Source organism: Brevundimonas sp. (assembly GCF_027484365.1).
Lineage (GTDB): Bacteria > Pseudomonadota > Alphaproteobacteria > Caulobacterales > Caulobacteraceae > Brevundimonas.
In genome coordinates this window covers 1-55287 of record NZ_JAIXTC010000006.1, presented here as the reverse complement: position 1 = coordinate 55287, position 55287 = coordinate 1, and the positions used below count along the sequence as shown (strand labels likewise).

The window sequence follows — 55287 nt, the reverse complement described above, 5'->3', positions numbered from 1 at the left end:
GCCAGGGCGGTCAGGACATCGACGGGTTCGCCGCCGGTTCGCAGGGGCGCCGTGATGGCGTCCGAGCGGCGCTCGGCCATGGCGCGGCCGATCTCCACCTTGGAGGCATAGCGGTTGTAGAGGGTCTGTTTCGAGACCCCCGCGCGGCGGGCGATCTGCTCCATCGAAGCGGCCGCGCCCTTTTCCGAAAACAGGGCCATGGCGGCCTCGAGGATGGCCTCCGACTTCTTCTCGTCGATCTGACCGACAACGCGGGGCATCAGTGGAGATCCGCGGGCGGAGGCGCGCCCGTGCCCGGCTTCACCGGCCGGGCCAGCAGGGTCAGGAAGGCGCAGGCCGCGCAGCCCAGGGCCAGGATGGCGAAGGCGTCGCCGAAGGCGAGGGTCATCGCCTGACGTTGAAGGAGGCCGTAAACCGCCTTCAGCGCCGCCCCTTCAGGATCGATCGAGCCCGACATCATGGCGGCCATACCGGCCAGCATCTCTTGCATCGGGACGCTGGTTTGCGGGATGGCCTGGGTCAACTCGCTCATGTGCAGAGCGGTGTTGGTGGTCAGGGAGGTGTTCAGCATGGCCAGACCGAAGGCTCCGCCGACATTGCGGAACAGGTTCACCAGGCCCGAGGCGTTCTTGACCATATGCGGCGGCAGGGTCGACATGGTCACCTGCTGGGCGGCGATCATGGCCAGCATGACGCCTGCGCCGCGCAGGGCCTGGACCCCGGCGAACTCCCAGAAGCCCCACTCCGTGGTGACGGCGTGGGCATCCCACATGCCCCAGGCGCACAGCATGAAGCCGCCGAACATCAGGAGCCGCAGGTCGACGGCGCGCACCAGCCGGCCGGCGAACGGTCCGGTCAGGAACATGGCGAGGCCCGAGACCACCATCGTCGTGCCGACTTCGGCCGGTGAATAGTCCCGAACCCGCGCCAGGAAGAGCGGCAGCAGGAAGGTGCCTCCGAACAGGGCCGCGCCGACCGTGAAGGTCATGATCACGCCGACGAGGAAGTTGCGATTGTTGAAGGCCCGCAGCTCGACGACCGGGTTGTAGTAGACCAGTGAGCGCCAGACGAAGGCCGGACCGCAGAGACCGGCCACCACCGACAGCAACAGGATCTGATCGTCCGCGAACCAGTCGTTCTTCGATCCTTCCTCGAGCACGAACTGCATGCTCATGAGGAAGGTGGCCATCAGGCCCAGACCCAGCCAGTCGAAGCCCTTGGACAGCGACGGGTCCCCCTTGTCGAAATTGGCGTAGCGCCAGACCAGGAAGAAGGACAGCAGGCCGAACGGCACATTGATGAAGAACAGCCAGCGCCAGCTGAGCATCTCGGTCAGGTGACCGCCCAGGGTCGGACCCACGGTCGGGGCCAGGGTGACGATCAGGCCGATGAAGACCGAGGCGGTCACCCGCTTCGACGGCGGGAAGGCGGTGAAGGCCACGGCGAAGACGGTCGGGATCATGGCCCCGCCGACAAAGCCCTGGATGGCCCGGAAGAAGATCATCACCTCGACCGAGGACGACAGACCCACGGCGATGCTCATCAGGACGAAGCCGCCGCAGCTGAACAGGAAGACCTTCTGTGTGCCCCACAGACGCGACAGATATCCCGACAGCGGGATCATCACGACCTCTGGGATCAGATAGGCGGTCTGGATCCAGCTGATCTCGTCGGCCGAGGCGCCGATGCCGGACTGGATCTGCGGCAGGGAGGCGGCGACGATCTGGATGTCCAGGATGGCCATGAACTGGCCGATGACCATCCCGGCGAAGCCGAGGATCAGGACGGTCCAGTTGATCTTGGGCTCAGCCACCGTCGGAGCCGAGCCGCCGATGACGGCGGCGGTCATTGTTCGCTCGCGGTTCCGGCGTCGGCGAGGCGGGTCTGGCCCGTGGCGGCCTCGGCGAACGAGGCGCCGCCCTCGCTCTTGAGATCGACCCTGACCTCGACGGACAGGCCGGGCCGCAGGGCGGCCCCGCCGTCGGCGCGGTTGACCAGGATGCGCACAGGGATTCGCTGGCTGATCTTGGTGAAGTTGCCGGTGGCGTTCTCGACCGGGATCAGGGCGAACTCCGAACCGGTGGCCGGGGCGAAGCTGTCGATGCGGCCGGTCAGGTCCATGCCGGGGAAGGCGTCGGCCTCGATGTGAACGGTCTGGCCCAGACGCAGGCGACCCAGCTGGGTCTCCTTGAAGTTGGCCACGACATAGGTGTCGCCCAGCGGCACCAGCGACAGCAGCTGGCCGCCCGGACGGACGTACTGGCCGGCACGGACGCCGCGGGCGCCGACGACCCCGGCGGAGGGGGCGCGGATGACGGTGCGGTCCAGATTGGTGCGGGCCTGTTCGACTGCGGCGCGCGCCTGGTCGACGGCGGCCAGGCTCTGTTGGCGGGTCGAGCCCAGCACGCCGGCGGTGCGCTGTTCGGCGACGAGGGCGGCCTGGGCCTGGGCGACGGAGGCGGCGGCGGTCTGGGCGCCGGCCGTTTCAGTCTCGATCCGCTGCTGCGAGACCCAGCCCTGACGCTGGAGGGTCGTGTAGCGGTTGACCTGGGCCTGGGCCAGATTGGCCTGGGCGCGGGCCTGGGACACGGCGGCGGCGCGCGACGCGATCAGCGCCTCTTCCTGGGCGGCACGGGCATCGACGTTGTCGACGGCCGCGAGCAGGGCGGCCAGATTGGCCTCGGCGGCGGCCAGCCGGGCCCGGGCGTCGGCATCGTCGAGCCGGACCAGAATTTGTCCCGGCTGGACCCGCTGGTTGTCGGTGACCAGAACCTCGGCGACATAGCCGTCGATCTGGGGGCTGACCAGGGTCACATCGGCCTGGACGAAGGCGTTGTCGGTGGTCTCCCACCGCTGCTTGTTCTGCCACCAGACCCCACCGCCGATGATCAGGCCGATGGCGACGACGCCTCCGACGATCAGCGGGAGGCGTTTCTTCAATGCGGGTGCGAGGGCCATGTTTGCTGGTCTCTGGGATGGGCGTCGGGGAGGACGGCAGTAAAATGGACCCAATCGTCCAGAAATCAATCCCCTTGCGACGCGGCGTGAACACGTCATGTTTCGCGCTGTTCACCCTGTCCCCCGAGCGACTTCATCTCCCTTCCCTCCTCCATCGATGTGGCCGTGATCGGCGCCGGCGCCGCAGGGCTATCGGCCGCGCGTCGGCTGGCGCGTGCGGGCGTGGCCTTGGTGGTGCTGGAGGCCCGCGACCGGATCGGCGGGCGGGCCCATACGGTGGCGCACGAGGGGATGCCGATCGACCTCGGCTGCGGCTGGCTGCATTCGGCGGATCAGAATGTACTCTGCCGTCTCGGGCGCGACGCCGGCTTCACCATCGACGAGACCCCGCCGCCGTGGCGCCAGCAGGCCTTCAACCTCGGAATCACGGCCGAGGAACAGGCCAGGTTCGGCGAAGCCTGGGCCGCCTTCGACCAACGGGTCACCGAGGCGGCCAAGGCGGGCGACGACCGTCCGGCGGCTCATCTGTTCGACCCGGACGAGCGCTGGAACGCCCGGATGGACGCCATCTCCGGCGCCTTGAACGGGGCGAAATTCGCCGAGGTCTCGACCCTGGACTACGACGCCTACGAGGACACGGGCGTCAACTATCGGGTGACCGAGGGCTACGGGACCCTGATCGCCTCGCTCGGGGAGGACGTCCCGGTGGTCCTGAACTGCCCGGTCGAGCGGATCGACCGGTCGGGTGCCCGGCTGACGATCGAGACGGCCCGCGGCGTGATCGAGGCCCGGTCCGCGATCCTGACCCTGCCGACCTCGGTGCTGGCGTCGGAGGCCGTGCGGTTCGACCCGCCCCTGCCGGACCTGGTCGAGGCGGCGGCCGGCGCGCCCCTGGGACTGGCGACCAAATTGCATATGGCCGTCGAGGGCGCAGAGGACTTTCCTGCGGACAGCCAACTGTGGGGCCGCACCGATACGGCCCAGACCGGCGGCTATCATCTGCGGCCGTTCGGACGGCCGATCATCGAGGGCTATTTCGGCGGCGACCTGGCCTGGGGGCTGGAGGCGCAGGGCGAGGCGGCCTTCTTCGACTTCGCCTGTTCGGAACTGGCCCATCTGCTGGGATCGCGGTTCCCGGGGCGGCTTCGAGTTCTGTCGACCTCGATGTGGGGCGCCGAGCCGTGGTCGAGGGGCGCCTATTCCCACGTTCTGCCGGGACTGGGTGATCGGGAGACCGGGGCCCGTGCGGGTCTGGCGCGACCGATCGAGGACCGGATCTTCATCGCCGGCGAGGCGACGTCGCGGGGCTTCTACGGCACCTGCCACGGTGCCTGGATGGAGGGCGAGCGGGCGGCGGTCGAGGCGATCACGGCCCTGGGGATCGACCCCCGACTGTCCGCCCCCGGTGCGCGCTGAGGGTGGCCGTGACCAGGAAAACCGGCAAGCCGGCCGTGCCCGCCCGCAAGCCGGGCAGCGTCATGACGGGCGCGCCGATCCCGATCTTCGCCTTTCCGCCGGACGAGGATCGCGTGGAGGAGATCTTCACCCGGCTGGCCCGCGTCATGCCGGAGCCGAAGACCGAGCTGAACTTCACCGACCCCTTCACCCTGGTCGTCGCTGTGGCCCTGTCGGCCCAGGCGACCGACGTCTCGGTCAACAAGGCCACTGACAGGCTGTTCGCCGTCGCAGACACGCCGGAGACGATCCTGGCGCTCGGGGAGGAGGGGCTGGTCCCCTTCATCGCCTCGATCGGCCTCTATCGGAACAAGGCCAGGAACGTCATCGCCCTGAGCCGGATCGTGCTGGAGCAGCACGGCGGGGTCGTGCCCCTGAACCGGACGGATCTTCAGGCCCTTCCGGGCGTGGGCCGCAAGACCGCCAGCGTGGTCCTGAACGAACTGGGCATCGAACCGGCTATCGCCGTCGACACCCATGTCTTCCGCGTCTCGCACCGGCTGGGCCTGGCCAATGCCGCGACCGCCGACAAGGTCGAGGATCAACTGCACAAGGTCGTGCCCGGGGCCTTCCTGTCCAAGGCCCACCACTGGCTGATCCTGCACGGCCGCTACACCTGCACGGCCCGAAAACCGAACTGCGCCGGCTGCATCATCAATGACCTGTGCCCATCGCGCGGGTTGATGGCAGTGGCCTAGGCGCCGCCCGGCAAGGATGGTCTATCGGGAGGGAGGACGGCGCGGCCGTCGGAGACCCTGCGCATGACGACCGAATCGACCCTTCCCGATCCTGACCGCGGCCACCTGCTGCGTGTTCTCGGCGTGACCTTCGGGATCGCGGTGGTGGTCGGCGGGGTCATCGGCCAGGGCATATTGAGGACGCCCGGCGTGGTGGCATCGGGCGTTCAGAGCCCGGCCTGGATCATCGCCCTGTGGGCCCTGTGCGGCCTCGTCGCCTTCATCGATTCCATGTCGACCGTCGAGCTGGCCGCCTCGATCCGCCGGACGGGCGGGCCCTACGCCTTCGCGCGTCGGGCCTTCGGCTCGCTGACGGGTCTGGCGGTCGGGGTCTGCGACTGGCTGGGCAACATGGGCGGGATCGCCTTCATCGCCGTGGTCTTCGGCGAATATCTGCATCGTCTGGGCGTCCTGACCGCCTTGCCGATCGGCGTGCTGGCCCTTGTGGCCGTCATCACGGTGGGCGGTGTCCAGTGGCTGGGCACCCGGGTCGGGGGCCGGTCGCAGGAGATCGGCAGCGCGATCAAGGCCGCCCTGTTCGCCGTCCTCATCGCAGGCCTGTTCTTCGCGCCCCGCGGCGCGCCTGTCGCGACCGTGGTGGAGCCGGCGACCGCGGTCGCCCTGACCTTCGCCGGCATCGTTATGGCGCTCCGGGCCATCACGGGCACCTACTACGGCTGGAACGGGGCCGCCTATTTCTGCGAGGAGGTGGTCGATCCCGGCCGCAGCATCGCCAAGGCCACCTTCTCCGGCATCGCGGTGGTGACGGTCATCTATGTGCTGGCCAATCTCGCCTATCTGAACGTCCTGACCCCGGAGGAGATGGCCGGGTCCAACCTCGTCGCGGCGGATGCGGCGGGACGGGTGTTCGGCGCGGCGGCGGGGCCGGTCGTCACGGCCGTCAGCCTGATCTCGCTGGTGACGATCCTGAACGCCATGGTCATGGTCTTCCCGCGCGTCCTGTTCGCCATGGCGCGTGAGTATCAGGTGCCCGGCCTGTCGGCGGTGGCCGCCAACGGCACGCCGCGCCTGGCCCTGATCGCCACGGTCGTGACCGGGGGACTGCTGGCGACGATCGGCGTCTATGAGACCCTGCTGGTCTTCTCCACCGCCCTGCTGGCCCTGATGAGCGTTCTGGTGAACGCGGCGGCCGTCGTCATGCGGGTGCGCGAGCCGGACCTGGCGCGGCCGTGGAAGATGCCGCTCTATCCCCTGCCTGCGGTCATCGCCCTGATCATCAACGCCACCCTGTTCGTGGTCTTCGTGGTCGAGGATCCCGTCACGACGGCCAAGGCCTTCGGGGCCCTGGCCGTTCTGATCGTCGTCGCCTGGTTCGTTACGCGCCGGACGCCAGCCTCGACCTGACCGCCTCGGCGAACAGGCGGCCGCCGTCCGGCGACTGCGACAGATAGAAGTCGGGCTCGACCAGTTCGGCCTCCATCAGTCGCCATCCGTCCGGAGACTGGACCATGTCGATGCGGGCGTAGAGCAGGGGCTCTGCGATCGCCGCCAGCACCCGTTCGGCCAGGGCGACGGCGTCGGCGGGCGGCTCGGCCACAGGGGCATAGGTCCCGCCGTACTGGGACTGGATGCGGAAATCCCCGGCCTTCGCCGTCTTGATCACGGCGTGGCTGAACCGGCCGCCGAAGAACAGCAGCGACAGTTCCCCCTCCGCCACCAGCTCCGGCAGGAAGGGCTGGATCATGGCCGCGCCGTCTGGGGCGTCGACCAGAGCTTCGCCGCGCGAAATCTTCACCGTCTTCCAGGCCCCGCCCGAGACGGTCGGCTTGACCACCAGGGTGTCGGTTCCGAACCGGTCGAAGGCGGCCTCGACCTCGGCCTGATTGACCTGATCGCTCCAGGCGGTGGGCGGAATGGCGATCCCGGCCGCTGCCAGACGCCGGAGATAGGCCTTGTCGGAGTTCCAGCCGAGAACCGAGACCGGGTTGGCGATCTTCACGCCCGCCTCGCCCCACAGTTTCGTCGCCGCCAGCCAGTCGGCGTGGCGCTCGTAATAGCCCCAGGTCAGGACGCCGAGCACCAGCGGATAGTCGATCAGGCCTGAGGCGTCCCCGACATGGTCGGTCCAGGCTGTCGGGACGGCCGTCACATCGGCCATGGCCAGCGCCTCGGACAACCGCTCCAGCACGACGGGCCAGTGGCTCTTGTAGGCCGGATCGTCGGCGGCCGGCGTCAGGATGGCGATCGGGGTCAGGACGGGTTCTCCAGCGAGGAACAATCGCCGCTCAGGGCCTGCGATCCTTGCGCCGCCCGATACCCCAATTCGCGATTGCCCGAAGTCGAAATCAGATAGGTCAGGCTCCGTTGCTCGTCCGGTCCGGCCTCGACGACCCAGGCCTCGATCCGCCCGTCAGGTGTTCGCACGGTCTCTCGCCCCGTCACGCGTACCGAAAAGGTCCCGAAGCCCTTGTCGTACTGCCAGTAAGGCAGGCTGAACTCGGCGCCTTCCGCCAGAGGCAGGGCGGCGAAGGTCTGGCCGAAGAGGTTGCCCTCCCACACCGGCCCGGTCAGGGGCACGTCGATCGGGGTGGAGACGCCGTTCTCGATCCTCTCGCCGGTGATCCGGTCCGGTCCGTAGGCGAGGCGCACATGGACCTGGCCCTGACGCGTATTGACCAGGGAGATCGGGCGGAGGCTCGCCGCCTCCAGCACAAACTCGTCGCGCATGTCGAAGGCGCCGCCGTTGACCGACTGATGCACCACGACCCGCAGCACGGCCTGCCCGTTCACCGTGTCCCTTTCCACCGTCTGCCAGGTCACGCCGATGGGGCGGGAGGCGCCGTCGCGGGCCATCGCCAGGGTGAAGCATTTCCGCTCTTCGCTGAGACGGCCGCCGTCGGGGACGATGGCCGGGGCGGCGGTCTGGAGCGCCAGAACGGCAAGCAGGGGCAGCATGGCGATCTCCCGTGGAATGGGCGTCGATCTTGCGAACCGTCGGCCCTGCGGCAAGTGAAGCTTCGGTAACCGGGCTCTGGCGCACGGCGTTCCGGCCCGCTAAGGGGCGGCCCATGACCCAGAACACCGCCACCTATGACGTCTGCGCCGTCGGCAACGCCATCGTCGACGTCCTGTCGCCGTGCGACGACGCCTTCCTGATCGCCCAGTCCCTGACGCCCGGCTCGATGCAGCTGGTCGACGAGACCCAGAGCGCGGCCCTCTATGACGCCATGGCGGCGGGCGTGGAGGCCTCGGGCGGCTCGGCGGGCAATACGGTCGCGGGCGTCGGCTCCTTCGGCGGCCGCGCCGCCTATGTCGGCAAGGTCGCGCCGGACACCCTGGGCGAGGTCTTCAGCCACGACATCCGCGCCTCGGGCGTCCACTTCGACACCCCGGTTCTGGAAGGCGGCGCCGGCACCGGCCGCTGCCTGATCAACGTCACGCCGGACGGCCAGCGCACCATGTGCACCTTCCTCGGTGCGGCGAACCAGCTGGGGGTCGAGGATATCGACGCCGACCTGATCGGCTCCAGCGCCATCGTCTATCTGGAAGGCTATCTGTTCGATCCGGCCCCGGCCCGCGCCGCCTTCGAGGCCGCCGCCGCCGCCGCCCACAAGGCCGGCCGCAAGGTCGCCATTACCCTGTCTGACACCTTCGTCGTCGCGCGCTGGCGCGCCGAACTCCTGGCCTTCATCGAGGCTTCGGCCGACATCGTCCTGGCCAACGAAGGTGAACTGGCCGCCCTGTTCGAGACCGAAGACTTCGACGCCGCCACCGCGCAACTGGCCTCAATGGTCGAGGTCGCCGCCATTACGCGAGGCGAGCACGGCTCGGTCATCCTCTCGGGCGACGAGCGCGTCGCGGTCGCCGCCTGTCCGGTCGACAAGGTCATCGACACCACAGGCGCCGGCGACCAGTATGCCGCCGGCTTCCTGCTGGGCGTCGCGCGCGGCCTGACGCTGGAGCAGTCCGGCAAGCTGGGCTCGCTGGCGGCCTCGGAAGTCATCGCCCACTGGGGGCCGCGCCCGATGGTCATTCTGGCCGACCTGGCCGCTGAAAACGGCCTGACCCTGACCCCCTAGGGGGTCCAGACTCCGAATTCAGAGTCCAGATAGTCCGTTGAGTCCGGATGCGACCCGGACAGCACTGTGATGTCAAAGACCGGCCCGCACTCTATCACGGCGCCGGACAGTGATGGGTATAGAGGCTCTGCCGTCGCGAAAACTGAGCCGGAACAGGGCCTTATCGTCGCGCTGGATGTTACCCTGGATCGGCCTTGCGCCAGGCGCGCAGGCCTTCGTCGTCGATCAGGTTCGCGACGGGAATGGTGGCGTCGATCGAAAGGCCTGCGGGCAGGTCGCGCGCATAGGTCACGAACCACTCGCCCTCCCGGCCCGACAGGGCGTCGAGGAAGGGGATGGGGCCGCAGCTGGTGAAGGTCGTGTGGCGGATGGCGATCCGCTCGGGCGGCAACTCGCCCTTGAGCGCCAGGGCCGGAACGAGGGTCGCGCTGAATCCGTCGCCGCCCGCCAGTTCGATGCGCTCAAAGGCGCTCGCTTCTGACAGGAAGACGACGTCGGAACGGTCCCAGAGCTCTGCCTGACGATTTCTGACACGCTCGGCGGCGGCCTCCGGTGAGGCGTCCACCAGGGGCGAACAGGCCAGGGCCGGCGCCGCTACGCCGGCCAGGACGGCGGCGAAAACCCAGACGGACAGGCGGTTTGCGGTCATGTCGATCCCTCCGCCTTCGGGCTAGCGCTTCAATGTGACGTAAATCGCGCCGTCTCCGCCGTGGCGGCGGTGGGCCATGGCGAAGCCGGAGACCACGCCGCGCAGGGCATGGCCCTGCAGCCACTCATGGATGGAGGCGCGGATGATCCCGCCGCCGCGCCGCCCCTGACCGGTGACGACCAGAACGGCGCGCAGGCCACGCGCCTGCGACTGGGTCAGGAAGGCGCGCAACTGGTCTTCGGCTTCAAAGCGGCCGAAGCCGTGCAGGTCGATCGAGGCCTCGATCGGATCGCGCTCGCGCGACAGCCGGCGCTGACGGCGGGGCTCCAGCTCCTCGGGAACCGAGCGCGGCGCAGGCACCGGCGTGGGCGTGGTCCTGGCGGATCCTGCGGAAGCCGCCCGGATCTTCGTCGAGGTCTTCGGCTTGCCGACGACCGGCGGCCGGGGCGCCTTGATCGTTTCGGGCTTCAGCGGTTCGTCGGGCAGGAGGGCGCCGGGGGTGACCCGGGCGGCCTTGCGCGTCTTTGGCGGCGTGACGGAGCCGGAGACGCGGGCCCAGATACGGCGGTCCTCGGTCGTCAGGTCAGGAGGCGGGCGCCGCGCCACGGCGTCAGGCGTCTTCGCCGTCGACCCCGGCCTCCGCCGGGCCAGGCTCATGGACCAGCAGATCGCCGGGCTGGCAGTCCAGTTCCCGGCACAGGGCATAGAGGGTCGAGAACCGCACGGCCCGCGCCTTGCCGGTCTTCAGGATCGACAGATTGGCCAGGGTCACCCCGACCCGATCCGCCAGCTCGGTCAGCGACATGCGCCGCTCCACGAGCATTTTGTCGAGCTGTACGCGAATGGCCATCTAGATCGTCAGCTCTGACTCGCGGCGCAGACGGGCGCCTTCCTTGAACACCTCGGCCAGGACGAAGACGACCAGGACCGAGAAGACCGGGGTCAACAGCTCGCCGACGCCCTGGGAATCCATCACGCCCGGCGCGAGGCGGGCGGCGACCAGTCCCTGGACCAGCCAGACGCCGCCGGTGACGACGGCCAGGATCAGGCCGATCTGGCGCAGACGGCGCACATTCTCGGGCCGGAAAGGGTCGCCCACGGTCAGGGTGCGGAAGATCATCCGCAGATTTCGCAGGATCAGCAGGAAGCCGCCGAAATAGGCGGTCAGGGCGCCCACCCCGAACAGCAGCAGAGGCCGGGTCAGGGGCTGCTGGCGGCCGCCGCTCTCATTGGCGACGGTGATGTTCAGATTGGCCAGCGGAATGAAGATCGAGGCCAGGAAGACCAGGAGAAGCACCGCGGTGATGATCATCAGCAGCACATAGGCCACGTCCAGGGCGATCTTCAGCAGGCTGGATACGGAACCGGGCCCGAGGGTCCTCAGGAACGGGATGCTGAACGGCGCGCGGATGCCTCTGGGCATCTTCGGCAGGCGCAGCTCAGGCCGGTTAAGGGACATCGACAGCTCGGGAAAGAATCTGGGCCGGAATTCTGGCCGCGAGGACCGCGCGGGGTTCGGGAGAACCCCTACGCGGTCTTATACATCGCGATCTTCTTCAACGGCGTCAAAAGCCTCTTTGTTCGGGTCGCTACCGCTCGGCCCGCGGGGCCTCGCTACTTGAGCGACGGAAGGCAGGGTGTTCATTGCAGCGGTCGCTCAAGAAGTGAGCAACCGCCCCCCCCCCTCTTCTTCCGGCCCGATCGAAGATCGGGCCTGAGGGCGAACGTCGGCGACGTCGTCTTAGAAGGCCTGCACCAGGATGGCGACCAGGGCGGTCGGCAGGGCGGCGAGCAGGGCGGCGTTGATCAGCAGCGCGCCGACCTTGTCCATCATCAGCGAGGCGTTCATCGTGTTCATCGTTCTATCCTTCGATCCTGAGGCAGGTCATTAATGCCCGCTTCTGTGCGCCACGGGGTTCGGATTTGCCCATCTGGGTATTTCCGGGGAACGTTGTGGCCGCCGTTCTTGAGATCATAGATAGGACGTGCGGTTCGGTTCGTCACGTTACATATCGTTTAACGATATTAAACTTAGGCAATGAAATGTTTCACAGGCGTGATCACGGATGAAGTTGAAGCTTATCAAGGGGATGCGGCTCGTGGCCGCGACTCACAACGCCGGCAAGGCGCGTGAAATCGATGCGCTTCTGGACGGACATTACACGGTGGTCACCGCCGCCGAGTTGAATCTGCCCGAACCGGCCGAGATTGAAGCAAGCTTTGTCGGCAACGCCATGCTGAAGGCGCGCCATGCGGCCCAGTTCTCGGGCGAGGTCAGCCTCGCCGACGATTCCGGCCTGTCGGTCGCGGCCCTCGACGGCGCGCCCGGCATCTTCTCCGCGCGCTGGGGCGGTCCGGAGCGGGACTTCCACGCCGCGATGCGAAAGATCGAAACGCGGCTTGAGGAACTGGGGGCGACCGACCGGTCCGCCTGGTTCACCTCGGCCCTGGCGGTGGCCTGGCCCGACGGACCCTGCGTGGTGGTCGAGGGCCGGGTCGACGGCGTCGTCACCTTCCCGCCGCGCGGGGACCGGGGCTTCGGCTACGATCCGATCTTCATCCCGGAAGGTTACGACCAGACCTTCGGCGAGATGGACCCGGGGTTGAAGGAGAGCATGAGCCACCGCACGCGCGCCTTCGCCTTGCTGAAGGCGGCCCTGATTGACTGACAGCCCCGGCGCCGCTGCGCCGACTCCCGAAAGCGGATCGATCGCGGTTTACGTCCACTGGCCCTACTGCGCCCGCATCTGCCCCTATTGCGACTTCAACGTCGTACGCGACCGGGGCTGGCGCGAGGAACAGGCGGTGCTGGTCGAGGCCATCCTGTGCGATCTGGAGGCCCAGGCGGCCCTGATCGGCGATCGCCCCCTGGCCTCGATCTTCTTCGGCGGCGGCACCCCGTCGCTGATGCGGGCGGAGGATGTGGCGCGGGTGGTCGCGCGGGCGCGGGCCCTCTTTCCCGGCGGCGGCGACGTCGAGATCACGCTCGAGGCCAACCCCACCGACGCCGAGGCCGCCCATTTTGCGGCCCTGAGGGAGGCCGGGATCAACCGCCTGTCGCTGGGGGTCCAGTCGCTGGACGACGTTCAGCTGACATTCCTGGGGCGCAATCACTCCGCGGATGAGGCGCGCCGGGCTATCGCCGTGGCGGCCGGAGTGTTCGACCGGCTGTCGATCGACCTGATCTACGCCCTGCCGGGCCAGACGGTCGCCGCCTGGACCGCCGCCATGACCGAAGCCCTGTCGATGGGATTCGAGCATGTCTCCCCCTATCAACTGACCATCGCCGAGGGCACCGCCTTCGCCCGTGCCACCGAACGGGGCAGTCTGGTCCCACCCGACGAGGACACCGCCGCCGACCTCTATGAGGCGACCCAGGCTGTGCTCGGCGCCGCCGGGTTCGAGGCCTATGAGGTCTCCAACCACGCCCGGGACATGGATGCGCGCTCCGCCCACAACCTGCATGTCTGGCGCGGCGGGGACTATGTCGGGGTCGGTCCCGGCGCCCACGGCCGCCTGACGCTGGACGGGGTCCGCACCGCCACCGTCGCCCGGCGCCGCATCGCCGACTATGTCGAGGGCGTCGCCGCCGGAACGCCGTGGAGCGAGCAGGACGGGCTGGATCCCCGCGGGGCGTCCGAGGAGCGGCTCTTGCTGGGCCTGCGCACGCTCGAGGGTGTCGCCCTGGCCGATCTGGACGCCCTGGATCTGACCGCACGGGTGGATGTTCTGGTCGAGGACGGCTTCCTCGTGATCGCCGATGACCGGGTCGCGGCGACCCCGAGGGGGCGGCCCGTGCTCGATGCCGTGCTCAAGGCTCTGCTGACCTGAGCCCCGGTCTGTGGCACGGAGGGACGATGAGCGAACCCGGCCCCTTTCCTCCGACCGCCCCGCCGCCCCGGCCGGTGTCTCCGGGCCTCTATCTGGTGGCGACCCCGATCGGGAATCTGCGCGACATGACCTTGCGCGCGCTCGACGTCCTCGCGGCCGCCGATCTGGTTCTCGCCGAGGACACAAGGGTGACGGCCAAGCTGCTGGGCGCCTACGGGCTGAAGGCCAAGCTGGAACGCTGCGACGACCATGCCTCGGCCCGGGCCGCCGAGATCGCCATCGAGCGGGTGAGGGAGGGTCAGGTCGTGGCCCTGGTCTCCGACGCGGGGACGCCGGTGATCTCGGATCCCGGCTTCGTCGTCGCCCGCGCCTTCATCGCCGCGGGCCTGCCCGTGCATCCGATCCCCGGCGCCTCCAGCCTGCTGGCGGCCCTCTGCATCGCCGGCCAGCCGTCGGATCGCTTCTTGTTCGCCGGCTTCCTCCCGCCCAAGTCCGCCGCGCGGAAGACGGCCCTGGCCGAGGTCCGGGCCGCGCGCCAGACCCTCGTCTTCTTCGAGAGCGGCCCGCGCCTCGCCGCCAGTCTCGCCGACATGGCGGAGGTCCTGGGGCCGCGCCCCGCCGCCGTGACCCGCGAACTGACCAAACTCTATGAAGAGGCGATCCGGGGGACCCTGACCGAACTCGCCGTCGATCCGCGCTGCGACGCGCCGAAGGGCGAGATCGTCATCGTCATCGGCCCCGGCGAGGTCGAGACCGCCAGCGCCGCCGACGCCGATGCGGCCCTGATCGAGGCCCTCGCCCGTCTGGCGCCCGGCGAGGCGGCGTCGGAGGTCTCGCGCGCCCTCGATCTGCCGCGAAAGACCCTCTACCGCCGCGCCCTGGAGCTTCAGGGCAGGGGATGAAGCCGCCGCCGAAGCCTGAAAGGGTCCGCGCCGTGCTTCCGCAGAAGCCCAGGGCGGCCTGGCGTCAGGCCCTCGGCAGACGGGCGTTTCGCGAGGGGCACGGCGCCGAATGGATCGCCGCCGCCTTCCTGATGTTGAAGGGCTATCAGGTTCTCGGCTTCCGGTTGAAGACCCGGGGCGTCGAGATCGACATTCTCGCACGACAGGGCCGGACGGTCGTGGTCGTCGAGGTCAAGCGCCGCGCCACGATCGAGGCCGCGCTCAATGCTGTTGAGAGCCAGCAACTGGAACGACTGCGGGCGGCCGGGGCCGCACTGTTGCGCCAAAGACCCGGTCTGGCCGGTCTTCGGCTCCGAATCGATACTGTAGCGCTGGCCCCCGGGCGAGTTCCGCGCCATCGTCGCAATCTCTAGTTTTCACCGGGGGGTGAGAGCAGGTCGTCGGGGGACGGGCCGTGACGCGTGAGGAGGCGGAAATCGCGCTGGAAGAGGCCGGTCGGGCCGATGACGACGGCTTCCCGCTGCTGGACGCGGCGATCGCCTGCGCCCTGCATGATTCTCCCTTCCGCAATCCGTCGCCCGCCCGGGTCCTGTCGGACGCCGCCGCCCAACGGCTGGCCGAGCGCATCGGCGGCGAGAGTCCCGACGACGCCCTGGCCGAGACCATGGCGGCCGATCTGCGGCTGAACGGCGACCTGCTGCACTACGACGATCCGGCCAATACCGACGTCCTGGACGTCGCCGAGCGGCGGCGCGGACTGTCGGCGGCCCTGGCGGTCTTCTATCTCGACGCCGCCCGACGCGTGGGGGTGAAGGCCCGGGGCGTCGACTTCCCCAACCATTTCCTGCTGCGGGTCGAGACCCCGGCCGGTCCGGTGGCCCTGGACCCCTTCAGCCACGGCCGGGTGGTCATGCCGTCGGAACTGACGCGCCGGGCCCTGCGCGCCGGCCTGACGCCGCACGTCGCCGACCGGCTGGACGTGCTGATGGCTCCTGTCAGCGACCGGGAGTGCCTGATCCGGCTGCAGAACGTCCTGTTCAGCCGCGCGATCAAGGCCGAGGATTATCTCAGCGCCGAACGCTCGGCCGTGCGCCGCGCCCTGCTGGACCCCGAAGATCACCGGCCCTGGCTGGACGTCGCCTCGGCGCGCGAGAAACAGGGCGCCCTGACCGGCGCGCTGGAGGCCCTGGGTCGCGCCCGGGCCGTCGCCGGCCAGGACGACCGGATGCACCAGACGGCGTCGGACCGGCTCAGGATGCGGCTGAACTGAAGTTTCTGCTTGGAACCGCCGCGCTTCGCACTACTTGAGGCCAGGGCGCGAACGCGCTCAAGCAGCGAGCCGCCGTGCGGCGAGCGATAGCGCACCAGGGAAGTCCTTCCATGCTCAGAGTCGCCATCCAGATGGACCCCATCGAGGCGGTCAACATCGCCTCGGACACGACCTTCTTCCTGGCCATGGAGGCGCAGCAGCGCGGCCATCCGCTCTGGGTCTATGACTTCCGCACCCTGGCGCTGGAGGACGGCTCCCTGACCTGCCGCGCCCGGCCGGTGGTGATCCGTCATGTTCACGGCGACCACGTCACCATCGGGGAGGAGGTCCGGCTCGATCTCGGCAAGGATGTCGACGTCATCCTGATGCGTCAGGATCCCCCCTTCGACATGGCCTATGTCACGGCGACCTATCTGCTGGAGACGGTCCATCCACAGACCCTGGTGGTCAACGACCCCGCCGAGGTCCGCTCCGCGCCCGAGAAACTGTTCGCCACCCGGTTCGAGGGCGTCCAGCCGCCGACCCTGATCTCGTCCGATCCGGTCGCCCTCGTCGACTTCCACGAACGCCACGGAGACGTTGTGCTGAAGCCCCTGCACGGCGCGGCCGGCTCCGGCGTCGTCCGCCTGAAGGCCGGCGACCCGAACCTGGAAGCCCTGATCGAGATCCACATGTCCGGATCCCGTGACCCTCTCGTGATCCAGAAATTCATCCCGGCGGTCTCGAAGGGCGACAAGCGGATCATCCTGATCGACGGCGAGCCCGTGGGCGCCATCAACCGTGTCCCGGCCGAAGGTCAGGTGCGGTCGAACCTGCGGGTCGGCGGCACGGCGGCACCGGTCGAACTGACCGCTCGCGATCTGGAGATCTGCGCCATCATCGGGCCGGAGCTGAAGGCGCGGGGCCTGCTGTTCGTCGGCATCGACGTGATCGGCGACTATCTGACCGAGATCAACGTCACCTCCCCGACCGGGGCGGTGCAGCTGAAAGAGTTCACCGGCATCGACGCGGCGGCGATCCTGTGGGACGTGATTGAGGCGAAACACGTTCCGGGTGCATGACGGCAGGCTTGCAATCTGAATAAGTTCATGGTTCGTTCCCGTTCGACGGGAGGCGGATCATGCTGGCCAGTATCGCGACGGTGGCGTTCGAGGGGGTCGAGGCGCGGCGCGTCAGCGTCGAGGTGCAGCTGGTCGGTACCGACGGCCCGACCATCTTCTCGATCGTCGGACTGCCGGACAAGGCGGTGGCCGAGAGCCGCGAGCGGGTGCGGGGCGCGTTCGCGGGCATCGGTCTGGCCCTGCCGGCCAAGCGGATCATCGCCAATCTGGCCCCTGCCGACCTGCCCAAGGAGGGCAGTCACTTCGACCTGCCCATAGCCCTGGCCCTTCTGGCCTCGCTCGGGGTGATCCAGCCGGATGCGCTGGAGGGCTGGGCGGCGCTGGGCGAGCTGGGGCTGGACGGGCGGATCCAGCCGGTGGGCGGCACCCTGCCCGCCGCCGTGGCCGCCGCCTCGATGGGGCTGGGGCTGATCTGCCCTGAGGCCAACGGGCCCGAGGCGGCCTGGGCCGGCGACGTCCGCATCCTGGCCCCCCGGTCGCTGATCGGCCTGATCAACCATTTCAAGGGCACGACCGTCCTGCGGGCACCCGATCCGGGGCCGGTCAGGACGGGGACGAGCGCCGCCGACCTGCGCGACGTCAAGGGACAGGAGAGCGCCAAACGGGCGCTGGAGGTGGCCGCCGCCGGGGGCCACAACATCCTGTTCGTCGGCCCGCCGGGCTCGGGCAAGTCGATGATGGCCCAGCGGCTGCCGGGCCTGCTGCCCCCGCTGACGCCCCAGGAACTGCTGGAAACGTCGATGGTCTGGTCGGTGGCGGGCCTGATCGAGCGCGGGGCCCTGACCCGGGATCGGCCCTTCCGGTCGCCCCACCATTCCGCCTCCATGGCCGCCCTGACCGGCGGGGGCCTGCGCGCCAAACCGGGCGAGGCCTCCCTGGCCCACAACGGCGTCCTCTTCCTCGACGAACTGCCGGAGTACTCCGCCCAGGCGCTGGACAGTCTGCGGGCACCGCTGGAGACGGGCGAGATCGTGGTCGCGCGGGCCAACGCCCACGTCCGCTATCCGGCCCGGTTCCAGCTGGTCGCGGCCATGAATCCCTGTCGCTGCGGCCTCGGCGGGGCGGGCAAGGGGGCCTGCGGCAAGGCGCCCCGATGTCAGCGCGACTATCAGAACCGCATCTCCGGTCCGATGTTCGACCGAATAGACCTGACGGTGGAGACCCCGCCCGTGACCGCCGCCGACATGGCCCTGCCCAGTCCCGCCGAGGGCACGGCCGAGGCCGCCGCCCGCATCGCCGTCGCCCGGGCCATGCAGGAGGAGCGGGTGCGGGAGGCGGGGCTGGATCCGCTGCAGGCCCTCAACGCCCGCGCGTCCGGCGACGTTCTGGAGCGGTTCGCGACCCCGGACGAGGCGGGGCGGGCGCTGTTGATGCGGGCCGGGGAGGCGGGCGGTTTGACCGCGCGCGGCTGGACACGGACGCTCCGTCTGGCCCGCACCATCGCCGATCTGGAGGGGTCGACCGGGGTCCTGCGCCGCCATATCGCCGAGGCCCTGATCTATCGCCGCACCACCGTCGGCGCCCAGGAACAGTTCGAACGTCAGCAGGAAAAACGGGCCGGCCTGCCTGCGTGGTAAAGGGTTAACACCTGATCCGGCAGAATCGCTCGTGATCCTGGACCAGGGCGACGGCGGGCATGACGCGACGGACGACGACGACGGGCGAGAGCGAGACCGGACCGGCCGAGCGCGCCGGCGGCGCCGATCCCTTCCTGCGCCTGATGAGCCACGAGATGCGCACGCCGCTGAACGGCGTCATCGGCATGCTCGGCCTGCTGACCCGGACGCGTCTGGACGGTGCCCAGCGGTCCTATGCCGAGGCCGCGCGCGAATCCGCCGAACATCTGCTGGGCCTGGTCAACGACCTGCTCGACTACGCCCGGCTGGAAGCCGGCAAGCTTGAGATCGATCCGGCCCCGGTCGAGCTCGAGGGCCTGGTGCGCGGCGTCGCGGAACTGCTGAGCCCGCGCGCCCATGACAAGGGGCTGGAGATCGTCTGGTCGGTCTCGGCCGACGCCCCCGACATCCTCGCCGACGAGGGTCGGCTGCGCCAGGTTCTGTTCAACCTCGCCGGCAACGCCGTGAAATTCACCGAGGCGGGGGGGGTCCGCATCGCCGTCGACCGTGTCGGCGGCCCCGACGAACGCCCGCTGCTGGCCTTCGTCATCGACGACACCGGCCCCGGCGTCCCGGTCGAGGCGCGCGCCCGCATCTTCGAGGAATTCGGTCACGCCGACGCCTCCGACGCCACCCGCTACGGCGGCGCGGGGCTCGGCCTCGCCGTGGTCCAGAAACTGGCGGCGGCCATGAACGGGACCGTCCGGGTGGAGGACCGCCCCGGCCCGAAGGGGGCGCGCGGCTCCCGCTTCGTCTTTGAGGCCGCCTTCGAGGCGACGCCGGACGCCGAGCCGAGGGCCCGTCCCCTGATTGATCGGGCCTTCGCTGTGCGCAGCCCCGATCCCTTCGTCCGCGATGCGGCCGAAGCCCAGATCACCGCGTCCGGCGGCTCCCTGTGGCCCGTCGGCGGCCTTGCCTGCGTCACCCTGGTCGATCATGCCGTCGCCAGCGTCGCCGGACTGCCCCTGGCCCCCCTGCCCGAAGGGGGACGCAGCATCGTCCTGCTGAAGCCGTCCGAGCGCGATCTGATCGCCCGCTACAAGTTGGCCGGCTTCCATGGCTATCTGATCAAGCCGCTCCGGCGCGCCTCCCTGGTCGAACGGGTGCTGGCCGCCGCGACCGTCGGCGAGGTCCAGGGCGCGCCTCGCAGCCTGCCGCCTGAGGACGACAGGGTCCTGCCCGTCCGATTCGCCGGAACCCGGATCCTGCTGGTCGAGGACAATCCGGTCGGCGCCCTTCTGGCCAAGACCCTGCTGCGCCGCGAGGGCTGCGTGGTCGAGACCGCCGCCACCGGCGACGAAGCCATCGCCGCGATGAAGCGGGCCCGCTACGACCTCGTCTTCATGGACATGCGCATGCCCGGCATGGACGGCCTGACCGCGACCCGCGCCGTCCGCGCGGGCGGCGACCGCACCCCGATCGTGGCCCTGACCGCCAACGCCTTCGCCGAGGACCGCCAGAGCTGCCTCGAGGCCGGCATGAACGACCATCTGGTCAAGCCCCTGGAGCCCGAGGCCCTGCGCGCCGCTCTCGCCCGCTGGACGAACGGCGACTTCCGCGCCAAGGTCGCCGTCGCATAGGGCGAACCGGCGATCAGATCGGGGACCCTTCGAGACAGAGGCTCCTCCCCATGACTGCTCCCGCCGCGCCGCCCGCCGCTCCGACCGAGGTCGACCTCAAACCCAAGGGCCTCGCTGTCCTCAAGGTCGCCTTCCGGGAACGGCGCACCCTGGCCATGTTGCTGCTCGGCTTCTCCGCCGGCCTGCCCTTCGCCATGCTGATCGGCACGCTGAACGCCTGGCTGACCGAGGAGGAGATCCCGGTCGCCACCATCGGCATTCTCAGCTGGATCGGCCTGTTCGGCGCCTTCCGCTTCCTGTGGTCGCCGGCCGTCAGCTGGACCCCGCCGGTCATCGGCAAGATGTTCGGACGCCGCCGCAGCTGGCTGCTGTGCCTGCAGGTCATCATCGCCATCGCCCTCGGCCTCGTCGCCCTGTCGCATCCGGGCGCGGGCGTGTTGGGGCCGCTGGCGCTCGGCGCGGCGCTCGGCGCCTTCGCCTTCGCCACCCAGGACATCGTCATCGACGCCTGGCGGATCGAGATCGCAGACGAGAAGACGCCCATCGACCTGCTCTCGACCATCTATCAGCTGGGCTACCGCACAGCCGCCCTGGCCGGGGGCGCCGGATCGCTGCTGCTGGCCACCGCCATCGGCTGGCCCGGCGTCTTCTTCACCGCCGCCCTGCTCATGGGGCTGGGCGTCATCGGCACATTGATCGCGCCGGAGCCGGCGCCAGGTTCCCAGGCCGCCGTGGCGCGCCAGCGCAGGGGGTCTCCCCGGTTGCGGATGTTCGTGCTGGTCACGACCCTCGCCGCCTGGGGCTGGGCCGCCTGGATGCTGATCAATTTCATGGTGACCGCCCTGACGACCTCGCCGGCGCCGAGCGCGGGCGAGTTCACCACCGCCTGGGGCCCGTGGATCGTCGGCGCCACCGTGGTCCTGCCCGCCGCCCTGGCCGGCCTGATTGTGTGGAAGGGCCGGGTCGCGACCGCCACCGAAAGTGCGGCGACGCCGAAACTGGCCGACACCTTCTATGACGCCATTCTGGCGCCGCTGGTTGAGCTCATGGGTCGACTCGGCTGGGGCGCGGTGATCGTTCTGGGCCTGATCCTGACCTATCGCATCACCGACGGCGTCTGGGGTCCATTCGCCTTCCCCTTCTACATGGGGGACACGGGCGGGGCGCTGGGCCACACCAAGGCCGAGGTGGCGCTGGCGTCCAAGACCTTCGGCGTCATCATGACCATCGTCGGCATCGCCCTGGGCGGCTGGGCCCTGCTGGTCATCGGCCGGATGTGGAGCCTCCTGCTCGGCGCCATCCTGTCGGCGGCCACCAACCTCCTGATGATGGACCTCGCGCTCGGTGCCCCCGTCATCGGACCCTTCATGTCGGCGACCGGCCTCTATTCGGTGTTCGGCTCGATCGGGGTGGGCGAGCCCCTGTCGCGGCTGATGCTGGCCATTGCAGGCGAGAACATCGCCGGGGGCTTCGCGGGCGCGGCCTTCGTCGCCTATCTGTCGGCCCTGTCGAACAAGACCTTCGGCGCCGTCCAGTTCGCCGTCTTCATCTCCCTGGCCCTGCTGATCGGCACCCTCGGGCGCGGCGCGCTCGGCGAGCTGATCGACGCCCAGGGCTATGCGCCGATGTTCGTCATCGCCGCCTGGATGGGGGTGATCGCCATCGTGTTCGTCGTGATCGAATGGGTCCGGCTGGGCTTCGAGGCCCGCAGGCTGGCCCGGACCGGAGCCCCGGCGGTCTGATCAGACCGTCGGCGGCACCGCCGTCATCGACCGCTCGGCCGCCGCGCTGGGATGGGGGGCGACGTCCTCGTCCTCGGGCTCGAACTCGACGCTGACGCCTTCCTCGTAGGCGGCGAAGGTGGCGGCGGTGATGATCTCGGACACCTGGGCGCCCAGGGAGACGATCTGCACCGACTTCTCGAGGCCGACCAGCAGGGGGCCGATCACGGTCGCCCCGCCCAGGGCCTGGACCAGCTGGGTCGAGATGGCGGCCGAATGCAGGGCCGGCATGACCAGGACATTGGCCTCACGGCTCAACCGCATGAACGGGTAGTTGGTCCGCAGGGCCGGATCGAGCGCCAGCTCGGGCGGCATCTCCCCTTCGTATTCGAAGTCGACGCCCTTCTGGTCGAGGATGCGGATGGCCTCGCGCACCTTCTCGCCCCGCTCTCCGGGCGGGTTGCCGAAGGTGGAATAGCTGAGGAAGGCCACGCGCGGCGTGCGACCCAGTTTCTTCACCGTCGCGGCGGCCTGGATGGCGATATCGGCCAGTTCCTCGGCTGACGGCAGTTCATGGATCGAGGTGTCGGCGACGAAGATGGTGCGGCCCTTGGCCAGGACGATCGACAGGCCGATCAGGCTGTCGCCCTCGACGTCCAGCACGCGCCGGACCTCCTTCAGCACCATGTTGAAGTTGCGGGTCGTGCCGGTGACCATGGCGTCGGCCTGGCCGCGCGCCAGCATGGCTGCGGCGAAATAGTTGCGATCCTGGTTGATCATCCGCTGCACGTCGCGACGCAGGTAACCGCGCCGCTGCAGCTTGTCGTAGAGGAAGTCGGTGTATTCGACGTTCCGCTCGGAGACCCGGGCGTTGACGATCTCGATCCCCATGGCCTCGAAGTCGAGGCCCGCCTCGGCGGCGTTCTTGCGGACCAGATCCTCGCGGCCGATCAGGATCGGCGTGCCCAGCTCGGCCTGTTTGAAGGCCCAGGCGGCGCGGATGACGGTCGATTCCTCGCCCTCCGCGAACACGACCCGCTTGTTCGGGGCGGCGCGCACGGCCGACGAGATCTTCTGCATCAGGGCGGCGGACGGATCGACGCGTTCGCGCAGCCGGGCTCGGTACTCGTCCATGTCGTCGATCGAGACGCGGGAGACGCCGGTGTCCATCGCGGCCTGGGCCACGAAGGGCGGGATGTACCAGATCAGGCGCGGATCGAACGGCGTCGGGATGATGTAGTCCGGCCCGAACTTCAGCTTGCGCCCGCGATAGGCCACGGCGACCTCGTCCGGCACGTCCTCGCGCGCCAGCTGGGCCAGGGCGTGGGCGCAGGCGATCTTCATCTCGTGATTGATCCGCCGGGCGCGCACGTCGAGGGCGCCGCGGAACAGATAGGGGAAGGCCAGGACGTTGTTGACCTGGTTCACATAGTCCGAGCGGCCGGTGGCGATGATGGCGTCCTTGCGCACGGCCAGCACCTGTTCCGGCGTGATCTCCGGGTCCGGGTTGGCCATGGCGAAGATGATCGGGCGCGGTGCCATGGTGGCGACCATTTCGGGCGTGATCGCGCCCTTGGCCGACAGGCCGAGGACGACGTCGGCGCCCTGCATGGCCTCGGCCAGGGTGCGTTTGTCGGTGTCGATGGCGTGGACCGACTTCCACTGGTCCATGCCCTCGGTGCGGCCGCGATAGATGACGCCGTGCAGGTCGACGACGGTGGCGTTCTCCGGCTTGACGCCGAGCGACTTCATCAGGCTCAGCGACGACAGGCCGGCGGCGCCCGCGCCGACCAGGACCATCTTCACGTCCTCGAACCTGCGCCCGGTGATGTGGCAGGCGTTGATCAGGCCGGCGGTCGAGATGATGGCCGTGCCGTGCTGGTCGTCATGGAAGACGGGGATGTCCAGCAGGTCCTGCAGCTCGCTCTCGATGACGAAACATTCCGGGGACTTGATGTCCTCCAGATTGATGCCGCCCCAGCTGTCGCCGATGTTCTTGACGACGGTGATGAACTCGTCGGGATCGGTGGTCTTCACCTCGATGTCGAAGCTGTCGACGTCGGCGAAGCGTTTGAACAGGACGGCCTTGCCCTCCATCACCGGCTTGGACGCCAGGTGGCCGAGGTTGCCCATGCCGAGAATGGCCGTGCCGTTCGAGATCACGGCGACCAGATTGCCCTTGGAGGTGTAGTCATAGGCCGCGTCGGGATTGTCGGCGATGGCGCGCACCGGCACGGCCACGCCGGGCGAATAGGCCAGGGACAGGTCGCGCTGGGTCGCCATGGGCTTGATCGGCGCCATGGAGATCTTGCCCGGATGCGGCAGCCGGTGGAAATCCAGCGCCTCTTCGTCGGAGAAGGTCTGTTTGTCGGTCTGATCGGGCATTTGGGTCTCTGACGGTGCGGGCCTGTCCGGTCTAGCGGCGCCCTTCCGTCGGGACAACCGCCGACGCCCGGCGGGCGAGGTTCAAAGGTCCAGGGTGCCCGTCCGTTCGACCTCGACCGGGCCGGTCATGAAGACGTGCCCGGAGCCCTCGTCCCAGTCGATCACCAGTTCGCCGCCATCGACAATCACCGTGGCCTTCCGCCCCGTCAGTCCGCGCCGGGCGCAGGCGACCAGGGCCGCGCAGGCGCCGGTGCCGCAGGCCCGGGTCAGGCCTGCGCCCCGCTCGAACACCCTCAGGCGGATGCGGTCGGGGGCCAGGACATTGGCGAAACCGACATTGACCCCTTCCGGGAACAGCGGGTGATGCTCGATCAGCGACCCGGTCCCGATGACGAAGCCGTCGTCCTGGCGGTCGGTGAAGAAGACCACGTGCGGATTGCCCATGGAGACGGCGCCCGGGGTGTGCACGACCGGAGCGTCGATCGGCCCGACCTGCAGCTCGATGCCGCGCGTGTCCATCTCCTCGGCCAGGGGGATCTCGCGCCAGTCCAGCCGGGGCGGACCCATGTCGACGGTGATCCGGTCCACCCCGGCCCGGCGCGCGATCGTCGGACCGCCCAGGGTGTCGATGGTGACCTGATCCGAGCCATTGGCCTGCATCAGCATCCAGCCGACGCAGCGCAGGGCGTTGCCGCAGGTCTCGACCGTCCCGCCGTCGGCGTTCCAGACCCGCATGAAGGCGTCGGCGGTGTCCGAGGGCTCGATGGCGATCAGCTGGTCGAAGCCCTGTCCGGTCTTGCGGTCGCCCAGGGCGCGCACCGCGTCCGCGCCCGGGGTGAAGGGCCGCTCCAGCGCATTGACCACGACGAAGTCGTTGCCGGCGCCGTTCATCTTGACGAAGGGTCTGGAGGTCGCGCCGGTCATGGACCCTATATAGTCACGTCGCGCGGAGGCTCCAAAGTCGCAGCCACGCAACGCCCCCGGCCTTTGGCCGTTCGCACGTCCCGACATCGGCTGACCCACGCCATATGACAAAACAGTAAGGTTCGTCGCCTTGCCGCCCGCCCCCTCGCGTCTAAGGTGCTCCGTCCCAGTTTCCGGAGCGCCCCTGCATGCGTCGTTCGCTGAGCCTCACGGCCGCCCTTCTCGCCTCCTCCATTCTCGGAACCTCCGCCCTGGCCCAGACCGCGCACACCCCGCCCAATCCGCCGCTCGTCGAGGGCGGATTCGCCACCTCTGACGCAACCGACCCCTATCTTTGGCTCGAGGAGGTCGAGGGCGACCGCGCCATGGCCTGGGTCAACGAACACAACACCCGCTCGCTGGGCGTGCTCCAGGGCGACCCCCGCTACGACGGCCTGCACGAACAGGCCCTGGCCCTGGTCCAGGCCCGCGACCGCATCCCCGCGCCGGGCTTCACCCACGACGGCCATATCGACAATTTCTGGCAGGACGCCACCCATGTGCGCGGCATCTGGCGGCGCACGACGGTCGACAGCTACCGCACCGATGCGCCGGAGTGGGAGACCATCCTCGACCTCGACGCCCTGTCGACCGCCGAGGGCAAGAACTGGGTCTACAAGGGCGCGTCCTGCCTGCCGCCCGAAGAACGTCTGTGCCTGATCTCCCTGTCCGACGGCGGCAAGGACGCGGTCGTGGTGCGCGAGTTCGACTCCGTGTCCCGCACCTTCGTCGAGGGCGGTTTCGAGCTCCCGGAATCCAAGGGTGGCGCGTCCTGGATCGACGCCGACACGCTTCTGATCGCCCGCGACTTCGGCGAGGGCACCCTGACCTCCTCGGGCTATCCGATGATCGTCAAACGGCTGAAGCGCGGCCAGTCGATCGACCAGGCCGAGACCCTCTTCACCGGCCAGCCCTCCGACGTTTCGGTCGGCGCGGGCACGCTTCGCGATGCCGACGGCGTGATCAAGGCGATCCTGATCAACCGCGGCGTCAGCTTCTACGAGGGCGAGACCCACGTCCTGAACGCGGACGGGACGACCACCCGGCTGCAGCTGCCGGCCAAGTCCGACATTGACGCCCTGGTCCAGGGCCAGCTGGTCGTGACCATCAAGGAAGACTGGACGGCGCCGTCCGGGCAGGAATTCAGGACCGGGGACGTCGTCGCCTGGACCCTGGACGCCTGGCTGGCCGATCAGACGGCCCCCGCTCAATTGATCATCCGTCCGGGCGCCCGCGAGTCGGTCGAATCCGTCACAGCCACACGCAACAGACTGGTCGTGGCCCTGTACGAAAACGTGCGCGGCGCGGCCTATGTCTATACGCCGAACCCGACCGGCGAATGGGCCCGCACCCGCCTGGATCTGCCCGCGAACTCGACCGTGGGCCTCGGCTCAGCCTCGGAACAGGACGATCGCATCTTCGTCAGTGTCGCCGGCTACCTGTCGCCCTCGACCCTGTCCCTGGTCGACGCGGCCACCGGCCAGATGGCCCAGGTCAAGTCGATCCCGGCCAAGTTCGACGCCTCCGGCATGACGGTGGAACAGTTCGAGGCCCGCTCGGCCGACGGCACCATGATCCCCTATTTCGTGGTGCATAAGACCGACATGCCGCTGGACGGCTCCAACGCCACCCTCCTGTACGGCTACGGCGGCTTCCAGGTGTCGCAACTGCCCGGCTATTCGCCCACGGTCGGCAAGCTGTGGCTGGAGCGCGGCGGCGTCTATGTCGTGGCCAACACGCGGGGCGGCGGCGAGTTCGGTCCCAACTGGCACGAGGCGGCCCTGCAGCAGAATCGCCAGCGCGCCCACGAGGACTTCCAGGCCGTCGCCCTCGACCTGATCGCCCGCAACATCACCTCCCAGCCCCACCTCGGCGTCATGGGAGGGTCGCAGGGCGGCCTGTTCATGGGGGCGATGCTGACCCAGCGTCCGGACCTGATCAATGCGGCGGTCATCCAGGTGCCCCTGTTCGACATGTTCCGCTTCCACCGCCTGCTCGCCGGCGCCTCGTGGCGAGCGGAGTACGGCGACCCGGACATTCCGGAACAGCGCGCCTGGATCGGTGAATACTCGCCCTACCAGAACCTGCGCGCGGGCCAGCCCTATCCCGAGGTCTTCATCCATACCTCGACCAAGGACGACCGCGTCCACCCGGGCCACGCCCGCAAGGCGGCGGCGCGTCTGGAGGCCCTCGGCTATCCGGTCCTGTTCTACGAGAACACCGACGGCGGCCACGCGGCCGGCGCCAACCTGCGCGAAACGGCCCGCCGCATCGCGCTGGAATACACCTATCTCTCGCGCCGCCTGATGGACGCGCCGGCGCAGGAATAGACTCCATCCATCCGCTCATCCCCGCGAAAGCGGGGACCCAGTGCTTTCACGCATCGGCGGCTGGGATGAGCTCTGTCTTACCTCGGGCGGCGCCGATCGCCCACAGGACTGGTCCCCGCTTTCGCGGGGATGAGCGGAGAGTTTCGATGCGTATCCAATCCCTGATGGCGGCCACCGCCCTGATGGTCTTCGCCGCCCCCGTCCTGGCCCAGACCACCCCGCCGCCGCATTTCCCGGCCGACCTGTCGCCCGCCGGCGTCCGGGCCGCCGACGATCATCTGGCGCTGGAAGAGGTCGAGGGCGCCGAGGCCATGGCCTTCGTCCGGGCCGAGAACGAGCGGTCCCTGGCCGCCCTGACCGGCGACCGCCGCTACGAGACCTTCCGCGCCGAGGCCTTCGACATCCTGTCCTCGACCACCCGGATTCCGGGACCGAGTTTCCTCGGCGACGGGATCGGCAATTTCTGGCAGGACGCGGCCAATCCCAAGGGCCTCTGGCGGCGCACGACGCTGGACAGCTATCGCACCGACGCGCCGGAGTGGGAGACCCTGATCGACCTAGACGCCCTGTCCCGCGCCGAGGGCCGGGACTGGGTGTGGAAGGGCGCGCGCTGCCTCGCGCCGGATGAAACACGCTGCCTGATCTCCCTGTCCGAAGGCGGCAAGGACGCTGTCGTCGTCCGCGAATTCAACACCCGGACCAGGGAATTCGTCGAAGGCGGCTTCATCCTGCCCGAGGGCAAGCACCGGCTGGAATGGTTCGACATCGACACCCTTCTGGTCGCTACCGACTTCGGTCCCGGCACCCTGACCGAGAGCGGCTATCCCTTTATCGTCAAGGGCCTGAAGCGCGGCCAGACCCTGGCCGAGGGCGTCGAGATCTATCGCGGCGACATCTCCGACGGCGGTTACGGCGTCAGCCCCTCGGTCTTCCGCGACGGCGCGGGCGCGGTCCAGGCGGTGATCATCAACCGTCCGCTCGATACCTTCCGCTCCGAGACCTGGCGCATCGTCGGCGGCACGGTGGTCAAGCTGAACTTGCCGGAGAGGGTCGCCGTCCACGGCGTTCAGAACGGCAATCTGATCTTCGGCATCGACGAGGCCTGGTCGCGTTTCGGGGGAAAGCCCGAACCAGAGGGCTCCCTGATGTCGGTCCCGCTCGACGTCCTGGGTCGTCCCGAAGCCGGGCCCCCTTCGCCAGACAGCAATCCCGAAGTTGTCTTCACGCCGACTGCCCGCCAGTCTGTGCAGGACGTGGCGGTGCTCGATGACGGGCTTGTTGTCGGCGTTTCCGACAATGTCGTTGGAACCTTGCGTCGCTTCGCGTTCGATGCGCGTACGCACCGCTGGAGTTCCTCCGGAGTAGAGGTCCCCGCCAACAGCGCTGTCGGCATCGGCGATGTGTCGCGCGGCTCGGGCCGGATATTCGTCTCGACCCAGGGCTTCCTGACGCCGCCGACCCTCAGCCTTCTTGCCGCCGGCGCGGACGCCCTGACCCCGCTCAAGGCGGCCCCGGCCATGTTCGACGCTTCCACCCATGTGGTTGAACAGTTCGAGGCGACCTCGACCGACGGGACGAAGGTCCCCTATTTCGTCGTCCGGCCGATCAACGCCCCGATGGACGGCTCCACCCCGACGATCCTGTTCGGCTACGGCGGTTTCCAGGTCTCCTTCCCGCCCGCCTACAAGCCGGAACTGGGCAAGCTGTGGCTCGAGAACGGCGGCGCCTATGTCGTCGCCAACATCCGCGGCGGCGGCGAGTTCGGCCCGGCCTGGCACCAGGCGGCCCTGCGCGAGCACCGCCAGCGCGCCTTCGACGATTTCGCTTCGGTCGCCCGCGATCTGGAACAGCGCGGCGTGACCTCGCCGCGCCGCCTCGGCATCTACGGCCGCTCCAACGGCGGGGTCCTGACCTCGGTCTCGATCACCCAGCATCCGGAGCTCTACAACGCCGCCGTGATCGAGAGCCCGCTGATCGACATGCTGCGCTACCCGGACCTGCCGGCCGGCGCGTCCTGGATCGGCGAATACGGCGACCCGCGCATCCCCGGCGACGCCGCCTTCATCAGCCAGTATTCGGCCTACCAGCGGCTGCGCCCGGACGCGGACTATCCGCGCCTCTACATCACGACCAACACCCGCGACGACCGTGTCCACCCCGGCCATGCGCGCAAATTCGCCGCCCGTCTTGGCGACCAGGGTCACGACCACCTCTATTACGAGGAGACCTCCGGCGGTCACTCCAACGACGCCGACCCGGTCGCCAACGCGCGGCGCTGGGCCCGGCACTATGTCTATCTCAGCCAGCAGCTGATGGATTAGCGATCCTCCCCCATAGGGGGAGGGGGACCGCGAAGCGGTGGAGGGGACCCAGGCCAGACACGGTGTGTGCGGCTGGCCCCCTCCGTCACGGCGCAAAGCCGCGCCGCGCCACCTCCCCCGGCGGGGGAGGGATGAGGTTCACGCGAATATGAGGCGCGCGCCGTCGCCGACCCCGCTAGGACTCCGACCCATGAAGGTCAGGGGCATCATCGTCGCGGGCGTCGCCGCCCTGGGTCTGCTCGGCGCGGTCGGTTCGACCGCCCAGCCGGCCGGCGCGCGCTCCGTTCACCGCGATGCCCCGCCTCCCGAGCCGGTGGTGGTGGAGCTGTTCACCGCCCAGGGCTGTTCCGGCTGTCCCGCCGCCAACCAGGTGGTCGAGGGCCTGGCCGAGGAGCCGGGCGTCATCGCCCTGACCTACGCCGTCGACTACTGGGACTACCTCGGCTGGCCCGATACCTTCGCCAGGCCCGAGTTCGCCCAGCGCCAGCGCGACTATCAGACCGCCTTGCGTCTGCGGAATGTCTATACGCCCCAGGTCGTCATCGACGGCCGTCGCCAGGTCTCCGGCGCCGAGGGACCGGCCGTCCAGGACGCCGTCGACGAGGAGGCCGCCCGCCGCGTCTTCCCGCCGCAGGTCCAGTTCCGCGAGAGCGGCGATCAGGTCGGGGTCGGCTCCGGCCGTGCGCCCGCGGGCGGCGCCGACGTCTGGGCCGTGGCCTATCGCCCGGGAACCCAGACCGTGACCGTGGCCGGCGGCGACAACCGGGGCCGCGCCGTGCGCCACGTCAATGTGGTTCAGAGCCTGACGCGGCTCGGCGAATGGACCGGTCGCCCGATCCTGCTCGACCTGCCCGAGGCCGCCGATCCCCAGGACAAGGTGGTGGTGATGGTCCAGTCGCGCGGGGACCTCCGCATTCTCAGCGCAGCCACACGCTAGGCGCGTCCCGAATCCGGGACGTCGGCGCACTTGGCGCCCCGGTCAGTTTCGGTCACTGTCCCCGCCAGTTTGATCGTCGCTAATGGCGATCCGTCGTCATCCCATGGCGGCGCTGTAGGGGGAGTAAAGATGGTTGAGCGCGCGGGTCGGGTCGTCGGGGGACAGGCCCCCATCGCCGCCGCGCTCGCTATCGCCGTCTCGGCCATCGGCCTGACGGCGGCGCCGGCCGGATCCCAGGTCCGGTCGGGGCCCTCCGCCCCCGACCCTGACCTCGAAGCCCGCGCCATCACCCAGATGGTGACCGCCGCCGAGGTCGCCGCCTGGGCCCGCGAACGCCGCGACGCCGAGGCCATGATCGTGGCCGCCCGCATGCTGGGCGACATCCGCACCCGCCGCGAGAACGGCGACGAGCCCTTCCTGACCCATCTGGTCCTGCTGGAGGAGGCCGAGACCTTCGCCCGCGGCGACCGGGACCTGCTGGACGAGATCTCGCGCGAGCGATCCCCGGACAAGGGGGTTCGCGCCTCGCCCTTCGGCGCCGGGCCCATCGTGGTGGTGCGTCGCCTGCGCGCGCGCGAGACCTACAGTTTCACGGTCGAGGCGCGGCGCAACGAGGTCCTGCGCGTGGCCGCCATCGGCGATGGCGACACGAATATCGACCTCGCCCTGAGGGACCAGAACGGCGCCGTCATCTGCTCCGACGGTTCACGCGACCACTATCCCGTCTGCACCGTCGCCCGTCCCCAGGCCGGTCCGATCCGCATCGAGATCGTCAACCGCGGCGAGGTCTGGTCGCGGGTGCAGATCCTGACAAACTGACCAATGGGTCTCCTCCTTGTCGCGCAGCGATGGGGAGGTGGCAGCGAGCTCTTCGCGAGCTGACGGAGGGGGCGACACGGTCCTACCAGTTGACCCTCACCTGCAATATGACCTCGCCCCCTCCGTCACGGCGCTGAAGAAGCGCCGCGCCACCTCCCCATCCTGCGGACGGGGAGGAGAGATCAGGCTCCGGCCTTGACCGCGAAGCTCCAAGCGGCCTTCGCCAGCGGGCCCACCTGTTTCGACGTCTCGATCGCATGCGCCGAAGAGGCCGTGCCGTCGCGCACCCGCCCGGCGATTCCCTGACAGATCGCCGCCAGCCGGAACAGGTTGTAGGCCATCAGCCAGTCGATGTTCTCCGGGGCCCCCAGACCGCTGCGCGCCACATAGCGGTCGACCGTCTCCTCGATCGTCGGAATGCCAAGCGCGGGCAGGTCCAGTCCGCCCAGGCCGTTGCGCACGGTCGGCGGCAGGACCCAGCCGATCAGCAGATAGGAAAAGTCCGCCATCGGATCGCCGAGCGTCGACAGCTCCCAGTCGAGAACGGCCCGCACCTCGGGTGCGTCGGTGGCCATCATCAGATTGTCGAGACGGAAGTCGCCGTGGACGATCCGGGCCGGCCCCTCGGGCGGCAGGCCCTGCGGCAGCCAGTCGATCAGCCGGTCCATCTCCGGGATCGGATCGATCTCGGAGGCGCGGTACTGTTTGGTCCAGCGCCCGACCTGACGCGCGAAATAGTTGCCCGGCTTGCCGTAGTCGCCGAGCCCGATCTCCGCCGGATCAAATTTATGCAGATCGGCGAGCGCATTGATCTGGGCCTCGAAGATGGCCCGGCGCTCGGTCGGTTCCATCCCGGGCAGTTTCAGGTCCCACAGGACCCGTCCCTCGACCTTGCTCATGACATAGAACATCGAACCGATGACGCCATCGTCCGTGCACAGGGCATAGGGGCGCGCGACCGGGTAGCCCTGCCGGTACAGGGCGGAGGTCACGGCGAACTCGCGGTCCACGGCGTGGGCCGAGGGCAGCAGAACGCCCGGCGGCTTCCGACGCAGCACATAGGCCGCGCCCGGCGTGGTCAGCTCATAGGTCGGGTTCGATTGTCCGCCCTTGAACTGCCGGATCGTCAGTGGCCCGGCATAGCCCTCGACGTTGGCGGACATCCAGGCATCCAGCGCGGCCTCGTCGAGCCGGTAGCGGGGATCGACCTCCCGCGTTCCGGAAAAGGCGGCCTGGGGATCTGTGGCGATATCGGTCATTGCGCGGCGACAATGGCGGCCTTGACCGCGCGATGCCAGCCCCCCAGCAGGGCTTCACGCTGTCCGCCCGACATGCGCGGGGTCCACACGGCCGGAGCCTTCCCGTTTTTCGGCTCCAGGTCCTCGATCAGCCCGACGCCGAGGGCCGCGAGCCGTGCGGCCCCCAGGGCCGTCATCTCCTGGAAGGCCGGCCGTTCGACCGTCACCTCGCAGATGTCGGCGACGAACTGCATGGCGAAGGCGTTGGCCGTCACCCCGCCGTCGACCTTCAGCACGCTGAACGGCGGTGCCCCGTCTTTCGCCAGAGCATCCAGCAGGTCGCGCGTCTGATAGGCGAGGGCCTCCAGCGCCGCCCGGACGAAATGGGCGGGTCCGGTATCGCGCGTCAGTCCGATCACGGCCCCGCGTGCCTCCGGTTCCCACCAGGGCGCCCCCAGACCCGTGAACCCCGGCACGAGATAGACCCCGCCGTTGTCCGGCAGGGTCTGGGCCACCGCCTCGGACTGGCGGCTGTCGGAGATCATCCCGACCCCGTCTCTCAGCCACTGGATCGCCGACCCGGCCGAGAAAATGGACCCTTCCAGCCCGTAGGCCACGGTCTCCCCGACCTGATAACCGAGCGTGCCCAGCAACCGGCTCGAAGAGGCCACGGGCGTGGCGCCGACATTGGCGACCAGAAACGCCCCGGTGCCATAGGTGATCTTGGCGTCGCCGGGCTTCAGCGCCCCGTGCCCGACGAGGGCCGCCTGCTGGTCCCCCGCTGAACCCGTGATCGGCAGGGCGCGGCCGAACAGGGCCGCATCGCTCTCGCCCATCCGGTCCGCGCAGCCGACGATCCGGGGCAGGGCGCCTTTCGGAACATTGAACAGGTCGCACAGGTCGTCGCGCCACGCGCGTGTCTTCAGATCCATCAGGGAGGTGCGGCTGGCGTTGGTCGCATCGGTGACGTGGCAGGCCCCGTTGGTCAGCTTCCAGACCAGCCAGGAGTCGATCGTCCCCAGCCGGACCTCGCCCCGGACCGCCCGCTCCCGCGCGCCCGGCACGGCGTCCAGCAGCCAGGCGAATTTGGTCGCCGAGAAATAGGGATCGAGGATCAGGCCGGTCGCCGCCTGGACCATGGCCTCCTGGCCTTCGGCGACCATCCGCGCGGAGACGTCGGCGGTCCGCCGGTCCTGCCAGACGATGGCCCTGTGCAGGGGCTCCCCGGTCGCGGCGTCCCACAGGACCGAGGTCTCCCTCTGGTTGGTGATGCCGATGGCGGCGAATCGCCCGATGCCGCCGGCCTTGCTGATCACCTCGCGGCAGGTCTGCAGCGTCGCGGCCCAGATCTCGGCGGCATCATGCTCGACCCAGCCAGACCGGGGGAAATACTGTTCCAGCGCGATCTGGCTGACCGCCACGGGATGCAGCCCCCTGTCCGCCCGCAGCTCGAAGGCGATGGCCCGGGTCGAGGTCGTGCCCTGGTCGATGGCGAGGATCAGTGGCGTCATGGCGGGATGCGTTTCCATCGTTTTCCCCACCTTACGCGGACGAACGGGATCGGGTTAAGTGACTCTCATGTCCGACCGCACCGCTTCCTTCGAGGGCGTCCTCGACGCCGCCCGCCAGATCGCCCCGGCGGCGGTCCGCACCCCCCTGATCGAGAGCCCCGCGCTCAACGAACGGATGGGCGGCCGCGTCCTGCTGAAGGCCGAGACCCTGCAGGTCGCCGGGGCGTTCAAGTTCCGGGGCGCCTACAACCGGATCAGCCGCTTCACCGCCGACGAATTGACTGCCGGGGTCGTCGCCTTCTCGTCGGGTAACCATGCCCAGGGCGTGGCCGCCGCCGCCCGGATGATGGGCACCCACGCGACCATCGTGATGCCGGCCGACAGCCCCGCCATCAAGATCGCCGGGGTCAAGGCCTTCGGCGGAGAGGTCCGCCTCTACGACCGCTGGAAAGAAAGCCGCGAGGAGATCGGCGCCCAGGTGGCGCAGGAGCGCGGCTCCGTCCTCGTCCCTCCGTTCGACGATCCCTATGTCATTGAGGGCCAGGGCACGACGGCGCTGGAGCTGCTGGATCAGGCCGGTGGCCCCATCGATCAGCTTCTGTGCTGCTGCTCCGGCGGCGGACTGATGGCCGGCATCAATCTGGTCATGGAGGCCCGCAGTCCGCAGACCACGACATGGGCGGTCGAGCCCGAGGCCTATGACGACACCGCCCGCTCCCTGGCCGCCGGCGAACGGATCGGGCATCCCGTCGGCCCGCCCTCGATCTGCGACTCGCTCCAGACTCCTGTTCCGGGCGTCCTGACCTTCCCGATCAACCGACGCGTCCTCTCCGGGGCTCTGGCGATCAGCGACGCCGAGGCCGCCGAGGCCGTCGCCTATGCCTTCCGCACCCTGAAACTGGTGGTCGAACCCGGCGGCGCCGCGGCCCTGGCCGCCGTTCTCGCCGGCAAGATCGAGACGCAGGGGCGCACCACCGCCGTCATCCTGTCCGGGGGCAATATCGACCCCGGCCTGTTCGCCGACATCATCGAAGGCCGGTTCGTCCCGGCGACCCAAGAAGGAGCCGCCGCATGACCAAGACCTCAGACCTCCAGTCGCTCATCGGGACCGAGATCGGCGTCTCGAAATGGATTCTCGTCGACCAGGCCCGGATCGACGCCTTCGCCGAGATCACCGAGGACCGCCAGTTCATCCACATCGATCCCGAGGCGGCGAAACAGACCCCGTTCGGCGGCACCATCGCCCACGGCTTCCTGACCCTCAGCCTCGCCTCGGCCATGTCCTACGACGCCGTGGCGCCGCTGGACGGGGTGGTGATGGGCGTCAACTACGGCTTCGACAAGCTCCGCTTCCTCGCCCCCGTCCCCGCCGGCTCCAGAATTCGCGGCCGTTTCAAACTGCTCTCGGCCGAAGACAAGGGCTCCGCCGGAGGCGTCACCCGCTGGCTGCTGAAGCATGAACTGACCGTCGAGATCGAAGGCGCCGACAAGCCTGCCCTGATCGCCGAGTGGCTGGGCATGCAGATGGTCGGCGGCTAACCGGATTGAATTGGACCATTGATTGGTCCATTGTCCATCCATGACCCAGGTGCCGATCTCCGAAGCCAAGGCGCAACTCACCGACCTGGTCCGCCGGGCGGAAGGGGGCGAGACCGTGGTTCTGACGCGCCACGGGCAGGAAGTCGTCAGACTGACGCCGATGAGGGTCTCTTCTGAACTCAAGGTCAGGCGCCTGGCAGCCATCCGCGCGGCCCAGGCTGCGGTCGCTGGTCAATTCCCGGCAGATTTCGACGCTGCTCGCAGTCAGGATTTCCTGTATGATGAGGATGGGTTACCCGCTTGATCGCGGTGGACACGTCAGCTCTGGTCGCCGTCCTGGCCAACGAGCCCCTGGCCGAGAAATGCGAGGACGTCCTTGTTTCGAACGTCTTGCTGATGTCGGCCGCCACCCTGACGGAATGTCTGATGGTCGGCTCCCGCCCCGCGTTTCAGGGCCGGATGCCTGGGCTGATCGAGGCGTTAGCCATTGAGATCGTCCCGGTCACCGAAGGGTTCGCCAGGCTGGCGGCCGCGACCCATCTGCGGTGGGGAAAGGGACGACATCCGGCGCGGCTGAACTATGGCGACTGCTTCAGCTACGCCGTGGCCGACTTTCACGACTGCCCCTTGCTTTACGTCGGAAACGACTTCGCTCAGACCGATATCCGCAGCGCCCTGGCCTGAATCCAAAGACTACCGGAACGCCGCCAGCCGTTGGTCCAGCTTCGCCCGGACCGCCGGCCATTCCTCTGCCAGGATCGAGAAGATCACGGAGCTCCGCACCCGGCCGGTCCAGGTGATCTTGTCATCGCGCATGACGCCTTCGCGCAACGCGCCCAGTCTGGTCACCGCCGCCTGGCTGCGCAGGTTCAGCTGATCGACCTGGAAGGCGACACGGTTGGCTCCGGCGGCGAAGGCATGCTCCAGCAAAAGCCGCTTGGCCGCCGGGTTGATCGCTCCGCCCCGGGCGTCGGGCCGATAGTAGGTGCAGCCGATCTCGACCGTGCGGGAGTTCGGATTGATGTCGATGAAGGCCGACACCCCAACGACCTCGCCGTCCCTGATCACCGCGAAAGGAAGCCAGGTTCCCGCCGCCTGGAACCCGCGCAGCCGGGCCCAGCTGCCGTCAAACTGGTCTCCGCCGAACGAGATCGAATAGAGGGTCGGCCACAGCTCCGGATCGGCGTCGCAGGCCAGACGCAGCGGCTCCCTGTGACGGTCCTCGAACGGCTCCAGCCGGACGAAGGTATTCTCCAGAACCGCCGGCTCGAGCTTCATTCCCCCAGACACCTCAGCGCCACTTCCAGATTGCGCAGGCCGTCCTCGCCGGTCACCGCCGGGGTCTCGCCGGTGCGGATGGCGTGGGCGAAGGCTTCCAGCTCCTTCTTCAAGGGCTCGTTGGGCCAGCTCATCACGCCGCGCGTGGAGTAGGAGCCGTCGGGCTGCTGGCCGAAATACTCGGTGACCTGACGGGTCATCAGGTCGGCGACGACGAACTTGGACTGGGTCGCGACCTGGAGGGTGCGGGTCTTGTAGGGGGTGACCCAGTTGGTGGTGATGTGGGCGATCACCCCATTCTCCAGCCGGAACTGGAGCAGGGCCGTGTCCTCGCGGTCGGCGCGGGTGCGGGCCAGCTGCGGCTGGACCTCGGCGATTTCGGAGCCGGTCAGATGCCGGATGATGTCGATGTCGTGCACGGCCAGATCGATGACCACCCCGACCTCGCCCATGCGGGGCGGGAAGGGACCCACGCGGGTGATCTGGATCGAGATGACGTCCTCGCCCTCGATGGCGCGCTTGACCGCCTCCACCGCCGGGTTGAACCGCTCGACCTGACCGACCATCAGCACACGGTCGTTGGCCCTGGCGGCGTCGATCATCCGCTGGGCGTCGGCCACGGTTGCGGCGATCGGCTTCTCGACCAGCACATGGACCCCGGCTTCCAGCAGGGCCACGCCGAGGTCGGCATGGTGGCGGTTCGGCGTGGCGATCACCGCGGCCTCCAGTCCTCCCGCGACGAAGTCGGCGGCTGTGGTCACGGCCTGGGCGCCGTAGGCCGAGGCGACACCCTCGGCCACCACGGCGTCGGGATCGAAGACCAGGGCCAGGTCGATCTCGCGCATCTCGGACAGGACGCGGGCGTGGTTGCGCCCCATGACGCCGGCGCCGGCGACGCCGGTCCGGATCGGTGCGAGCAGGTGGGTCGGGTTCATGGCGATCAGCCCTTGTAGGATGCGACGGCGGCGACGATCCGGTCCTGGGTCGCCTCGTCCAGATCGGAGTGCATCGGCAGGCTGATGACCACCTTCATCTTGGTCTCGGTGACCGGCAGGCCCTGCGGCCCGCGCGGGTGCATGTCATAGGCGGGCTGCAGATGCAGCGGGATCGGATAATAGACCGCCGACGGCACGCCCTGGTCGCGCAGATGGGCCGCCAGACCGTCCCGGTCGGGATGTTCGATCGTGTACTGGGCCCAGTTGGAGACATTGCCGGCCGGCAGGTGGGGAACCGCCGCGACATGGGGCGCCAGCAGGTCGTTGTAGCGGGCCGCGATCCGCGTGCGCCATTCGATCTCCTCGCCGAAGACCTTCAGCTTCTCGATCAGGACGGCGGCCTGGACGGTGTCGAGGCGCGAGTTCATCCCGACCCGCATGTTCAGATATTTGGTGTCGTGCTCGAAGGTCCGGCCGACGAGGTCCTTGGCCACCGCCTTGCCGTGCACGCGATAGCTGTCGATCTCCTGGGCCAGGTCGTCGTCGTCGGTCAGGACGGCCCCGCCGTCGCCGTAGCAGCCCAGGGGCTTGGCCGGGAAGAAGCTGGTCGTGGTCACATCGGCCCATTTCAGCGGGTGGTCGCCGTCGATGGTGCAGCCGAAGCCCTGGGCCGAATCCGCGATCAGTTTCAGACCGTATCTGTCGCAGATGGCCTTGATGGCCGGATAGTCGGCGGGCTGGCCGAACAGGTCGACCGCGATCACCACCCGGGGCTTCAGCCGGCCCTCGGCGATCGTCGCCTCGATGGCCGCCTCCAGGTGGCCGGGGTCCATGTTGTAGGTCTTCGCGTCGATGTCGATGAAGACCGGGGTCGCCCCCAGCCACGGCACGACCTCGGCGGTGGCGCAGAAGGTGAAGGAGGGCACGAAGACCGCATCCCCGGGCCTCAGCCCCCAGGCCATCAGCGGCAGGGCCAGGGCCTCGGTGCCGTTGGCGCAGCCCAGGGCGTGTTTCGCCCCGCCGAACGTCGCCAGGGCCTGTTCGAACTCGCGCACGGGCGGGCCCATGACATAGGCCCCGCTCTCGACGGCGGCCATGACGGCGGCCTCGATCTTGCCGCCCAGACGGCGGCGCTGGGCCTGCAGGTCGATGAAGGCGATGCTCATGGGGAACCTCTCTCGAAACGGGGCGGCGCGGAACCCGGATCAGGGAGCGGGCCTTCGAAGGTGGTGGCCGTCTAACCCGGCGGACGCCGTAACGCCAAATCCGGCAGGGTCACTTCGCGTTGCGCCTTGCAACGGAGGCTTCTATCCAGTCTCCCATCGAACCGGGAGACGACCGCCTTGACCATCGCCCCGACGACCCATCCCGCCGTCTTCCTCGATCGTGACGGCGTCCTGATCACCGACAGCGGCTATCCGCATCTGGAAGAGCATCTGGTCCTGATCCCCGGCGCGGCCGAGGCCGTCCGACGTCTGAACGCCCTCGGCTATCTGGTCGTCATCGTCACCAACCAGTCCGGCGTGGCGCGCGGCCTGTTCAGCATCGAACAGATGGAGGCGTTCAACACCCTGCTCGTCCGCCGTCTGATGGCGAAGGGGGCCCGTATCGGCGCCGTCTACGCCTGCCCCTTCCACAGCGAGTCCGATGACCCCCGGTGGTTCCACCCCGATCATCCGGACCGCAAGCCTAATCCCGGCATGATTCTGCGCGCTGTCGCCGACCATGACATCGACCCGTCCCGCTCCTTCCTGATCGGCGACCGGCAGTCGGATCTGGAAGCCGCGCGTCGCGCCGGCATGCCGGGCTTCCTGTTCGAAGGCGGCAACCTGGATCATTTCGTCCGCGACCTGCTCGGCGCCTGACGCAATTCGCTGGCCTGTTCACCGGGTGATGAAATAGTCTGACGGGGACGCGGGGGCGTTCTGGTTTGGGAGTGCGCCGTCATGGCTGAACAGCCACTGTATTCCGAGCGTCGCTGGACCTCGTCCGACGGGCTGAGCCTGTTCGCGCGCGACTATCCGGGCGCGGACGGTCCGGCGAAACTGCCGGTCATCGCCATCCATGGCCTGACGCGGAACTCCGCCGATTTCGACGCCATCGCCCCCCTGATCGCGCGCGGCGGCCGTCGGGTCCTGGCGCTGGACGTGCGCGGGCGCGGCCGGTCGGATCGCGCCACAGACCCCATGACCTACCAGCCGCCGGTCTATGCGAAGGACGTTCTGGGCCTGCTGGAGGTCGCCGGGATCGAGCGCGCGGTCTTCCTCGGCACCTCGATGGGCGGGCTGATCACCATGGCGGTCACCGCGCTCAAGAGCCGCGTCGTCGCCGCCGCCATCCTCAACGACATCGGCCCCCAGGTCTCGCCCGAGGGTCTGGCCCGTATCGCCGCCTACTCCGGCCAGCCGGTCGACACCCCGACCTGGGCCGCCGCCGCCGCCTATGCGAAGCGGATCAATGAAGTCGCCCTGCCGCACTACACCGACGCCGACTGGGACGCCTTCGCCCGCCGCGTCTTCCGGGACGGCACCGAGGGTTCTCCCGTTCTCGACTACGACCCCGACATCGCTGTGCCGATCCGCGCCGCCGGGGCCAGGGCCCTGGTCCCCAATCTGTGGCCCTTCTTCCGGCGTCTGGCGAGGAAGCGCCCGACCCTGCTGATCCGGGGCGGGACCTCCGACCTTCTGGGAGCCGACATCGCCGCGAAAATGCAGAAGGCCGCGCCCGAGATGCGCTACGCCGAGATCCCCGGCATCGGCCACGCCCCCATGCTCGACGAGCCGGAATCCAAGGCCGCGATCTTCGAGTTCCTTCGGGACGTGCCTTAGGAACGTCTCCTCCCTGTTCGCCGCTTGGCGAATGGGGAGGTGGCAGCGAGCGCTTCGCGAGCTGACGGAGGGGGCGAGGGAATGGCGGAAGTCAGGGTGGTGCTCAGCGGAAATATCGCGTCGCCCCCTCCGTCACGGCGCTGAAGACGCGCCGCGCCACCTCCCCATCCTTCGGACGGGGAGGAGAGAAATCAGGCCTTGCGGACGAACTCCGTCCGCAGCACCAGGCCGCGGACCTTGTCGACATTGGCTTCGATCTCGTCGGTGTCGTCGGTCAGGCGGATGTTCTTGACCAGGGTCCCGCGCTTCAGCGTCACCCCGCCCGATCCCTTGACCTTGAGGTCCTTGATCAGGGTCACGCTGTCGCCGTCGGACAGGATGTTGCCGTTGGAGTCCTTGGTCGGGGCGTCGGTCATCCCGGTCCTTTAGGCGATCCCTTCTCCTCCGTCATCCTCCGGTCGCTTCGCGCCGGAGGATGAGGAAAGTGGAGGGCGTTCAGTCCGGCACGTTCGCTTCAAGCTCGTCCAGCCAGACCCGGGCATTGCCGTCCGAGGGCGCCCGCCAGTCGCCGCGCGGCGACAGCGACCCGCCCGTCACCACCTTGGGTCCGTTCGGCAGGGCCGAGCGCTTGAACTGGCTGGTCTGGAAGAAGCGCACGAGGAATTTCCGCAGCCAGAATTTGATCGTCGCCAGATCATAGGCGACCCGATCCGCTTCCGGATGATGCGCCGGCCAGTGACCGCGCGCGGCGTCGCCCCAGGCCTGGTGGCACAGCCAGGCGACCTTCGACGGGCTCATGCCGAAGCGGGTGATGTGGAACAGGAAGAAGTCGTTCAGCGCATAGGGACCGACCGTCCCCTCGGTCGACTGGATCTTTCCGTCCGCCCCCGCCGGCACCAGTTCGGGCGAAATCTCCGTGTCGAGAATGGCGTGCAGGGTCGCCGCCGCCGGGGCCATGTCGTCCCGCTGCGCGACCCAGCGGATCAGGTGCCGGATCAGGGTCTTCGCCACCCCGCCGTTGACGTTGTAGTGGCTCATATGGTCGCCGACGCCATAGGTGGCCCAGCCCAGAGCCAGCTCCGACAGGTCGCCGGTGCCCAGGACGAAAGCCTTGTTCTGGTTGGCCAGCCGGAACAGATAATCGGTCCTCAGACCCGCCTGCACGTTCTCGAAGGTGATGTCGTGGACGGGCTGACCGTCCGCCCAGGGATGTCCGATGTCGGCCAGCATCCGCTCGGCCGCGGGGCGGATGTCGATCTCCTCGCCCGTGACACCGAGCGCCTTCATCAGCGCCCAGGCGTTGGACTTCGTCCCCTCCGAGGTCGCGAACCCCGGCATGGTGTAGGCGAGGATATCGGTCCTCGGCAGCTTGAGCCGGTCGAACGCGCCACAGGCGACCAGCAGGGCCTGGGTCGAATCCAGCCCGCCCGACACCCCGATGCACAGCCGCCCGGCGCCCGTCGCCGTCATCCGCCGCATCAACCCCTGCACCTGGATGTTGAACGCCTCGTAGCAATCCTGATCCAGCCGCTTCGGATCGTCGGGGACGAAGGGGAAGCGGTCGAGGGGGCGGATCAGCGGCCCCGCCTCGCGATCCCCGGCGGCCTCGAACGGGATAACCGTCGCCGCCTCACCCTCCATCCGCGCGCAGTCGGCGAAGGTGCCGTTGCGAAGGCGGTCCATGCCAATCCGTTCGACATCGATGTCGGCCACGGTCAGGTGCGGCGTCATGGCGAACCGCTCACCTTCAGCCAGCTTCGCGCCCAGCTCGTGGATGGTCGCCTGTCCGTCCCACGCCAGGTCGGTGGTGCTCTCGCCCCAGCCCGATGCAGCGAAGGCATAGGCCGACAGGGTCCGGGCCGACTGGCTGGCGCACAGGACGGCCCGTTCGTCGGCCTTGCCGATGACGATATTGGACGCCGACAGGTTCAACAGGATGCGCGCCCCCGCCAGAGCCGCCCGGGTCGAGGGCGGCAGGGGCGCCCAGAAATCCTCGCAGATCTCGACCGCGAAGACGAAGCCGGGCCGGTTGGTCGCCTCGAAGATCAGGCCGGGAGCGAAATCCACGCTCTCCCCGCCCAGGGTCACCGCATCCTCGCCGCGCGACGCCGCCGGCGCGAACCAGCGCTTCTCGTAGTATTCGCGGTAGTTGGGCAGATAGGTCTTGGGCACGACCCCCAGAACCGCGCCGCCGCCCAGCACGACCGCGCAGTTGAACAGGGCGTCCCCGTTGCGGATCGGCGCACCGACCACGGCGACCAGCCCGGCCTCGTCAGCGGCCGTAGCGATGACAACGATCTGCCGCTCCACCTCGTCCAGCAGCGCCGCCTGCATGTGCAGGTCGTCGATGGCGTAGCCGCTCAGCGACAGCTCCGGAAACACGATCAGGTCCACGCCCTGTTCGCCCGCCTGCCGGATCAGGGCGACGTGTTCCTCCGCATTGGCCTTGGGGTCGGCGATATGGACCACCGGCGTCGCCGCCGCGACCCGGACGAAGCCGTGGGTGCGGGCCGAATGGAAGGGGTGGGTCTTGGCCAAGGCGCGGTACTCGATCTGTTATGCTCATATAGAGCCAAAGGCCCGGAGCCCCAAACTACTCCCTTCTCCCGCAAGGGGAGAAGGAACGTGAACACGTGACGCGGCTGTCAGGCCCCGCTAAAGCCCTCCCATGACCGACACGCCCAAGAAGGGCTGGTTCCAGCGCCTCAGCCAGGGACTGGCCCGCTCCAGCCAGCAGATGACCGAGACGGTCGTCGGCGCCTTCGTGAAGGAGCCTCTGTCCGAGGCCGCCCTCGAGGGTCTCGAGGAACATCTGCTGGAAAGCGACCTCGGCCCCGCCGCCACCGACCGGATCGTCGCCCGTTTCCGCGAGCTGCGCTTCGGCAAGGTGTCCGACGAGCGCGAGGTCAAGGAGGCCCTGGCCGAGGCCGTCGCCGCCGAGCTTCTGCCGCGTCAGGCGACCTTCGATCCGCTGGGCCCCGACGGCGTCGGCGGCGGGATCAGGCCCTATGTCGTCCTGTTCGTCGGGGTCAACGGCTCGGGCAAGACCACGACCCTCGGCAAGATCGCCGCCGATCTGACGGGCAAGGGCGCCCGGGTGATGATCGTCGCCGGCGACACCTTCCGCGCCGCCGCCCGCGAACAGCTCAAGGTCTGGGCCGACCGCGCCGGGGCCCATTTCGAGAGCCGCCGCGACGGCGCCGACGCCGCCGGTCTCGTCTTCGACGCCTATGCCAAGGCGAAAGCTGAGGACTATGACGTGGTCCTGGTCGACACCGCCGGCCGGCTCCAGAACAAGTCCGCCCTGATGGACGAACTGCTCAAGATCGTCCGCGTGCTCCGGAAGGCCGATCCAGACGCCCCGCACGAGACGCTTCTGGTGCTGGACGCCACGGTGGGCCGCAACGCCCTGGCCCAGGAACAGATCTTCGGCCGCACCGCCTTCGTCACCGGCCTGGTCATGACCAAGCTGGACGGCACGGCACGCGGCGGCGTCCTCGTCCCCGTGGCCCAGGCGTCGGACGCCCCCATCAAGCTGATCGGGGTGGGCGAGGGGATCGACGACCTGCAACCCTTCGACGCCCGCGCCTTCTCCCGTTCGCTCGTCGGCCTCGAGGACTAGATCATGCCAGAAGACCTCGATCGCACGCCCGAGACCCCGGCGCACAAGCCGCCGACCTGGATCCGTCAGGTCGTCGATTTCGGAGCGCTCGCCGCCTTCGCCGCGACCTTCATCTTCTTCCGCGCGCGCGGCCTGCCGGGCGACGAGGCCCTGGTCCACGCCACCTGGGGTCTGGTGGCCGGTTCGGTCGTCGCCGTGGTCACAGGCCTTATGGTCGAGAAGCGGCTGGCCCTGATGCCGTTGCTGGTCGGCGGTTTCGCCCTTGTCTTCGGCGTCCTGACCCTCGTCTTCAACGACGACCTGTTCGTGAAGCTGAAGGTGACGGTGCTCAACGCCTCGCTCGCCGTGGCCCTTCTGGGCGGCCTCTGGCTGGGCAAGCAGCCGCTGAAGGCGCTTCTGGGCACGGTCATCCCGGTCAATGACGCGGCCTGGCGCACCCTGACCTTCCGCTACGGCCTCTATTTCGCGGCCGTCGCCGTTGTCAACGAACTGGTCCGGTCCGAGGCCCTGGTCGCCTGGACCGCCGCCCGGATGGGCTACGCCCACATCGATCCGGCCGACGTCTGGGTCAGTTTCCGCGGCGTCCTGTGGATCGCCTCATCCGTCTTCGGCCTGTCCCAGGTGCCGTTGATCATGAAGAACCTGGTGTCGGAAGAAGCCGTCGACGCCTCGGCGCCGGCGCGGCCCGACACGGCGCCCTGACCTTCGCACCTGACGTATCACTGTCGCTAAACCGTAAGGCTTGGCTGATAATCCTCCGCATACGGCAAGGGGATTCAGTATGGTCAAATCCGGCAAACAGGCCCGTCGGTCCGGCACGCTCGCCGAATCGCCCAGCCATCTGATGCACCGCGCCCTCCAGCTGGCGCTCGACATCTATTCGGAAGAGGCCGGCGACGGCGGCCCGACCCAGCGTCAGTTCGCGGTCATGGAGGCCGTCTCCGTCAAGGAAGGCCTGACCCAGACCGAACTGGTCCGCGCCACCGGCATCGACCGTTCGACCCTGGCCGACCTCGTCGCCCGCATGACCACCAAGGGGCTGCTGTCGCGCGAACGTTCGACGCTCGACGCCCGCGCCAAGGCCGTGCGCCTGTCGGCCGAGGGCCAGGCGCTGCTGGATCAGGCCCGTCCCCGCGTCGAGGCCGCTGACAAGCGGATCATGGGCCTCCTGCCCAAGGGCAAGCGCGACGGCTTCCTCGACATGCTGGCCGAGATCGCCGCCGCCGCCGACGCCGCCCCGGATCTCGAAAAGGCCGAGGCCAAGGCCCTCAAGAAGGCCGCCAAGGAGGCCCGCAAGGCCGAGAAGGCCGCCGAGAAGGCGGCCAAGCCGAAGAAGGCTCCCAAGCCGGCCAAGGTCAAGAAGCCGAAGGCCGCCGACGCCGTCGCAGAATAGACTTCAGCTCGGGTCGCCCGCCGCGCCCGCCGGGCTCAGCTTCCAGCGGATCTTGGTCTCGGCGTCCGTCCGGGCAGAACCGCGCACCACGACCTGCAGCGACCGCCGCGTCAGACCCTCGTCGACGTGGACGGACGGTTCGATGGCCACGTCCGGACCATCGGTCCTGAACCACCAGCCGCGCCCGGAGTGTCCGCGCAGCAGGATCGACCGGCGATCGCGCGCCAGCGAGGCCTGCACCCCCGGCTCGAGGTGGAACCGCACCGCATAGGGGGCGGCGATGACCCGGACCACGTCGCGGCTGCCGTCGGCGGGATGCAGCCGCTCCTCGGCCCGGAGTTCGTCCAGCCTCTGGTCCAGATAGAGCCGGCGCTGGTGCATCAGGCCGAACGGCTGGGCCCAGGCGTCGTGCTCGACCTCCAGCCAGACCGCCCCGTCGCCGTCCCGGCGCTCCGACGTTACATGATAGGGTCGACCGTACAGACGGGGGCCCAGAAGCTCGCCCTTCCATCCGCCCAGGGGCTCGGCGAAGGACTGCTCGCCCAGGGTCAGGGTCGAATGGCCGGGGGTCAGCCTCAGCCCCTGGCGGTCGGCGGCGCGGGGGGTCCAGCCGCAGCCCGTGACGATCCTGTCCTTGCCGCAGACGATCTCGAGCGCCAGCGGCTGGGCGCAGGCGGCCTCGGACCATGCGCCTTTCCCCGGCGATCCCGCGTCGGTCATGATGGTCAGCAGCGGCGAGCGGATCCGGGCCAGACCCCCGACCGAGCCCACGGCCCCGGCGGCCGCCTCGGCGTGTTCGTCATGGGCGCGCGCGGCGGCGACCCGGGCCGGGCTGGACGGCCCGCCGCCCTGGAAGCCCGCCAGACGGCCGTCGGGCAGGACCTGCAGTCTCAGGGCGGTCGTCAGCCGGATGATCGATCCGCCCATGGCCTCCGGCGCGGGCTCCGACAGCTGCGACAGGGCGTCGTCCAGGGTCAGCAGGTCGAGCAGCAGCTCCATCCCGGCCTCGGGCGACCGCGAGGCATGGCCGCCGTCGCCCGCCACCGTGATCCTCAGCGCGCCCGACAGCCGTCCCAGGGCCTTGCGCCTCAGGCCCGCGCCCGCCGGTCCCGCCAGGACGCAACCGGCCACGGCCGCGGCGACCAGCCGCTCGGCCCTGCCGGCCAGTCCGCCCGGCGGTCGCAACAGCTGGCGCGCCTGACGGCCCAGGGTGTCGGCCAGCCTCAGCCGGTCGGCCTCGGAGGCCACTGCGCCCATCCTTTTCGCCGCACAGGCCAGGTTGAAGACCCGACGCGCCAGGATCTGCGGCTCCCAGGCGAAGGGCGACCAGCGCGAGAAGGTGTCGGTCCAGGCCAGGGTCAGCCGCAGCGCCTCGCGGGCGCCCCGCTCCCCATGCAGCATCAGGCCGGGCAGCCAGGCGAAGGCGTGCAGGTCGACGGCGAAGGCCTTCGACGGGCTCGGCCGGTTCCACGGATCGGCCGGCGCCTCGGCCTCCAGGTTCGACCCGGCCAGGGGGAAGCGCCCTCCGAGCACAACCTTGCCCAGGGCGGCGTCGGCGGGGCGGAAATCGCGCGGCGTGGCGGCGAAGGCCGTCGCCTTGCCCAGCCCCAGGGTCATCGCATAGCCGGGCAGGCCGTAAAGTTCGATCCACATCTGGCGGGTCAGCATCCGCCCGGCGACGGCCGGCCACAGGGCCGGACCGGTCACAACCCCGCTGGAGCGGACCGGCGTCCGCACCGGCGCCCCGCGCAGGCCCGGTATGGAGCCGCCGTCGCCGAGGTTCGGCGTGGAGGGGTTGCGGTCGGCGAAGGGCCCGATCGGCTTCATGCTTGCCCGGCGTGCGGGGCGGCCTTGATGGCGGCGATATTGGCCGCATAGGCGTCCGGCCCGCCCCTGAACACGGCGGTCCCGGCGACCAGGGCGTCGGCCCCGGCGGCGACGCAGGCCCCGGCGTTGGCCGCGGTCACTCCGCCGTCGATCTGCAGGTGGGCCTTCGATCCCGCGGCGTCGAGGATGGCCCGCGTCCGCTCGATCTTCTTCAGGGTCGAAGGAATGAAGGACTGGCCGCCGAAGCCCGGGTTGACCGACATCAACAGGACCAGGTCCACCAGATCGACTACCTCTTCCAGAATGGACAGGGGCGTGCCGGGGTTCAGCACCACCCCCGCCTTCGCGCCCAGCTGCCGGATCCGGCCCAGGGTCCGGTGCAGGTGCGGCCCGCTCTCGGGATGGACGGTCAGTATGTCGGCCCCCGCCTCGCGATAGGCCTCCAGCCACGGATCGACCGGCGCGACCATCAGATGCACGTCGAACGGCAGGCTCGTGTGCGGCCTCAGCGCCTTCACCACGTCCGGCCCGATCGTGATATTGGGCACGAAATGGCCGTCCATGACGTCGACATGGATCCAGTCCGCGCCGGCGGCTTCCAGGGCCCGCACCTCCTCTCCCAATTTGGCGAAGTCCGAGGCCAGGATGGACGGGCAGATCAGGGGCGTGTTCGGCATGGTCCGGGGATAAGGCGGGAAGGCCTCACGGGCAAGGCATGGGGGCCAAAAGGCCGATTCCGGCTGCTGGAACGGGCGGGACGTGAGGTCCGGGCCCGGGGGGGATCAGCGAGCGCCGGTCGACCCGGTCAGGAAGACGGGGTTTCCGTAGAACCACAGGTCCGACCAGGGATCTTCTCCGGGCGTATCGACCATGGGCTCGGTTTCGACACCGCTGGTTCCCCGGACGCGGAGGTAGCGCGGAGCCTCTGAGGCGGGGAGCCTGTGCGTCATGGTCAGAACCTCGCCTTCGCTCGTCCAGTCGGCGGCGGTGAAGCGGCGCTCGACCCGGGTCGTCGCGTTTGCATCGGCGTCACGATCGGCCCGGCCACCGGTCACGTCGCCCACGATCAGGTCGATGTGGTCGACCGAGGGCGTGCGGCCGGCGGCGTTGGCGGCCCGCGGGTCGCGGACGCGGAGCGTGACGACGATGTCGTCCGCCTCGCCGACCACCAGCTCCCCGCCGATCGTCGCTGTGCGGTCATCGGCCGAAACCGTCACGTCCAGTTCCGAGATCAGGTCGCCGGTGGTCACGAATACGCGGCCCTCGCGCAGGCCATCGAGGATGTCCTCGCCGTCGGGTCGCGCCATCACCCAGGTCTTGGCGTATTCGCCGGGCCAGAAGTCGTCGCCGCCTTCGCTGAGATGAGTGTGCGAATCCGAGGTCGCCGTGATCCACCAGCGCCGGCCTTCGCCCAGCAGACTGTCCCAGACGCCCGCCAGCCGCGCCGTCATCTGGTCGAACCCGCCCATCGTCGGGAAGCGGCGATAGATGCCGCGCGAGCCCGCCGGGTCGGGACGGCCGTCGGCGAACAGGCCGTCCGCCTGGTGCCCCGGCGCGCCCTCCATGCCGATGACGACACGCGGGATGACCTCGCTCCAGTCGCGCAGCTGGTGCGGACGCACCTCGCCGTACTGGCCGAGACCCGTCGCCGAGCGCGAGGGGTGGTTGGTCACCATCACCGGTCGCGGAGACATCGCCGCCATGTCGCGCAGCGCCTCCAGCATGAAGGCCTCGGTGTCCCGCGCCGGATCCTCGGGCCAGGGCTGACGCCGGCCCCAGGTCCCTTCGATATGCAGCAGATCCTCTCGCTCGTGCGCAGACGGGGCGATGATCAGGCTGGAGTGTTCGGCGCCTGGGGTGTCGAACTCCATGCCGTAGAACAGGACCAGGCCGGGAACCCGCTCGCGCGCCTGCAGGAGCTCGGGCCAGGCCTGTTCGGCGTTCAGGCGGGCGTGGAGCGGCCCGCCGTGGTCGGTCGAGACCATCCACGACAGGCCGTAGCGGTGCGCCGCCTCGGCGTTCTGGACGATCGTGTGATTGCCGTCGCCTCCCAGCTGGGGGAGGGGCGGGGATTCGGGCGACGCAGGGTCGGGCGTGTAGCGGGCGCTGAACCGGCTATGCACATGATGGTCGCCGGCCAGCCAGCGACGGCCGTCGCCCGCTCCCGCGTCGGCCTGGGCGAACGCCAGGCTCGACGCAAGGGACAGGGCGAGTCCCAGGGCTACGGATGACGTCATGGCTTTCTCCATTATTCCGTGCCCTGAATACAGAATAGTGTGACTGACACACGACACCGATTACACAAGAAATGGGAATTTCAACGACGATTCTGTGTATCGTGTGAAATTTTTGCAATCCTGTTCTCATCGGCTTGAGGTGTGTCGTCCCTGCTGGCTACACGGCGCCGCTTCGTGGGGAGCGCGTCGCATGGGGCTGGCGACCTCCCGATGACACCGGGAGACAATTCATGATCCGCCTGACCCAGACCGAAACGCGCGCCGCCTTGATGGCCGGCGCCGCCGCCGTGGCCCTGGCCGCCGTGGCCGCGCCCGCCGCCGCCCTGGCCCAGACGGCTCCGGCCCAGGACGAGACATCGGTCGACGACATCGTCGTTACCGGGTCGTTCGCCACCAGCCTGGCCGACGCCCTGACGATCAAGCGTCGCGCCGACTCGATCTCCGACGTCGTGTCGGCGTCCGACATCGGCAACTTCCCCGCCGTGAACGTCGCCGAGGCCCTGCAGCGGGTGCCGGGCGTCTCCATCTCGCGCGAAGCCGGCGAAGGCCAGTTCGTCAGCGTCCGGGGTCTGGGCCCCAACTTCCAGTCGGTGACCCTGAACGGCTCGCCGATCGCCTACAACGAGAACATCCGCAACTCCGACCAGTCGGGCCGACAGTTCCAGTTCCGCGTCATCCCCGCCGACCTGATCTCGGCCATCGTCGTGACCAAGTCTCCGACCGCCGACCTGATCGACGGCGGCATCGGCTCGAACATCGATATCCGCACCGCCGACGCCCTGGACACCGAGCCGTTCGCGACCGCGCGTCTCTATGCCCATTATGAGAACCGCACCGAGGCGAACACGCCGAACGGCTCCCTCTCGGCCGGCTGGCGCAACGCCGACCGCACCTTCGGCTTCATCGCCGGCGTGTCCCTGGCCACCCGCGACGTTCAGTTCGATCGCGTCCAGACCACGGGCTACACCAACCGGGTCGTCAATGGCGCGACCGTTTCGGTGCCCAACGAGATCCAGCTGACCCTTGAGCAGGAAGAACGCACCCGCATCAGCGCCATGGCCGGCCTGTCGTGGAAGCCGACCGACAGCTTCGCCCTGCGCGCCGACGCCCTGTACTCGCGCTTCAACAACGTCATCGACGAGGACCGCATCAGCTTCGCCTTCGGCGGCCGTGCCGACTTCAGCACCCGCCTCGTGGCCTCCAGCGCCCGGGTCCAGGACGGCATCCTCTATGCTGCCCAGATCAACGGCGGTCGCATCGACCGCAACGCCGAATACTCCGAGCAGCAGCACGAGAACCTGTTCGTCAAACTGCAGGCCGACTGGGATGTGCTCGGTTGGACCGTGACGCCATCGGTCAGCTATTCGGAGGCCAACTCCTTCCTGCCCGTGCCGCTCCAGCGCATCAGCGGCGGGACCGCCGACAACCCCGTCGGCCTGACCTACAGCTATGACTTCGGCGACGACCCCATCGGCAACCGCGAATACGCCTCGCTGCTGACCAATCTGGATCTGTCCAGCCCGACGTCGACCCGGGCCACCACCTACCGCACCCGGCCGATCAACTCGGTCGACAATGACACCACCGCCTTGCTGAACATCCAACGGGATCTGGACGCCCGCTTCGGGGCCCTGACCCTGGGCAGCGTTCGCTTCGGCGGCCAGTACACCGACCGCAGCCGGGACTATCAGCGCCGCGACCGCGTCCTGACCGTCCGCCCCGGCATCGACGTCAACACCCCGGCCTTCCTGAACCAGCAGCTGCCGTCGAATGCCTTCAACCAGTCGATCGCCAGCCTGTACCGCCAGGGCCTGACCTATAACCGCACCCTGTACGGCATCTCCTACGTCATCCCCAACGAGTCCAACGACACCAACGCCCAGTCGGACGACCTGGTCCCCACCGGGGCCGACCTGCAGCAGTCCTATGGTGTGGACGAGGAGATCACCGCCCTCTACGGCCGTGCCGACTTCTCGATCGATTTCGGCCCCGTGCCGATGGACGCCAACCTCGGCCTTCGCTGGGTCTCCACCGAAACCCTGGTCAAGGGCACCCTGCTGACCGCCGGTCGCAACGCCGCCGGGGCCGTCACCACCGTGGTCAATCCCCAGACCTTCGAGGGATCGTACGAAGAGTTCCTGCCCAGCCTGAATCTGAATTTCGAACTGACCGACGAGGTCCTGTTGCGCCTCGGCGCTTCGCGCACCCTGACCCGGCCGTCCCTCGCCGATCTACGCACCGCCGTGGTCCCCAACAGCGGGCTGATCACCCGCGTGTTCCTGGAGGGCCAGACCGCGCTCGACACCGCGGTGCCGGGCGCCAAGGTCGGCGTAGGCGGCAATCCGGAGCTCCAGCCCTATACCTCGGTCAACTACGACGCCTCGCTGGAATGGTATTTCAACGACTTCGGCGCCCTGTACGGCGCGGTCTTCGCCAAGGACATCTCGGACTTCATCGGCGGCATCGCCCGCACAGAACAGATTCTCTTCGCCACCCAGGCGGGCCAGACCCTGACGGCCGATCTCCAGATCACCCGGCCCCAGAACATCGGCGACGCCACCATCCGGGGCTTCGAGATCGGCGTTTCCTACAAGCTGGACTGGGGTCTCGGCCTCTCGGCCAGCGCCACCTTCACCGAGAGCGAGGCCCAGATCGAGGCCACGCCGGGCGTCGTCACCACCGCCGGCCTCCAGGGCGTGTCGGACGAGAGCTTCTCGATCAACCCCTTCTTCGAACGTGGCCCGTTCGAGGCGCACTTCAGCTACACCTACCGGTCTGACTTCGCTGCCAACGGCAACATCAGCCCGGGCTCCAACGCGGTCCTCGACGAGAACTCGGCCATCATGGCCGACGGCTTCGGCACCCTGGACTTCGGCGCTTCCTGGCAGGTCAACGGGACCTTCCAGATCTTCGCTGAGGGCACCAACATCCTGGACGCGCGTCAGGCGGTCTATTTCGGCAACGAGAACCGTCCGTTCCAGATCCACGAATACGGCCCGAGCTATAACCTCGGCCTGCGGGCGACCTTCTAGGTCCTTCGACGATCCCGGCGTGGCGGTCCGCCGCTACGCCGGGACATTCGCTGACACCGAGGCCGACACAGAACAGGCCTATCTCGCCGTCCCGTTGCGTTCGTTCGCCAGGCGGGTCGCGAGCAGTCCGCGTGATCGCTGGACATAGGTCCGGCACGCGCCGGGCCTGTCGCTGTATCGCCCCTCGCCCGCATTGTCGGGGTGGGCGGAGATCAGAATGTCGCAAGCCACTCCATCCATAAGCCTGTAGGTCGCAGCGAACCCGTCGAGGATCGGGGCGTTCGCCGGCGCGCTGTAGCGATAGCCGTCGGCGGAGACGGGATTGAGGCTCGACGCGAAGACGACCGCCTTGCAGCCTTCGCCCTCGCACGCCCGCCAGCTCCAGCTCATGCTGCCCATCGTATGCCCCGGGGTGGCGCGGGCGGTGATCGCTGTGCGGCCGAGCTGGATCACCTCGCCGTCTTCCACGACCCGGATCCGCGTCACGCCCGGCCAGACGCCGCCATAGGCCCGCTGGGGATCGTCCTCCAGAAGGGCCCCGGCCCGCAATCCGTCGGCGCCGCGGGCGCTCGCCACCACCGTCGCGCCCGTATCGCGCGCCAGGGCCGCGAGGCCGCCGGCATGGTCGAAGTGCGGCTCGGTGCTTAGAATAAATTTGATGTCTGCGGGGTCGAACCCGAGGTGGCGGACATTGTCCAGGATCATCGGCGCCGCTTGCGGCAGGGCCCCGTCGATCAGCACCAGGCCCGCGCCCGTATCGATCAGCGCAACGCTCAGCCCGCCGAATCCGACCAGATAGGTGTTCCCGAAAATCTTCTCGGGCGGCAAGGGTGCGAGCCACCTTTCGGCGCGCTCCGTCTCCATCGGCCGCGTCAGCGGATCGTCCGTATCTTGCGCGAAGCCGCTCGCCGCAGCCGTGACCGCGTGTCCGCGGGCGTCTTCCGGGTTGAAGACAGGCAGGGCGTTCATGCCCGCCAGCCAGGCTGCGACCGTCATCAATTTGATCATGGCGTTTCCCTTCTGCCCCCTGAAATGACGATCAGCCGTGTCCAGGACAAAGGATGATTTCTCGACAGAGCCATGAGAATATTTGAGAGTGAGCGATGGATCGCGCCCAACTTCCCCTCAATGCGCTACGTGCCTTCGAGGCGTCGGCGCGCCATCTCAACTTCACCCGCGCGGCGATCGAGCTTTGCGTCAGCCAGGGCGCCGTCAGCCATCAGGTCGCCCAGCTCGAACGCCGTCTGGATACCCGCCTCTTCCACCGCCTGCCGCGTGGCATCGCGCTCACCGATGAGGGTCACGCCCTCGTCCCCGTCCTCGCCGAGATGTTCGACCGCGTCGCTGCGACGCTCGATCAATATGGCGAAGGCCGGTTCCGCGAACCGCTGAAGGTCGGCGTCGTCGGCACCTTCGCGACCGGCTGGCTGCTGCCGCGCCTCGACGCCTTCGCCCGCGCCCATCCCTCGATCGACCTGCGCATCTCGACCAACAACAACCGCGTCGATCTGGTCGCCGAAGCGCTCGATTTCGCGATCCGGTTCGGCAACGGCGCCTGGCATGGCGTCCATGCTGAACCGCTGCTCGGCGCGCCGATGACGCCGGTCTGCGCTCCGGCCATCGCGGCACGGCTCAAATCCCCCGCCGACCTCGTCCACGAACGGCTGTTGCGCTCATACCGTCCGGACGAATGGGCCCTGTGGTTCGAGGCCGCGGGCATGGTTCCACCGATCCTGCGGGGGCCCATTTTCGACAGTTCGGCCCTGATGGCGTCCGCCGCCGCCGCCGGGTTCGGGGTGGCGCTCGCGCCGCCGGCCATGTTCGCCCGCGAACTCGCGGCGGAACTGCTCATCCAGCCCTTCGCGGTCGAGATCGATGTCGGCCGCTACTGGCTCACCCGGCTGATATCGCGTCCCGAAACCTCCGCCATGCGACGCTTTCAGGCGTGGCTGAAAGCAGAGATCATATAGGGCGGCCTGGCGTGCCTCGCGGGGTCGTTTTCCTGCCCGCCTCCGCCCGCTTCCGTAAGCGGGTCGGCGTTCGCCTGGCGTCCACGTCGGCTTTACGGCTGGGAGCCACCGTCCGCTTTCGACGGTGGGCTCAACCGGTGAACGCAACACGCTAGCTTTTCTTCGGAGATGGAGCGTGGGCGATGAAGCAGCGGCGGCGGATCTACTATTCGGCGGCTCAGCGGGCTGAAATCTGGGATCGC

50 protein-coding genes (1 of these 50 only partly in view) are annotated in these 55287 nt (G+C 69.0%); 28 read left to right on the top strand and 22 right to left on the bottom strand.

Features of this window, described 5'->3' with window-relative positions; all coding sequences use genetic code 11:
* The 3 genes in view from Q0044_RS01760 to Q0044_RS01750 are tightly spaced (each overlapping or abutting the next) and all read right to left on the bottom strand, a layout consistent with a single transcriptional unit that may run on beyond the window.
* A protein-coding gene (locus Q0044_RS01760; RefSeq protein ID WP_298158726.1) for a TetR/AcrR family transcriptional regulator crosses the window boundary here: on the bottom strand, nt 1–260 show its beginning. Its footprint begins 334 nt before the window's first position; only the first 260 of its 594 coding nucleotides appear in the window; its start codon is at nt 258–260; its stop codon lies beyond the left edge, outside the window.
* Nucleotides 260–1849 (bottom strand): DHA2 family efflux MFS transporter permease subunit, encoded by a 1590-nt coding sequence (locus Q0044_RS01755; protein ID WP_298158723.1) that lies wholly within the window; start codon nt 1847–1849, stop codon nt 260–262. The genes Q0044_RS01760 and Q0044_RS01755 overlap by 1 nt, the downstream gene beginning before the upstream one ends.
* Nucleotides 1846–2958: an HlyD family secretion protein gene (locus tag Q0044_RS01750; protein WP_298158720.1), complete on the bottom strand. Its 1113-nt coding sequence runs from the start codon at nt 2956–2958 to the stop codon at nt 1846–1848. The genes Q0044_RS01755 and Q0044_RS01750 overlap by 4 nt, the downstream gene beginning before the upstream one ends.
* Before the next feature lie 165 nt (nt 2959–3123).
* Between Q0044_RS01750 and Q0044_RS01745 the strand changes: the two genes are divergently transcribed.
* The 3 genes from Q0044_RS01745 to Q0044_RS01735 all read left to right on the top strand — a co-directional run bounded on the left by Q0044_RS01745 (nt 3124) and on the right by Q0044_RS01735 (nt 6515).
* Complete coding sequence (locus Q0044_RS01745; protein WP_298158717.1) at nt 3124–4374, top strand: flavin monoamine oxidase family protein; 1251 nt, start codon at nt 3124–3126, stop codon at nt 4372–4374.
* A gap of 62 nt (nt 4375–4436) precedes the next feature.
* On the top strand, nt 4437–5111 hold the full coding sequence (gene nth, locus Q0044_RS01740) for an endonuclease III (RefSeq protein ID WP_298158755.1): 675 nt from the start codon (nt 4437–4439) through the stop codon (nt 5109–5111).
* Nucleotides 5112–5174: 63 nt separating this feature from the next.
* Nucleotides 5175–6515, top strand: a complete 1341-nt coding sequence (locus Q0044_RS01735) for an APC family permease (protein ID WP_298158714.1) — start codon at nt 5175–5177, stop codon at nt 6513–6515.
* Here Q0044_RS01735 and Q0044_RS01730 read toward each other — a convergent pair.
* Both Q0044_RS01730 and Q0044_RS01725 read right to left on the bottom strand, forming a co-directional pair.
* On the bottom strand, nt 6487–7389 hold the full coding sequence (locus Q0044_RS01730; protein ID WP_298158711.1) for an ATP-grasp domain-containing protein: 903 nt from the start codon (nt 7387–7389) through the stop codon (nt 6487–6489). The genes Q0044_RS01735 and Q0044_RS01730 overlap by 29 nt on opposite strands.
* Entirely contained in the window at nt 7362–8066 is a 705-nt protein-coding gene (locus Q0044_RS01725; RefSeq protein ID WP_298158709.1) for a DUF3108 domain-containing protein, read from the bottom strand. The genes Q0044_RS01730 and Q0044_RS01725 overlap by 28 nt, the downstream gene beginning before the upstream one ends.
* 113 nt (nt 8067–8179) lie before the next feature.
* Between Q0044_RS01725 and Q0044_RS01720 the strand changes: the two genes are divergently transcribed.
* Nucleotides 8180–9190 (top strand): adenosine kinase, encoded by a 1011-nt coding sequence (locus Q0044_RS01720; RefSeq protein ID WP_298158706.1) that lies wholly within the window; start codon nt 8180–8182, stop codon nt 9188–9190.
* Between the two features lie 178 nt (nt 9191–9368).
* Here the strand turns inward: Q0044_RS01720 and Q0044_RS01715 are convergent, their stop codons facing one another.
* The 4 genes from Q0044_RS01715 to Q0044_RS01700 are packed head-to-tail and all read right to left on the bottom strand — an operon-like array spanning nt 9369 to nt 11223.
* Nucleotides 9369–9839 carry a hypothetical protein gene (locus Q0044_RS01715; RefSeq protein WP_298158703.1) on the bottom strand — a complete coding sequence of 157 codons (471 nt, stop codon included), beginning with the start codon at nt 9837–9839 and terminating at the stop codon, nt 9369–9371.
* A 21-nt stretch (nt 9840–9860) separates the two neighbouring features.
* Nucleotides 9861–10445, bottom strand: a complete 585-nt coding sequence (locus tag Q0044_RS01710) for a Smr/MutS family protein (protein WP_298158701.1) — start codon at nt 10443–10445, stop codon at nt 9861–9863.
* Between the two features lie 4 nt (nt 10446–10449).
* Nucleotides 10450–10689: a helix-turn-helix domain-containing protein gene (locus Q0044_RS01705; protein WP_298158700.1), complete on the bottom strand. Its 240-nt coding sequence runs from the start codon at nt 10687–10689 to the stop codon at nt 10450–10452.
* Entirely contained in the window at nt 10690–11223 is a 534-nt protein-coding gene (locus Q0044_RS01700) for a DUF2975 domain-containing protein (protein ID WP_524536145.1), read from the bottom strand. It lies immediately after the preceding gene.
* Between the two features lie 682 nt (nt 11224–11905).
* On the opposite strand from Q0044_RS01700, the gene Q0044_RS01695 reads away from it, so the two are divergent.
* The 9 genes from Q0044_RS01695 to Q0044_RS01655 all read left to right on the top strand — a co-directional run bounded on the left by Q0044_RS01695 (nt 11906) and on the right by Q0044_RS01655 (nt 21901).
* On the top strand, nt 11906–12508 hold the full coding sequence (locus Q0044_RS01695; protein ID WP_298158694.1) for a non-canonical purine NTP pyrophosphatase: 603 nt from the start codon (nt 11906–11908) through the stop codon (nt 12506–12508).
* Nucleotides 12501–13670, top strand: coding sequence for a radical SAM family heme chaperone HemW (gene hemW, locus Q0044_RS01690; protein ID WP_298158692.1), 1170 nt, complete (start codon nt 12501–12503; stop codon nt 13668–13670). The genes Q0044_RS01695 and hemW overlap by 8 nt, the downstream gene beginning before the upstream one ends.
* A gap of 26 nt (nt 13671–13696) precedes the next feature.
* Nucleotides 13697–14572 (top strand): 16S rRNA (cytidine(1402)-2'-O)-methyltransferase, encoded by an 876-nt coding sequence (gene rsmI, locus Q0044_RS01685; RefSeq protein ID WP_298158690.1) that lies wholly within the window; start codon nt 13697–13699, stop codon nt 14570–14572.
* Entirely contained in the window at nt 14569–14985 is a 417-nt protein-coding gene (locus Q0044_RS01680) for a YraN family protein (RefSeq protein ID WP_298158688.1), read from the top strand. Before rsmI ends, Q0044_RS01680 begins: the two co-directional genes overlap by 4 nt.
* Before the next feature lie 41 nt (nt 14986–15026).
* Nucleotides 15027–15842 carry a SirB1 family protein gene (locus Q0044_RS01675; protein WP_298158686.1) on the top strand — a complete coding sequence of 272 codons (816 nt, stop codon included), beginning with the start codon at nt 15027–15029 and terminating at the stop codon, nt 15840–15842.
* 110 nt (nt 15843–15952) lie between these two features.
* Nucleotides 15953–16903 carry a glutathione synthase gene (gene gshB, locus Q0044_RS01670; protein ID WP_298158684.1) on the top strand — a complete coding sequence of 317 codons (951 nt, stop codon included), beginning with the start codon at nt 15953–15955 and terminating at the stop codon, nt 16901–16903.
* A gap of 59 nt (nt 16904–16962) precedes the next feature.
* Nucleotides 16963–18540 carry a YifB family Mg chelatase-like AAA ATPase gene (locus Q0044_RS01665; RefSeq protein WP_298158681.1) on the top strand — a complete coding sequence of 526 codons (1578 nt, stop codon included), beginning with the start codon at nt 16963–16965 and terminating at the stop codon, nt 18538–18540.
* 59 nt (nt 18541–18599) lie between these two features.
* Nucleotides 18600–20159 (top strand): response regulator, encoded by a 1560-nt coding sequence (locus Q0044_RS01660; RefSeq protein ID WP_298158679.1) that lies wholly within the window; start codon nt 18600–18602, stop codon nt 20157–20159.
* A gap of 50 nt (nt 20160–20209) precedes the next feature.
* Nucleotides 20210–21901 (top strand): AmpG family muropeptide MFS transporter, encoded by a 1692-nt coding sequence (locus tag Q0044_RS01655; RefSeq protein WP_298158676.1) that lies wholly within the window; start codon nt 20210–20212, stop codon nt 21899–21901.
* Here Q0044_RS01655 and Q0044_RS01650 read toward each other — a convergent pair whose 3' ends face one another.
* Together Q0044_RS01650 and dapF are read right to left on the bottom strand one after the other, a co-directional pair.
* Nucleotides 21902–24265, bottom strand: a complete 2364-nt coding sequence (locus tag Q0044_RS01650; protein WP_298158674.1) for an NADP-dependent malic enzyme — start codon at nt 24263–24265, stop codon at nt 21902–21904. It abuts the gene before it with no gap.
* Nucleotides 24266–24346: 81 nt separating this feature from the next.
* Nucleotides 24347–25189, bottom strand: a complete 843-nt coding sequence (gene dapF / locus Q0044_RS01645; protein WP_298158671.1) for a diaminopimelate epimerase — start codon at nt 25187–25189, stop codon at nt 24347–24349.
* Between the two features lie 188 nt (nt 25190–25377).
* On the opposite strand from dapF, the gene Q0044_RS01640 reads away from it, so the two are divergent.
* The 4 genes from Q0044_RS01640 to Q0044_RS01620 all read left to right on the top strand — a co-directional run bounded on the left by Q0044_RS01640 (nt 25378) and on the right by Q0044_RS01620 (nt 31635).
* Nucleotides 25378–27558 carry a prolyl oligopeptidase family serine peptidase gene (locus Q0044_RS01640; RefSeq protein ID WP_298158669.1) on the top strand — a complete coding sequence of 727 codons (2181 nt, stop codon included), beginning with the start codon at nt 25378–25380 and terminating at the stop codon, nt 27556–27558.
* 146 nt (nt 27559–27704) lie between these two features.
* A complete protein-coding gene (locus tag Q0044_RS01635) occupies nt 27705–29879 on the top strand; it encodes a prolyl oligopeptidase family serine peptidase (protein WP_298158667.1) in 2175 nt (724 codons plus the stop codon).
* Nucleotides 29880–30069: 190 nt separating this feature from the next.
* Nucleotides 30070–30816: a DUF1223 domain-containing protein gene (locus tag Q0044_RS01625; protein WP_298158665.1), complete on the top strand. Its 747-nt coding sequence runs from the start codon at nt 30070–30072 to the stop codon at nt 30814–30816.
* 129 nt (nt 30817–30945) lie between these two features.
* Complete coding sequence (locus tag Q0044_RS01620) at nt 30946–31635, top strand: hypothetical protein (RefSeq protein WP_298158661.1); 690 nt, start codon at nt 30946–30948, stop codon at nt 31633–31635.
* Between the two features lie 182 nt (nt 31636–31817).
* On the opposite strand, the gene Q0044_RS01615 is transcribed toward Q0044_RS01620, so the two are convergent.
* Both Q0044_RS01615 and glpK read right to left on the bottom strand, forming a co-directional pair.
* Nucleotides 31818–32894 (bottom strand): phosphotransferase family protein, encoded by a 1077-nt coding sequence (locus tag Q0044_RS01615; protein ID WP_298158658.1) that lies wholly within the window; start codon nt 32892–32894, stop codon nt 31818–31820.
* Nucleotides 32891–34384 (bottom strand): glycerol kinase GlpK, encoded by a 1494-nt coding sequence (gene glpK / locus Q0044_RS01610; RefSeq protein ID WP_298158655.1) that lies wholly within the window; start codon nt 34382–34384, stop codon nt 32891–32893. Before glpK ends, Q0044_RS01615 begins: the two co-directional genes overlap by 4 nt.
* 67 nt (nt 34385–34451) lie before the next feature.
* On the opposite strand from glpK, the gene Q0044_RS01605 reads away from it, so the two are divergent.
* The 4 genes from Q0044_RS01605 to Q0044_RS01590 are packed head-to-tail and all read left to right on the top strand — an operon-like array spanning nt 34452 to nt 36607.
* Nucleotides 34452–35459 (top strand): threonine ammonia-lyase, encoded by a 1008-nt coding sequence (locus Q0044_RS01605; RefSeq protein WP_298158652.1) that lies wholly within the window; start codon nt 34452–34454, stop codon nt 35457–35459.
* Nucleotides 35456–35923: a MaoC family dehydratase gene (locus Q0044_RS01600; RefSeq protein ID WP_298158649.1), complete on the top strand. Its 468-nt coding sequence runs from the start codon at nt 35456–35458 to the stop codon at nt 35921–35923. The genes Q0044_RS01605 and Q0044_RS01600 overlap by 4 nt, the downstream gene beginning before the upstream one ends.
* 40 nt (nt 35924–35963) lie before the next feature.
* Nucleotides 35964–36227, top strand: a complete 264-nt coding sequence (locus tag Q0044_RS01595; protein ID WP_298158646.1) for a type II toxin-antitoxin system Phd/YefM family antitoxin — start codon at nt 35964–35966, stop codon at nt 36225–36227.
* A 5-nt stretch (nt 36228–36232) separates the two neighbouring features.
* Entirely contained in the window at nt 36233–36607 is a 375-nt protein-coding gene (locus Q0044_RS01590; protein WP_298158752.1) for a type II toxin-antitoxin system VapC family toxin, read from the top strand.
* A 9-nt stretch (nt 36608–36616) separates the two neighbouring features.
* Here the strand turns inward: Q0044_RS01590 and Q0044_RS01585 are convergent, their stop codons facing one another.
* From Q0044_RS01585 to Q0044_RS01575, 3 genes are read right to left on the bottom strand one after another with little or no spacing between them, the layout of a single operon-like run.
* Nucleotides 36617–37201, bottom strand: coding sequence for a GNAT family N-acetyltransferase (locus tag Q0044_RS01585; RefSeq protein WP_298158644.1), 585 nt, complete (start codon nt 37199–37201; stop codon nt 36617–36619).
* Nucleotides 37198–38136, bottom strand: coding sequence for a Gfo/Idh/MocA family protein (locus tag Q0044_RS01580; RefSeq protein WP_298158641.1), 939 nt, complete (start codon nt 38134–38136; stop codon nt 37198–37200). The genes Q0044_RS01585 and Q0044_RS01580 overlap by 4 nt, the downstream gene beginning before the upstream one ends.
* A gap of 5 nt (nt 38137–38141) precedes the next feature.
* On the bottom strand, nt 38142–39302 hold the full coding sequence (locus Q0044_RS01575) for a DegT/DnrJ/EryC1/StrS family aminotransferase (protein WP_298158638.1): 1161 nt from the start codon (nt 39300–39302) through the stop codon (nt 38142–38144).
* 177 nt (nt 39303–39479) lie between these two features.
* On the opposite strand from Q0044_RS01575, the gene Q0044_RS01570 reads away from it, so the two are divergent.
* On the top strand, nt 39480–40001 hold the full coding sequence (locus tag Q0044_RS01570) for a D-glycero-alpha-D-manno-heptose-1,7-bisphosphate 7-phosphatase (protein WP_298158635.1): 522 nt from the start codon (nt 39480–39482) through the stop codon (nt 39999–40001).
* An 81-nt stretch (nt 40002–40082) separates the two neighbouring features.
* The gene (locus tag Q0044_RS01565; protein ID WP_298158632.1) at nt 40083–40964 is read left to right on the top strand and encodes an alpha/beta fold hydrolase; all 882 of its coding nucleotides are present in this window, start codon (nt 40083–40085) and stop codon (nt 40962–40964) included.
* A gap of 191 nt (nt 40965–41155) precedes the next feature.
* Here Q0044_RS01565 and Q0044_RS01560 read toward each other — a convergent pair whose 3' ends face one another.
* Entirely contained in the window at nt 41156–41380 is a 225-nt protein-coding gene (locus Q0044_RS01560; RefSeq protein WP_298158631.1) for an alkylphosphonate utilization protein, read from the bottom strand.
* 79 nt (nt 41381–41459) lie between these two features.
* Nucleotides 41460–43502 (bottom strand): NAD(+) synthase, encoded by a 2043-nt coding sequence (locus tag Q0044_RS01555; RefSeq protein ID WP_298158630.1) that lies wholly within the window; start codon nt 43500–43502, stop codon nt 41460–41462.
* A 130-nt stretch (nt 43503–43632) separates the two neighbouring features.
* Between Q0044_RS01555 and ftsY the strand changes: the two genes are divergently transcribed.
* From ftsY to Q0044_RS01540, 3 genes are all read left to right on the top strand, one after another.
* Entirely contained in the window at nt 43633–44586 is a 954-nt protein-coding gene (gene ftsY / locus Q0044_RS01550; RefSeq protein WP_298158627.1) for a signal recognition particle-docking protein FtsY, read from the top strand.
* 3 nt (nt 44587–44589) lie between these two features.
* Entirely contained in the window at nt 44590–45288 is a 699-nt protein-coding gene (locus Q0044_RS01545) for an inner membrane-spanning protein YciB (RefSeq protein WP_298158625.1), read from the top strand.
* A 79-nt stretch (nt 45289–45367) separates the two neighbouring features.
* Complete coding sequence (locus Q0044_RS01540; RefSeq protein WP_298158623.1) at nt 45368–45979, top strand: MarR family winged helix-turn-helix transcriptional regulator; 612 nt, start codon at nt 45368–45370, stop codon at nt 45977–45979.
* 3 nt (nt 45980–45982) lie between these two features.
* Here Q0044_RS01540 and Q0044_RS01535 read toward each other — a convergent pair whose 3' ends face one another.
* The 3 genes from Q0044_RS01535 to Q0044_RS01525 all read right to left on the bottom strand — a co-directional run bounded on the left by Q0044_RS01535 (nt 45983) and on the right by Q0044_RS01525 (nt 50043).
* Nucleotides 45983–47806: a heparinase II/III family protein gene (locus tag Q0044_RS01535; protein WP_298158621.1), complete on the bottom strand. Its 1824-nt coding sequence runs from the start codon at nt 47804–47806 to the stop codon at nt 45983–45985.
* Nucleotides 47803–48483, bottom strand: a complete 681-nt coding sequence (rpe, locus tag Q0044_RS01530) for a ribulose-phosphate 3-epimerase (protein ID WP_298158618.1) — start codon at nt 48481–48483, stop codon at nt 47803–47805. Before rpe ends, Q0044_RS01535 begins: the two co-directional genes overlap by 4 nt.
* Before the next feature lie 105 nt (nt 48484–48588).
* Entirely contained in the window at nt 48589–50043 is a 1455-nt protein-coding gene (locus tag Q0044_RS01525) for a CehA/McbA family metallohydrolase domain-containing protein (RefSeq protein ID WP_298158616.1), read from the bottom strand.
* 230 nt (nt 50044–50273) lie between these two features.
* Between Q0044_RS01525 and Q0044_RS01520 the strand changes: the two genes are divergently transcribed.
* Nucleotides 50274–53075: a TonB-dependent receptor gene (locus Q0044_RS01520; protein ID WP_298158613.1), complete on the top strand. Its 2802-nt coding sequence runs from the start codon at nt 50274–50276 to the stop codon at nt 53073–53075.
* Nucleotides 53076–53153: 78 nt separating this feature from the next.
* On the opposite strand, the gene bla is transcribed toward Q0044_RS01520, so the two are convergent.
* Nucleotides 53154–54083: a subclass B3 metallo-beta-lactamase gene (gene bla / locus Q0044_RS01515; RefSeq protein ID WP_298158607.1), complete on the bottom strand. Its 930-nt coding sequence runs from the start codon at nt 54081–54083 to the stop codon at nt 53154–53156.
* 95 nt (nt 54084–54178) lie between these two features.
* Between bla and Q0044_RS01510 the strand changes: the two genes are divergently transcribed.
* Nucleotides 54179–55045, top strand: a complete 867-nt coding sequence (locus Q0044_RS01510) for a LysR family transcriptional regulator (protein ID WP_298158604.1) — start codon at nt 54179–54181, stop codon at nt 55043–55045.
* The last annotated feature ends 242 nt before the right edge of the window (nt 55046–55287 follow it).

What these genes read in the sequence shown, in the direction of transcription:
- Q0044_RS01660 (WP_298158679.1), top strand. Translation starts at nt 18,600, where the DNA reads ATGACGCGACGGACGACGACGACGGGCGAGAGCGAGACCGGACCGGCC.
- Q0044_RS01600 (WP_298158649.1), top strand. Translation starts at nt 35,456, where the DNA reads ATGACCAAGACCTCAGACCTCCAGTCGCTCATCGGGACCGAGATCGGC.
- Q0044_RS01665 (WP_298158681.1), top strand. Translation starts at nt 16,963, where the DNA reads ATGCTGGCCAGTATCGCGACGGTGGCGTTCGAGGGGGTCGAGGCGCGG.
- Q0044_RS01585 (WP_298158644.1), bottom strand. Translation starts at nt 37,201, where the DNA reads ATGAAGCTCGAGCCGGCGGTTCTGGAGAATACCTTCGTCCGGCTGGAG.
- rpe (WP_298158618.1), bottom strand. Translation starts at nt 48,483, where the DNA reads ATGCCGAACACGCCCCTGATCTGCCCGTCCATCCTGGCCTCGGACTTC.
- Q0044_RS01520 (WP_298158613.1), top strand. Translation starts at nt 50,274, where the DNA reads ATGATCCGCCTGACCCAGACCGAAACGCGCGCCGCCTTGATGGCCGGC.
- bla (WP_298158607.1), bottom strand. Translation starts at nt 54,083, where the DNA reads ATGATCAAATTGATGACGGTCGCAGCCTGGCTGGCGGGCATGAACGCC.
- Q0044_RS01735 (WP_298158714.1), top strand. Translation starts at nt 5,175, where the DNA reads ATGACGACCGAATCGACCCTTCCCGATCCTGACCGCGGCCACCTGCTG.
- Q0044_RS01650 (WP_298158674.1), bottom strand. Translation starts at nt 24,265, where the DNA reads ATGCCCGATCAGACCGACAAACAGACCTTCTCCGACGAAGAGGCGCTG.
- Q0044_RS01655 (WP_298158676.1), top strand. Translation starts at nt 20,210, where the DNA reads ATGACTGCTCCCGCCGCGCCGCCCGCCGCTCCGACCGAGGTCGACCTC.
- Q0044_RS01605 (WP_298158652.1), top strand. Translation starts at nt 34,452, where the DNA reads ATGTCCGACCGCACCGCTTCCTTCGAGGGCGTCCTCGACGCCGCCCGC.
- Q0044_RS01695 (WP_298158694.1), top strand. Translation starts at nt 11,906, where the DNA reads ATGAAGTTGAAGCTTATCAAGGGGATGCGGCTCGTGGCCGCGACTCAC.
- Q0044_RS01535 (WP_298158621.1), bottom strand. Translation starts at nt 47,806, where the DNA reads ATGAAGCCGATCGGGCCCTTCGCCGACCGCAACCCCTCCACGCCGAAC.
- Q0044_RS01625 (WP_298158665.1), top strand. Translation starts at nt 30,070, where the DNA reads ATGAAGGTCAGGGGCATCATCGTCGCGGGCGTCGCCGCCCTGGGTCTG.
- gshB (WP_298158684.1), top strand. Translation starts at nt 15,953, where the DNA reads ATGCTCAGAGTCGCCATCCAGATGGACCCCATCGAGGCGGTCAACATC.
- Q0044_RS01615 (WP_298158658.1), bottom strand. Translation starts at nt 32,894, where the DNA reads ATGACCGATATCGCCACAGATCCCCAGGCCGCCTTTTCCGGAACGCGG.
- Q0044_RS01560 (WP_298158631.1), bottom strand. Translation starts at nt 41,380, where the DNA reads ATGACCGACGCCCCGACCAAGGACTCCAACGGCAACATCCTGTCCGAC.
- nth (WP_298158755.1), top strand. Translation starts at nt 4,437, where the DNA reads ATGACGGGCGCGCCGATCCCGATCTTCGCCTTTCCGCCGGACGAGGAT.
- Q0044_RS01635 (WP_298158667.1), top strand. Translation starts at nt 27,705, where the DNA reads ATGCGTATCCAATCCCTGATGGCGGCCACCGCCCTGATGGTCTTCGCC.
- Q0044_RS01705 (WP_298158700.1), bottom strand. Translation starts at nt 10,689, where the DNA reads ATGGCCATTCGCGTACAGCTCGACAAAATGCTCGTGGAGCGGCGCATG.
- Q0044_RS01715 (WP_298158703.1), bottom strand. Translation starts at nt 9,839, where the DNA reads ATGACCGCAAACCGCCTGTCCGTCTGGGTTTTCGCCGCCGTCCTGGCC.
- Q0044_RS01580 (WP_298158641.1), bottom strand. Translation starts at nt 38,136, where the DNA reads ATGAACCCGACCCACCTGCTCGCACCGATCCGGACCGGCGTCGCCGGC.
- Q0044_RS01545 (WP_298158625.1), top strand. Translation starts at nt 44,590, where the DNA reads ATGCCAGAAGACCTCGATCGCACGCCCGAGACCCCGGCGCACAAGCCG.
- Q0044_RS01510 (WP_298158604.1), top strand. Translation starts at nt 54,179, where the DNA reads ATGGATCGCGCCCAACTTCCCCTCAATGCGCTACGTGCCTTCGAGGCG.
- Q0044_RS01720 (WP_298158706.1), top strand. Translation starts at nt 8,180, where the DNA reads ATGACCCAGAACACCGCCACCTATGACGTCTGCGCCGTCGGCAACGCC.
- ftsY (WP_298158627.1), top strand. Translation starts at nt 43,633, where the DNA reads ATGACCGACACGCCCAAGAAGGGCTGGTTCCAGCGCCTCAGCCAGGGA.
- Q0044_RS01620 (WP_298158661.1), top strand. Translation starts at nt 30,946, where the DNA reads ATGGTTGAGCGCGCGGGTCGGGTCGTCGGGGGACAGGCCCCCATCGCC.
- Q0044_RS01540 (WP_298158623.1), top strand. Translation starts at nt 45,368, where the DNA reads ATGGTCAAATCCGGCAAACAGGCCCGTCGGTCCGGCACGCTCGCCGAA.
- Q0044_RS01565 (WP_298158632.1), top strand. Translation starts at nt 40,083, where the DNA reads ATGGCTGAACAGCCACTGTATTCCGAGCGTCGCTGGACCTCGTCCGAC.
- Q0044_RS01575 (WP_298158638.1), bottom strand. Translation starts at nt 39,302, where the DNA reads ATGAGCATCGCCTTCATCGACCTGCAGGCCCAGCGCCGCCGTCTGGGC.
- Q0044_RS01640 (WP_298158669.1), top strand. Translation starts at nt 25,378, where the DNA reads ATGCGTCGTTCGCTGAGCCTCACGGCCGCCCTTCTCGCCTCCTCCATT.
- Q0044_RS01595 (WP_298158646.1), top strand. Translation starts at nt 35,964, where the DNA reads ATGACCCAGGTGCCGATCTCCGAAGCCAAGGCGCAACTCACCGACCTG.
- Q0044_RS01725 (WP_298158709.1), bottom strand. Translation starts at nt 8,066, where the DNA reads ATGCTGCCCCTGCTTGCCGTTCTGGCGCTCCAGACCGCCGCCCCGGCC.
- dapF (WP_298158671.1), bottom strand. Translation starts at nt 25,189, where the DNA reads ATGACCGGCGCGACCTCCAGACCCTTCGTCAAGATGAACGGCGCCGGC.
- Q0044_RS01755 (WP_298158723.1), bottom strand. Translation starts at nt 1,849, where the DNA reads ATGACCGCCGCCGTCATCGGCGGCTCGGCTCCGACGGTGGCTGAGCCC.
- glpK (WP_298158655.1), bottom strand. Translation starts at nt 34,384, where the DNA reads ATGACGCCACTGATCCTCGCCATCGACCAGGGCACGACCTCGACCCGG.
- Q0044_RS01750 (WP_298158720.1), bottom strand. Translation starts at nt 2,958, where the DNA reads ATGGCCCTCGCACCCGCATTGAAGAAACGCCTCCCGCTGATCGTCGGA.
- Q0044_RS01680 (WP_298158688.1), top strand. Translation starts at nt 14,569, where the DNA reads ATGAAGCCGCCGCCGAAGCCTGAAAGGGTCCGCGCCGTGCTTCCGCAG.
- Q0044_RS01525 (WP_298158616.1), bottom strand. Translation starts at nt 50,043, where the DNA reads ATGACGTCATCCGTAGCCCTGGGACTCGCCCTGTCCCTTGCGTCGAGC.
- rsmI (WP_298158690.1), top strand. Translation starts at nt 13,697, where the DNA reads ATGAGCGAACCCGGCCCCTTTCCTCCGACCGCCCCGCCGCCCCGGCCG.